The sequence below is a fragment of the Streptomyces sp. NP160 genome (assembly GCF_006335115.1).
Classification (GTDB): Bacteria; Actinomycetota; Actinomycetes; order Actinomycetales; family Quadrisphaeraceae; genus Quadrisphaera.
In genome coordinates this window covers 1-57,671 of the sequence record NZ_VDMJ01000041.1, presented here as the reverse complement: position 1 = coordinate 57,671, position 57,671 = coordinate 1, and the positions used below count along the sequence as shown (strand labels likewise).

The following is a 57,671-nucleotide window of genomic DNA, read 5'->3' as shown; positions in this document are numbered from 1 at the left end:
TGAGCTCAAGACGCAGCCCGGCAGGTGCCGCGACCGTCTCGGAGGACACGCGTACCTGGACGGCGTCGCTGCTGGCCACTGCCAGCGGCTCTGTGCCCTCCCGCACCTGCGCCGAGGAAGCCTCCGACCTGGCTGGGGCGGTCTCCATCACCTCGAGCACCTGCCAGGCACTCCACTGCCCACCGCTGCGCACTCGCACCGCCAGCACCAGCTGGGCCCCCTGACGAGCAGCTGCCGGCCACGTCATGCCCAGCAGCCGAAACGATCGGACCTCGTGGGTGGCGCTGACCCACTTACCGCCCACATCAGCTCTCACCGTGGCCGCCAGCCCGCTCGAGCCCGCCACGCGCGAGGCGGTCATGTCCTGCACGTCGATCTGCTGGACCTGCGTCTGCGGCACCTGCATCTGCATCTGCGAGGGTGAGACCGCCTCAGCTGCGATCAGGCGCACCTGGCCCGTGCCGCCAGCCCGTGGGAGCTGCCCGTCGACCTGCGCCTCAGCACCCAGGCGTACGCGTCCCTCGCCGGCACAAGCAGCCAAGATCACTGTTCCGCCCAGCACGCCCGCGCCCGTGAGGAACGCCCGTCGACGGATCGCCCCGGCAGACGCACCAGGGTCACTCACCGTCACCCTCCTCCGCCTGGGCTCACCTCGTGGCTCATCATCGGTAGCCATGGGCCACCGGCAGTCAGCCCTTCGCAGCCTAGGAGCGCTCGCCCGACGAGCAGCGCAGACTCGCCGAAGGCGAGGACAGCAACAGCAGCGTGACCGGAACTCCTCCGCCCACCGATAGTTCGTTTCACGTCAACGCAATCAGTGATGGACCGGCGGCCAAGGCGGTCTCCGTCGTCTCGCGGAGCAAGCCCGCGCACGCGCCGAGCATGGCCTGGTCCACCCTGACCAGGCTCGCGCTGATCTTCCCCGACGCACCTCACTGAGAGGGACCACCGAACACGACAAAAGCGAAATGGGCTCGCGAGGTGACGATGCTGGACGCGCCAGCCTCGCGGCCGTCCGGTCGGGGTGGTCAGCGAGACACTGACCGGGCAGCGGTCGTCATATGACACTGGCAGGACGTTGCAGTACCACCAACGCACACTCCGAACGGCACGCCGACTCACTGTCCGGACATCCAGCCACTTGCTCGACGGCCTCCACCAGCTGCCCCCTCAACAGCGCTAACGCCTCCAGCGCAGCCTCCACCCGCTTCAGCTCGGCCACCAGCACCGGATGCAGGCGCTGCTTGACCTGGGTGCATGTGCCCTCGCGCGACAGCCTCAACAGCTCCGCGATCTGCGGCAGCTCCAGCCGCAGCGCCTTCGCCGAGGCGATGAAGCCCAGTTGCTCGAAGACCGCCTCGTCGTAGTCGCGGTAGCCGTTGGCCGAGCGCCGCGAGCTCACCAGGCCCAGCGCCTCGTAGTAGCGCAGCGTCGTCGCCGGAACGCCGCTGCGCTGAACGACCTCGGAGATGCGCACACACCACCGTAAAGCTTGACCTTCGAGTCGACTCCAACGTTTACGGTCCACCGCATGCACCTCGATGCGACCGCCTCGAGCCCGAACTGATGAGTCGGCTGAGCGCCACCACCGAGCGCCTGGAGCGCCACCAGATCGCCATCTACCTGGCCGGGATCGCCGCCGGAGTGGCTACTGGACTGCTCATTCCCGGTGCACGCCACCTCGAGGCGGCCATCAACCCCGTCATCGCGCTGCTGCTGTACGCCACCTTCCTCGGGGTCCCCTTCACCGCTATCAGCCGCGCCTTCACCGACGCCCGCTTCCTCCTGACCGTGCTGGCGCTGAACTTCGCCCTCGTGCCCGTGGTCGTGTACGCCCTCAGCCGTGTGGTTGCCGATGAGCCGGCGGTGCTGTTCGGGGTGCTGCTGGTGCTGCTTTCCCCGTGCATTGACTACGTCATCGTCTTCGCCCGCCTGGCCGGCGGAGCCGCAGACCGTCTGCTGGCGGCGGCGCCGCTGCTGATGCTCGCCCAGGCGCTGCTACTTCCGGTGTACCTGTGGGTGATGGTCGGTCCCCGGGCCGCCCGGGCCGTGGAGGTGGGCCCTTTCGCGCACGCCCTCGTGGTGCTGATCGTGCTGCCACTGGCAGCAGCGGCGCTGACCCAGGTCCTGGTAGGCCAAAGCACTCAGAGCCAGGGCAAGGATGACCGTCGACGGCCGTGGTGGGCGCGGTGGGCCGCTCAGCTGCAGGAGGTGACGCTAGCGGCGATGGTGCCGCTGATGTTCGCCACCTTGGCTGTTGTGATCGCCTCCCAGGTGCGGGCGGTCAGCGGTCAACTCGGGAGGTTGATGGAGCTGGTGCCGCTGTACGTGGGCTTCGCGGTGGCGATGGTCCTGCTGGGCCTGGTCGTCGCGCGATTCGCGCGTCTGGACGTGACCTCGGGTCGGGCGGTGGTGTTCAGCGGTGTCACCCGCAACTCCCTGGTGGTGCTGCCACTGGCCTTGGCGTTGCCGGCGTCGCAGTCTCTGACGCCGCTGGTGGTAGTGACCCAGACACTGGTGGAGCTGGTGGTCATGGTGGTGCTGGTTCGGGTCTTGCCGTTAACGAACCGGCCCAAGCCTGCAGGTGCCGAGGCCGTGGCCCTCGACGAGGTCGAGCGCTAGCCACCCGACAACAGTGCCCGGTCGACGACCGCCCACCGGACGCGGGCGAGGCAACCGTGCCTGCTGACGTCACACCGCGTGCTGGAGTCTTATTTGCCCAGTTCGGTGTTCCGTCTACCCCAACGGGCGGCGATTGAAGATCGAAACTTGGCCTATGGGTGGTGCGGTGGCCCAGGGAGCTGAGCGAGGAGGCCATACCCGAGCGCAGCGTCCCGGAAATCGTCTCCGGACGAGCACGTGGGACGGCGTAAAGAACACGACCTCTGAGACGGCGCGTCGAGCGTCGCGCGTGATCTTGGTTGGGTCAGACCGCGACCGTCCCACTATCTAGGAAGTGGGACGGCGCTCGTCGCGTGGATCGCGTACCGCCCTTGTCCGCCGATCTGCTGCCCTCCTGCAGTCACGGGCTGTCGGTGGTCGCCTCTAGGGTCCGCCGCAACGACCAAGGGGGGGGCTTCCATGATTGAAGTTGACTTCATGTGGGTGGGCGAGAAGACGAAGACCGGTGACGCCATCGCATGCCGGTTCACGCATCCGTCCACAGGTCAGTACGTCGTCATGGTCATCGACGGCGGTTTCCGAGATGATGGAGCTAGGCTCGCAGCGCTCATCAAGAAGTACTACGACACCACTCATGCTGACCTCGTTGTCTGTACACATCCAGATGATGACCACATTCAGGGTCTTTTCGGAATTTTCGAGAACATGAGCGTTGGCGAGTTGCTCGTCCACCGCCCCTCTCTCTACGGGTACTCCAGCGATGCCGTGAAGAGCGGCACTGTCGAGGACTTGGTCAAAGCTGCCGTCGAGCAGGGGACAACGCTGAGGCACGACTTTGCGGGCGTTGACCTATTCGGTGGCGCGCTGCGGGTCGCTGGCCCCAGTGAGGAATACTACGAGCTGCAACTCAGCGCGCAGCTTCTGCTGGCGCAGAAGTCGCAAGGTCTCGGCGGACTCGTAACCAAGGCCACCCAAGCCATCCGCCAGGTTTTTAACTGGCGTAGCAGTGACCCCGGAGAAACGCTTACTGACGACAATGGGGGAACTACCCCGAGAAATAACTCCAGCATTATTATGGATCTGCAGGTCGATGGCTACCGCGTGCTCTTCACTGGAGACGCCGGTGCACCGGCCCTGACGCTTGCCGCCGACCACCTCGACGCGGCGGGACGCTCATCTGCTATCTCTTTATTCGACGTTCCCCACCATGGTTCTCGGCACAACCTGACCAAGGATCTGCTCGATCGGCTTCTCGGCGTAGAGACATTTACTCATCGCGGTGAGTCCATCATCAGCGTCGGTAAGGAGGCGGATGACTTCCCCCGCCCCGAGGTGGCGAACGCACTCAAACGGCGCGGTTATCCCTGGCAGGCCACGCGCGGAAAGGACATCTGCTGGAGCCGCGGTGCTGACGCGCGTCCCGACTACTCGCCGATGGTCACGCAGGATTGGCTTGACGAATAATGGCCACCTAGTCTCAATCTGGCGGCACCATGCTCAGCCTGGCTTCGGCATTCTGGTGGATACCGAAGCCGGCTAAGATGCCCCATCGACATCTTCGACACGCGAGCCCGGCTGGGGCCGGCCGTTGCCGCGGCATCCCCGGCGATCGTCATGGCGATCTTGGTGTTCCGGTTCACTTACTCCGCTGACGTTCTCACGGCCGGTTTGGTGGCTGTGCTCGCGATCATCTCGGCCATCGTGCGCACCCGGGGACGGGCATTGCAGCGCACGCTGGCCAAGCGCTGGGGCGTGCTCCCCCTCGAGGCGCTGCTCCAGGCGACGGGGGAGGGCAACCCCCTGATCAGGGCACGCCGCCGTGAGCTGCTCGCCCAGCTGGTCGGACGGCCGCTGCCGACGGCGAGAGAAGAGTGTCTGCGGCCGGAGGAGGCCAAGCACCGCTACGCGGCGGCGACCAAGCGCTTGCAGATTCAGGCGCGCCGGTTTCCCAAGGAAGCGCCGCTGGTGCGTGAGGAGCTGGTCAACTACAACTTCGCGCGCAACATGCTGGCAATCAAGTGGGTGGGTGTCGCAGTGGCGCTGCTTATCGCCGGCGAAGGCGTGCGCCGCCTGCTGGCCGAGGATGACTGGCAGATGCCAGTGGTCCTGTCCACCGCCTACTCGCTAGTCATGGTCGTCGTGTGGCTGGCGTTCGTGCGCGAGAGCTGGGTGCGAGACGTCGCGAAGATCTACGCCGACCGTCTCCTGGACGCCTTGGAGGGCTTGGTCGGAGCTGTCGACGTGTCGCGACCTCCGTGGTGGTCCCGTCGCCGACGATAACCACCTCACCACTCCACCGGTTGAAGGAGGAGACCCTGTGCCCTCGACGATGGAGGAGCTAGAACGCATCGCCGTCCAGCTCTTCGAAGCTAAGCGGCTGGCCGCCTACGACGACGTCGCCCACGTCCGCCTGGCGTTCCTGCTGCTGGACAACGCCGCGGAAATCTCCTTAATGCGTACCGCACGCGCTGGACTGGTCTGGGCTGAGAAGTACCGCGACCTCGCCGAGTCCCTAGGAGCCGCTGAGGACCTCGACGAGGAGGGCAAGGCTCTTCAATTAGATTTGATAAGCCAAGCTATTTCCAGGAAACGTCAAGACAAAATTGAATCAAATTTCAAGGACCTCGTTACCTACGCCCTGGGTGCTTCAGGCTTGGATCTACCTGAGGAGTACGGCGCCTGCGCGAAAGCGCTTCACCGATTTCGAAACGCCGCCTACCACCGCGACCACCTGCACCCTGACATCCTACAGGCGACCAATAGCATCTACTTCTTCTTGTGCTGTACCTTCCTGCTGCACGAGAAGTGGGTTATGAGTGAAATTGGCATCATCCCATCAGGGGTACGGGAAATCCTGGGGGAGGACACGCCTCAAGGGACTGGACCGAAGAGCACCGGAAGCGTACAGATGCTGACGCGGGCCGTCGCCGAGCACCTCCTGAAAGACCTAAACCTTGACGTCCAGGAAGTCGCTTCGGCGCTATCTAGACATCTTTTGGGAAGACTGACGGCGTTAGAAGCTGACTTGCAAAAGATCGAATCGGAAACCTTCCCGGGCCTAGGTCGAGACTTCATCTTAAGGGTGCTTCAGCAACTCCCAGAAGACAGGCGCGCGGCTGAGAGTGAACCACCTGCAAACTTCCTCACCCGCCAGCTACCCGTTACTTCAGGAACTCTGACGTCGTGGCGCACCCGCGCTGAATCGCTGCAACGTACTGATGAGGTCCTGAAAGCATTGAGGGCGTTTGCTGACGTCGAAGAACCCCTTACGACCTTGGAAAAGCCGGTGGCGCGGTTCATCGATGAGATTGATATGGAGGTTCAGCGGGAGGTCGACCGCCGACTCGGGAAGTAGCTGCAGGTGCGCCCAGAATCACCCAGCAGCGGCATGGTCAGTCGACCGCTGGCGGCAGCGTTTGGGGGTCCACACGTTCGTGTGGATGACGCGTCGGTGCAGGGTCTCGTTGAGGTGTGCCTCGGGGCGGAAGAAGCGGCCAGCTGAGACCTGCAACATCAGCTGCCCAGCAAGGTCCGCCGGAGCAGTGCGCTTCGCCATGTCCACGTCCCTACAGCCCCAGAGCCGTTGCCGCGTTGTCGGTCCAAGCGTGTGAGACCCGCACGTATCCGCCCAGGGAGGCCATCGAGCGGTGCCGGGTCTGGTGGGCGATCGCGCGGTCGCTCGAGCCCCGCAGGTGGGCGTAGGTGACGAACCCTGCCCGCAGGGAGTGCCCGCTGTACCCCGTCGTCGGGGCGCCGGTGCGGGCCAGGGCGCCTTTGACGAGGGTGGTCACCGATTCTGGGTGCAGGCGGCGCTGAGCTGGACGGTTGGCCTTGGTGACGCCGCGGAACACCGGGCCCTCGGTGATGTCGGCGAGCTCGAGCCAGCGCTGCAGCGCCAGGACGGGGCAGCGGTCGGGGTTGCCGGCGCGGGGCAGGACGACGAGCTCGGCGCGGCTGCCGGTCTGGTTGGTCTTGGATCGCGGTAGGGACAGCACCAGGCCGTTGGGGTGCTCGGCGACGTCGGCGACCTCCAGGGCTGCCAGCTCGCTGCGGCGTAAGGCGCCCACGAAGCCGACCAGCAGCAGCGCGCGGTCACGCGCCCCGGTCAGATCCGGCTCCGGTGCTCGGACTGCTGCCCTCGAGGGGCGCCCCGACGCGGTCAAGGCTGGCGCGGGCCAGGTCCTGGTGACCGGACAGGCCGCCAGCACGTCAAACAGCAGCGGCGGCATCAGCGGGGCCGCCTGCTGCGGCGGGGCGCCGTGGAGGCGGCGGATGCCTTCCCAGACGGCCATGACCCGGGGGTGGGTGGCGGGGTCGGGGTGGCCGGCGCTGGCGTGGGCGAACTTGATCGAGCTCAAGCGCCGGGACAGGGTGCCGACCTTCGCGCCGGCCTCGGCCAGCGCGACCAGGTAGCCGGTCAGCGCTGAGGGAGAAGCGGGCATCGGCTCTGCGGCGTGGGTGGTGCACCAGGTGGTGAAGTCGGCCCAGTCGAAGCGGTACCCGCGCAGGGTGTTCTCCGCCCGGGCGGCGCGGGCGTAAGCCGCCTCGCGCTCGGGCAACCCCGCCAGCTGTGGCAGCACTCCGAGCGAGGCCAGCTCCAGCTGCCCCTCGATCGCCGCTCCATCGAGGACGGCTTCGTCGCCAAGGTCCTCATCGACGCTGTCGCGATCATCGCCGTCCACGGCGATGCCGGTATCCAGCCCCGGGACGATCTCAGGAGCGAAGCCGTCGTCGACCACGCCGTCGAGGCCGACGCTCTCGGAGGCGCCGACGTCGGCGTCGGCATCGACACCGGGAGAGGCGGGGAAGGCCACCACCTGACGGTAGGCGCCGCCCCCGACCGTGCGGGAAAGGTTGCCGGCATAGGACGGGATTCCCCTCATTATCCCGTCCTTCCGCGCCAGTCCGACACGCCGCATCGCTCTGCTAGCGCCTAGCAAAGCGCTGCGCGTTGTTACGGTGCTGCTATGGCGCAGCTCAACATCCGCATCGACGAGGCCGCCCGCGCCGGGCTAGACGCCTACGCCGAAGCCCGTGGCATGGCCACCGGCGACCTCGTGCGCCAGCTCATCGACCAGGCGATCAAAGATCCCCGTGCCGCCGGCGCCGAGGGCTACGTCAACCCCTACAACCACACCCGCCCCGCGACCCTGAGCTACGTCGAGCGGCGCACCCTGGCGATGCAGCACCGCATCCTGGCGCTGCTGGGCACGCGACCCTCCGGGCAGACAACCGGGCAGACAACCGGGCAGACCTCCGAGCAGCGCGCCAACCCGTCGCATGGCGCGGCGGGACGCGCCGTCGAGGACCAGTGGGGCGAGCGCTTCGACCCCATGGACCTGGCCGACGGCGACGCCGGCAGCCACCTGCGCGCCGCCGAAGCCCTCGAGCACGGCTACACCGCGGAGTACCCCGACCTGTTCGTGGCCATGGAGCCCGAGCTCAGCGACCAGGCCTGTGACCTGGTCCACGAGATCCTCACGATGTTCCGCGTCCTGCAGTTCGCCTGGTCCCAGCTGGCGCCCGACGAGCAGCAGGCCATCGAGCGCAGCGAGCGCTACGCCCAAGACATGCTGAGCTTTCGCGGCTTCGACGCCAACGATCCCGTCGAGTCCCGGCTGCTCGGCTACGCGCGCTACCTGCTCAGCAAGGGCCTCTACGTCGACCTGCGCGAGATTTTCGCCGCCCACGACAACGGCAACTCTCACGCCCGTCAGCTGGGTCTCTACCAGCGACTGCTGGCGGCCTACCGGCCCCTGTGGCGCGCCAAGCAGGATGAGGCCGTCCGCGGCTTCGGCCTGGGACGTGGCGCACTGACCCTGACCGCTGAGGAGCTGCACGGCCTGGCCAGGGCCTCGATGCTGCCCAGGACCCGCCTGGCCACGAACCCTCCCTCAGGCGACGGCGGTTCTGCCGTCTCATGACTCCCCAGAACCGCTCTGGGCGGCGCGCCTCAACGACTGTCACCGGGTCTGCCCAGCGGTCACGCTCAGCCAGCCAGCTCGTCGCCTTCGTCGATGAGTCCTCCCGCCGCCTCGGCGCCAGCGCGCACGTCGGTGGCTTCGCCGCTCGCGTGCGCGGTGCTTCGGCCGGTGATGCAGGCAGCCCCACGCTCGGCGCGCGGAGGACCGCGCTGCCGGTCGGGCCCGGGGTCTTCGCCCAGCCCGGGGAACGCATCTACCTCATGGCTGCTGCCATCTGCACCGCCGAGGAGCAGGAGCGGCTGCGCGCGGCCCTGCGGGGACTGCTGCTGCCGCGCCAGGACCGTCTGCACTGGCGCGACGAGAGCCAGGCGCGTCGACGGCAGATCACTGCTGGCATCGCTGCCCTCAGCGCTGCACTGCACTGCGTCGTCGTCGTGGCCGCTCCCGTTCCCGACGCCAAGCAGGAGCGCGCCCGCCGTCTGTGCCTGGAGACGCTGCACCCCGCCCTGGAGGCCCATGGGGTCAGCCTCATCGTCCAAGAACAGCGCACCCCGCAGCAGAACCGCCGCGACCTGCAGATGGTCGACGCCCTGCGCTCGGCGAACCGGCTGTCCGCGGCCGTCCGCGTCGAGTTCGCCCAGCCGATCGAAGAGCCACTGCTGTGGCTGCCCGACACCATCGCGGGGGCCGCGGGCCTGGCACGAGAGGGGCACCCTGAGCACCTGGCCAGGCTCTCGCTGGCGATCCAGCACCACGACGTGCCGATGCGCTGAAGGCCGCTCGTTTCGGCGTGGCAGCGGCAGAGTGAGAGCGCAGCGTGTCCACGAGAGCGCACATGATGATCGCTAGCCAGAGCCAGACAGCGCGAAGGCCGGGTCCCGTCGTCCGGCGGGGGTCCCGGCCTCACTTCCCAACCCCCAGCGGGAGCGGGCTACCACCAGTCTAGCGCGTTTGCCCTTGATGACGACGGGATGCAGCACGCTCCAGCTGGCAGTCCCTCCATCGGCGCTACCTACGCGAAACCTGAGCGTTGGCCGCCAAGCGAGCACTCATCGTCTCAGAACCTAGGAAGTGAGACGGTTGCTCACCGAAAGCACGCGGAGGCCTTCGCGCAGCGATCGCAAGGTGGGGCGAGAGTCCGGCCGGCCGCCGTCAGAGCCTTCGCGGTCACAGGCAACAGACGTGCAGACTCATGGACCGGGCGGCACCACCCGATCGTGATAGCATGGGCTATCACGGGCAAGGAGGCGGCATGACTCTCATCAACGATCTGCCTGCGGCGCGCACCCTGGTGAGGCTTCATCACCAGAGCGAGATCGTCGACATGGATGAGCGCCGCGCCATGCTGCAGCTCGCTGCGGGTGGGGTGAGTCAGCGCGAGATCGCCGCCCTTCTGGGCGTGACCCAGCCCACGGTGAACGGCATCCTGAAGCGAGCTGCGAACCTGCCGCAGCCTGCGGAGGGCTTCTCCAGTGCGACGCCGATGGAGGCCTGCAAGCGGTACGCCGCCGGCCTGCTCGCACGGGATCAGTTGGTCGACGAGCTGGTGCGCTTCCCCTACGCCGCGGTCGAGCGTGACCCCTTCGACGACTTCAGTGCCGACCCGCCAGGGGCGTGGTCGGAGGTGGAAGACGCCGAGGGGCTCGGTCTGATCGAGGAGGACGTCTACGAAGAGATTTTCAACCGGCGCCACCCTGCCCCCGAAGGCCAGTGAGCAACCCCAGCGACGGCGCCGGTGGCAGTGCCGGTGGTGGTGCTGGCCGCGCGGTGAGTGACCTCGACGCTCAGGTGGCCGCGCACATGGCGCAGGTCCGCCGCCTGAGCCGAGCTGGCGGACCGCTGTCGGTGGAAGGGTCGACGGCGACGACGAATGTCGGTGCCTGGTTCAGGGGCGGAGAACCCACACCCCTCAGACGGCGACTGCACCGGCAGCTGCTCGTCGAGGCCAACGCAGGTGCTCGAGCCGACCAGGAGCGGCACGCCATCGTCATGGCCGGGCCCCCCGGCGCCGGCAAGTCCACGGTGCGGGTTCCGTTCATGGCAGCCGAAGGTCTGGACCCGGCGTCCTACACCGTCATCGACGCCGACCACTTCAAGGAGGGGCTGGTCCACGCGGCCCTGGCGGATGGCTCCTACGAGCGGTTCATCAAGCCCAGCGAGATCCGACAGTTAGAGGCTGCGGGGGAGCGGTTCTTCCCCTTGGAGATGTCCGCGCTGCTGCAGGAGGAGTCCGGTCTGCTGGCGCGGGCGCAGCAGCGTCAGCTGCTGCGGGCAGGTGCCAACGTCATCATCGACACGGTCCTGTCGAACCCCGACAAGGCGGTCGAGCTGGGCGGCCGGCTGGAGGCGATGGGCTACACCGTGACGGTCCTGGACGTGGAGGTCTCCGCCGAGCTCTCCCAGGCGCGCATCGAGCACCGCTGGGCTCTGGCCTACCGCGAAGCACTCACCGGTGTGGGCAGCGCTGGCGGTGGCCGCTGGGTGCCCTCGGAGTACGCCCGCCAGGTCTTCGACGGCCCACAGGGCCCGGGTGGCCCCTCGCGTTCAGAGGCGGCCGCGGCCGGGCTGGCACAGACCTGCCCGGCGGTCCTGCGCTACCAGGTTCTCCGCACCCCGGGGGGCCGAGAGCAGGTCCTCCAGGGCCAGCCCCAGCTCGAGGTCGACCTGGCGCGCAGCGGCCCGGGAGGGCCCCTGCAGCCGGTTGCTCGCTCGACCCGCAGCGTGGCGGCACCAACGGCACCGGGCGACGGCCGCCAGTCCTCGGCGCCGGTCCAGTCGGGCCGGACGGACCCGCCGCGTGGGCCGGCGTCGATGTCCTTGGCTGATCGCGTCACGCGGCAAGCGCAGTTCCGTGAGGCGGCACAGCGCAGCGCTGCCGCACCAGGCTGGACGTCGCCGGCTGGGCGCGGGCCTAACCTGAGTCCGGGAGGGAAGCCGCGCGGTCCTGGCGGCTCTCGGTGAGATGACGCCGTGGCGGCCGCCGTCATGGTCGTCCTCGTGGTCGACGTCGTGGTCGGCGTCGCGGTGAGGGGTCTGACGGCTGCTGGTGGCCGGCGGTGGTGGTGTAGGCCCTACAGCAGGTGGAGAACCGCTGAGCGCGAGGAGCGCCCGCTGGAACCGGGGCCCACGTCGAGCACTCTCGTGGGCTCGGTAGTGCCCGTGGCGGATGACTCCACCACCGCGGGACCCCTCCCCCTTCCAGGGCCTCCCTAGACCCAGCGCCCGCGACTGGTGGGGGGACGCGCAGCCCGCCGCCAGTGCTAGTGAACCCACGTGCTGCCCGCTCACGGATTGACGTGGTGTCGGTCGGTCGGGGCATGCTGTCCTGATCCACGACCGCATCTCGACCGCCTCTGGATCGGTCCGCGGTGCAGAGGCAGGGCCGAAGGGAGGCGTCACATGCAGGCCATGACGACGTTCCTGTTCGCCATTGCCATCGCGGTGTTCCTGTTCTGCCTCCGCGTGCTGGCCATGATTGTCGTGCTGCTGGTCCGGGTGCTGTGGGCGTTGCTGCTAGCGAGCCTGAGGCTGCTGTCGTGGCTGCTGGGCCTCGTCGTCGACGGCGGTACCGAGGTCTTCGCCCGGGCCAGGGCCCGTCGCGCCTGAGTCATCCGAGGCCGAGGCGTCCTCGGCCCCGGCGGCGAGCTCGGCGGTGCTGGCGGTTCCCGCGGAGCGGGGTCGACGAGGGAAGAACTGGGCCACCTCATCGCGGGACAGCCCGAACGCATTGGTGAGCTCTCGCTGGCTGAACCCAAGGTCGCGCAGCGTCTGCAGCGCATCGCGTGCGTCTGCGCTGGCACGTCGCACAGCTTCCAAGGACTTGGCGCCGGCGTTGATCGCCTGGCGCTTGCGCGCCAGAGCACTCTCTTCGCGCTCGAGCAGGGATCGGCCGCTGTCAGCATCGCGGGTGTCGGGGAAGACCATGGCCGCACGGTAGCGGCGCCGGCCCTGCGGGCCAGTCGCCGGGCCGGTCGGCGGGTGCTCACCGAGGGTGTCCGGCCCATCGTCTATAGTGCCGACCACCGGAGCAGCGACCACCGGAGCAGCAAGCATAGCAAATGTTAAACATTTGCTGGTCTAGCGGCTTCGCCGCAGACCGTTATGGGCTCCGCCCAAACCCGTTAGGAGGTGGTCCCGTGGCACGTCGCGCCGCCTCCGATGGCCGTGAGGTCTTCAAGGCCCTGCGACTGACGACGATGGACTGGGAGCGCATTCAGCAGCGCATGGCGCTGGCTGGGACTTCGAACTTCAGCGCTTACGCGCGACGTGTTCTGGTCGACGGGGAGCTGCGCGTGCAGACGGTCGCGTTCGACGCGGAGGTGCTGCGCGCGGAGCTCGGGCGGATCGGCAACAACCTCAACCAGATCGCCCGCCACGCGAACACGGAGTCATCGCTGACGCTGTCGGAGGCCGTCGCTGCACGTCGGCTGATGCAGGAGGTGCAGCAGCTCCTGAGTGCGGCCACCCGCCCGCAAGATCGCGTCAACGAACGCACCGAAGACCGCACCGAAGACCGCACCGAAGACCGCACCGTCGAGACGGGCGGGGACTAGCGGTGGCGGTCGTGACGATGCACCAGATCAAGTCGACTCTGGGCAAGGCGCTGCGGTACATCGTGCGACCGGAGGCGACCCAGGGCGGGCTGCTGGTGTCCACGACGGCGGCGGTCATCGACCCCAGTGACTGGAACGCGACGGCGGAATCCTTCGAGGCCTCACGGGAGCTGAGGCAGGGTTCGGGTCGCAAGTCCACCGTGCTCGCCCATCACGTCATCCAGGCGTTCGCGCCCGGTGAAATCACCTCCGGAGCCCAGGCCCATGACCTCGGAGTGGCCTTCGCCGACCGCATCACGCAGGGCCGGTTCGCGTACACGCTGGCGACGCACCTGGACAAGGGCCACCTGCACAACCACCTCATCATCAACGCCGTCAGCCACGTCGACGGCAGGGCCTTGCGGGTGCAGAAGCAGACACTCGGGGACTACCGCGCCATCAGTGACGAGCTGTGCCGCGGGATGGGTCTGAGCGTCATCGAGCGGACCGTCGAGCGTGATGAGACGCGCACGGACACGGTGGTGCGTCCGCGGCTGGCGGAGGTCTACACGCGTGCTCGTGGCGCCTCGCGGCACGAGCAGGTGCGCCTCGCGATCGACCATGCGGTGTCTGCGTCTAGCAACTGGCTTGACTACGAGCTGACGTTGGAGGCCCAGGGCATCGAGGTCGGTCGCAGCCAGAAGCGAGCAGTGACCTACCGCACCGAGTCGATGGCCCGCGCGGTGCGCGACGTTCGGCTCGGGCCTGCTTATGCCGAAGGGGCGGTGATGGCGCGGCTGGGTAAGACCAGCGTGCTGCGCTTCGATGCCCACGAGTCCCTGGTCGTGCCGGTCCGAGCATCCTCACGAGCGTCCAGCCGCGTGCCTGTGCAGTCGCATGGAGAGGTGCACCGGGAGGCGCCTGGAACTGCGCCCGTGCATGACGCGGCCAACGCCTCGATGCAGCACGCCGTGACCATCAAGGTGCCGGGCACAGCAGGGCAGCGCTGCATCGCGGTGCACCCTGACCAAGTCGTTCAGCATGGCAAGATGCTGCGGATCTACCTGCCCGAGCACGGCACCCAGGCGATCCTGAACCGCAGCGGAGGCATCGTGGCCAACGTCCCGACCAAAGCCCTCTACGCGGCCTTCACGCCGCCCGCGCGGGAACTCGCGGGTCGCCTCCACCAGATCGAAAGCTCGCGTGGGCTGCGCGGCGGCAAGCGTGTTCGTGAGCAGGTGGAGCGCCTAGCGACGAGCGCGAACCTGCTCAATGTGCGGGGCCGCTTCGGGATCCTCACCGAGACCGACGCGCTGGCGCATGTCGCTGCGCTGGGCGCGGAGATCGAGCGCGCGGAGACCCGCATCCAGCACCTGGCGGTCGCCCTGGATGAGAGCGCCCCGGGGAGCCAGGAACGCGCGGACCTGCGCGTGCAGCTCGCCGACGCCAGTCGCAGCATGGGGGACCTGCAAACCACCGCGACCGAACTGATCCAGTGGGCCAAGACCGCGCCGCCGCGGGAGAACGGGCACCCCGGAACAGGCCGCACCGAGCTGGCTGACCTGGCCGACGTGGCGCTGCGCGAGCGGCTGGGCGACGTCGACCCCGTTGACCTCAGCGCCATAGGCGTCCCTGCGGAACGCGTAAGCCAGCTGCTGGACCAGCCGGCCTCCGGCGGAGTCTCGGAGCGGCCGGAACAGGGGCCGGCGGGAGGGCCGGCCAACGCGTCGGCAGACCGTGTCGACGTGTCAGCTGAGGCACCGGCCGACCTGTTGGCCGACGCGCCAGAGCGGGCGCGCGAGGCGCCTGGGCGGAGTGACCATGGCGACCTCGCGGGGGACGAGACGCTCCCCCCGCAGGCCGCCGAAGGTCGTGACGGCCAGCACGCCCAGCCGCGCGAGGACGCCGTCGAGATGTCCTGGGAGGACGTCGTGGAGATGTCCGACAGCTTGGTCCGCCCGGCTGGCCCGGGCGACGGCGCCAGTGACCCCGGAGGTCTCGACGTGGAAGAGGAGCGCGCCGCGCGTCCTACCGAGCGTCGCAGTGCCTCACGTGGTGGGCCAGGGCGGGACGTGTCCCAGCGGCCCGCGGGATGGAAGACGATGAGCCTGACGGAGCGCGCTGCCTGGCTCAGTGGCAGGTCGGTGCGCGAGAGCGCACGCGACACCGACGACAACACACCGAAGCGGAGGCGCTGACCATGTCGGTCGAGAGCATCGAGAGCACAGCCCGTCGAGTCTCGTTCGAGATGGGTGTGGAGGCGGTCAAACTCGTCGGGCCGCTCAGCAACCTCCTGTGGGCTGCCTCGCGCGCCCTGGTCACCAAGGCGCTCACGACGGTGCCGGGCCGCGGCGGGTCCATGGGTGGTCGCGTCTCCACGGTGGACCTGGAGAAGTTCACCAACGGCCAGCGCGCCATCGTCAACCTGGAGGACCCGCGCACCTTTCGCGTGGTGCGCCAGACGCTGCGGCGCTACGGCGTCACGTTCGCGGTGACCAAGGAGGCCGGGGAGTTCCGCGTGCACATCGGCGCCGGCAACGCCGCGCTCCTGGACGCCGCAATGAAGCACGCCGAGTCGACCGTGGCCCGCCAGATCCAGCGGGAGCAGGACCGCGCAGCTAAGCGGGAGGCAGCAACCCCCCAGCGCAGGACGACCACGCCGGAGCGCACCGCGGACCGCGTCGTGGACCGCACCGTGCCTTCCCAGACTCGACAGCCGGACCCAGCTCCTTCCCGAGAGGTTGCCCGGGAGGCCGTCGGCCCGGTCGCGGGGCGGTCGCGTGCAGCAGGAGTTGTGAGCCGCACCGATGGCCCAGAAGTCCCGGCGAACTTCGCCCGCATGAGCTTGGAGCAGCGCACCCCCTACCTGGCGCGGCAGCGGGCAACCGGCGCGCGCACTGGGGAGGCTCGCCCTCGTGGCGCTGCTCGCTCGGCGCCGGTGCGCGCGGGACGGTCCACGTCCGCACGTACGGCATCACGCACCCCGCGCGGTCCCCGGTGAAGGGCCGGATCGCCCCTGGGCTGGGGGCCGTGCTGCTGGTCGCCGTCGGCGCCAAGGCCACCCGCGCGGTGCGCGAGTCCTGGGCCAGCTCTGACGTGATCACCGAGCGTCTGGGGGCGATCACCCCCGCACTGCAGCAGGAAGGCCGCCGGTGGTGGTCCCTGGACGTCCAGGGGATGGACTGGCTCGGCGGACTCGGGCTGCTGGTGGTGGTCCTGCTGATGATCGCCTACAGCCGTGCTGGACGGCAGACCGAGCGCATCGGCGAGGAGCACGGATCAGCGGCCTGGGGAGGGGGACGTGACATCGCCCCTTACGCGGGACGACGGGGTGAGCCGAGGCTGCGCTTCACCGCCACTGAGACGCTGTCGTTGGACACCCGGACCACCCGGCGCAACCTCAACGTCCTGGCCGTCGGAGGCGCAGGCAGTCGCAAGACCCGCAGCTTCGTGCTGCCGAACCTGCTCTCGGGCAACGGCGTCTCCTTCGCTGCCACCGACCCCAAGGGTGAGCTGTACCGCGAGGCTGCCGAGCCGCTGCGAGCCGCCGGGTACGACGTGCGGGCGCTGAACCTGGTCGACCTGCGCTCCTCGAGCGGGTTCAACCCGCTGGCCTACATCGACCGCGACCAGCCCGAGGTCGGTATCGCACAGCTGGCGGCCACCATCGTCAGCAACACCGAGAGCAAGGGCGTCGACGGCAAGGACGCGTTCTGGGACCGTGCCGAGCGGGCGCTGCTGACGTCGCTGACCGCGTACGCCTACTTCATGGGTGAGGCAGCGCGGCTCGCGGCGCTGGCCGATGAGGCCAAGAGCCCCGGGTCGGTACCGCCCAAGGGCCTGGGGCCGGCCTCCCTCATCGACGTGGTCGAGTTGGTCAAGAAGCTCGAAGCCAGCGAGGACAACGAAAAGCACACCTCCGAGGTCGACGAGATGATGGAAGTCGTCCGCGACCTGCTGGACAACTGGAGCGACCTTCCGGACATGCGCCCGGAGGAGTCCGACCACATCCGCGACGGCCTGCACTTCGCCGCCGGCCAGTACCGCATCTTCCAGCAGGGCGCCGGTGAGACCAAGAAGGGAGTCATCATCTCCCTGGGGGTTCGCCTGGCCGTGTTGGATGTTCCCGACGTGCGCCGGTTGCTTTCACATGACGAACTCGCGATCGAGCAGCTGGGGCTCAATCCAGGCGTATTGTTCTGCATCCTGCCGGACACTCACCAGACCTTCCGCTTCATCTCGGCACTGTTCTGGCACTCGATGTTCTCAGTGAATGTCTACGCGGCCGATCACTCCCCTGAAGGTCAGCTAGAAGTACCGATCCAGTGCTACCTGGACGAGTTCGCCAACATCGGACGCATCCCGGACTTCCCGCAGGTAATCTCCACCATCCGCAGCCGCGGCATCAGCGTCGCCGTCATCTTGCAGACCCTCGGTCAACTGAAAGCTCTGTACCGCGACGAGTGGGAAGTCATCGCCGGCAACTGCGACAGCTTCCTCTTCCTGGGCGGGAACGACGCGACGACGCTGGACTGGCTGTCCAAACGCCTGGGCCGCTCCACGATCAAGGTGGAAGACACCAGCCAGAGCAGCGGGCGCAACAGCTCTTCCTCACGCAGCCTCAAGAAGACCCACCGCGACCTCATGACCCCCGACGAGCTGGGTCGGATGAACGAGGAGGAGTGCATCTACCTGCTGCGCGGAGTCAAGCCGTTCAAGTCCCGCAAGGTGCCGATCTACGTCGGGTGAGCGGCCAACTCTGATGATCACTCTTCGTGCTCCTCTGTGACCGGTGATGCCCAGACGCGATGTTCGTATGTCGTACCTGAACGAGACGCTTCAACGAACAGGCCAAATGCGACTCGAGCACGCGGCGTGACGAGACCCAGACCGGCGACGCCCAGTCCGTCCGCTCAGCGGTCCCTGGGTGCAACAGGCTTAGAGCGAGGCGCTACGGCGCTCGAGCAGCACCACGTCTCGCCACTGCCCCACCATCGGGCCGTGGCTCATCCGCCCGAGCCGCTGGCGCACCCCAACGGTGCGGAAGCCGGCGGCGGCGTGCAGCGCCAAGCTGGCGGTGTTCTCCGGGAAGACGCCCGACTGGATCGTCCAGACGCCGGCGGCCTCGGTGGAGGCGACCAGCGCGTCCAGCAGCAGCCGGCCCACTCCGCGGCACTGCGCGTCTGGGGCGACGTAGACGGAGTGCTCCACCACCCCGGCGTAGACGCAGCGGTCCGAGACCGCCACGACGGCTGCCCATCCCAGCACTCGCCCTGCGGCGTCGACGGCGACGAGGCGGTGCTCGGGCGCCTTGGCGGCGTCGAGGTCCTCCCACCTCGGCGGGGACGCCTCGAAGGTGGCATGGCCGGTGGCGATGCCGGAGGCGTAGATCTCGTGGACAGCCGACCAGTCCTGCGCGGTCATCGGCCGGACGGCCACATCACTGCCACCGACGTCGGTGCCGCCCATCGCCAGGTTCCCCTTCCGCCGCGTTCGCCCCGGTCCCTCGGGCTGATCAGCAGGTGGTCAGGACCCCGGCCAGGGAGTCAAGGGCGCCGGGGACCAAGGCGTAGTAGGCCCACACACCCCGCTTGTCCCGGGTCAGCAGCCCCGCCTCCACCAGCACCTTCAGGTGGTGGCTGACGGTGGGCTGGGTCAGGCCGAGCGGCTCGGTCAGGTCACACACGCAGGCCTCGCCGCCCTCGTGGGCAGCGACCAGGCTGAGCAGTCGCAGCCGCGCGGGGTCGGCCAGGGCCTTGAGTGTGCGGGCCAGGACGACGGCGTCCTCGGCCCCGAGGGGCTCGCGCGCCAGCGGAGCACAGCAGGCAACGCCTGCTGTCGCGCCCTCGCTCGACGAGCGCGCGGACGGGGCGATCTGCACAGCGGTGGCCATCGCTGGAGTCTGTCACCAGACATTCACTTCTGTCGATATTGACGATCGTCCATGTCCGTGGCAGGGTCGGCATCGATGATCGTCGATGCCACCTTTGCGGGGGCCTGCCCAGGAGGACGGACATGACCACCACGACGCACCACAGCGACGACGCCGACCTGCGCGAGCAGGTCCGCGCCCGCTACGCCGACGCCGCCCGCGCCGCCTCGGAGCCCAACGGGGCCAGCTGCTGCGCTCCGAGTCCCGCTGCCGCCATTGAGGTCGATGACCGCTTCGGCGCAGCCCTCTACGACTCCGCCTCCACCACCGACCTGCCCGCAGCGGCGGTGCTGGCCTCCCTGGGCTGCGGCAACCCCACCGCGGTCGCCGACCTGCACCCCGGCGAGCGCGTGCTGGACTTGGGCTCCGGCGGCGGCATCGACGTCCTGCTCTCCGCGCGGCGCGTCGGGCCCACCGGCTTCGCCTACGGCGTGGACATGACAGGCGAGATGCTCGACCTGGCCCGCACCAATGCCACCGCCGCTGGCGTCAGCAACGTCGAGTTCCGCGAGGGCACCATCGAGGCGCTGCCCTTCGATGACGCCAGCATCGACGTCGTCATCTCCAACTGCGTGGTCAACCTGTCCACCGACAAGCCCGCCGTCCTCGCCGAGACCTACCGCGTGCTCGCCCCCGGCGGACGGGTCGGGATCTCCGACGTCGTGGCCGAGGACGATGTCACCCCCGACCAGCGTGCCGAGCGCGGCTCCTACGTCGGCTGCATCGCTGGAGCCCTGTCCCGCGGTGAGTACCTCGAGGGACTGGCTGCGGCTGGGTTCACCGACGCCAGCGTGGACTTCACCCACGAGGTCGCCCCCGGCCTGCACGGCGCGATCGTCAAGGCCACCAAGCCCACCGCCCAGACCAGCTGACCCCTCAGCCAACGAAGTACGAGGACCCCACCCGATGAGCGATGTTGTCTCCGAGCGTCCCGCCGCTGGGCCCCAGGCCCCGGTGCTCGCTCGCCTGTCCACCCTGGACCGCTTCCTGCCGGTCTGGATCATCGCCGCGATGGTCCTCGGTCTGGCCCTTGGCCGGCTGGTCCCCGGTTTGGACGACGCCTTGTCCGCCGTCGAGGTCGGCTCGGTCAGCCTGCCGATCGCCCTCGGCCTGCTGATCATGATGTACCCGGTCCTGGCCAAGGTCCGCTACACCCAGCTGGGCCGCGTCACCGGCGACCGCAAGCTCCTCATCGCCTCCCTGGTCCTCAACTGGGTCCTCGGCCCGGCGCTGATGTTCGCCCTGGCCTGGCTGCTGCTGCCCGACCAGCCCGAGTTCCGCACCGGCCTGGTCATCGTCGGGCTGGCCCGCTGCATCGCCATGGTCCTCATCTGGAACGACCTCGCCTGTGGCGACCGGGAGGCCGCCGCGGTGCTGGTGGCCATCAATTCCGTCTTCCAGATCCTCGCCTTTGCCGCCCTGGGCTGGTTCTACCTGCAGGTGCTGCCCGCCTGGCTCGGTCTGCCCACCACGAGTGCGGACTTCTCCGTGGTCGCCATCGTGGTCAGCGTGCTGGTCTTCCTCGGCATCCCCCTGATCGCGGGGTACCTGACCCGCACCCTCGGCGAGCGCGCCAGGGGCCGGGACTGGTACGAGCAGCGCTTCCTGCCCCGCCTCGGCCCCTGGGCGCTGTACGGCCTGCTGTTCACGATCGTGCTGCTCTTCGCCCTGCAGGGCGACGCCATCACCTCCGCCCCCGGCGACGTGGCGCGCATCGCGCTGCCGCTGCTGGCCTACTTCGTCCTCATGTTCGGCGGCAGCTTCCTCCTCGGCCGCCTCATCGGGCTGGACTACGCCCGCACCACCACGCTGTCCTTCACCGCCGCGGGCAACAACTTCGAACTCGCCATCGCCGTGGCCATCGGCACCTTCGGGGTCACCTCCGGCCAGGCCCTGGCCGGCGTCGTCGGCCCCCTCATCGAGGTCCCGGTGCTGGTCGCGCTGGTCTACGTCGCCCTGTGGGCCGGGCGCCGCTTCTTCCCCGACGACCCCACCGTCCCTGCCCCTCGCATCGCTGCCTCGACTGCCTCGACGACTTCTGGGAGCACCCGATGAGCACCGACCAGGCCACCGTTCCCGTCTCGACCGCGACGGGGCTGATCGACCCCCGCGCGGTGCTGGACCGCCACGTCGATGACCTCACCACCCGCTTCGCCGGCGTGGTCAGCCGCGAGACCATCGAGCGCATCGTCTTCGAGTCCTACACCGCCCTCGGGCGCACCGCGAAGGTCAAGACTCACGTGCCGGTGCTGGCCTGCCGCTTCGCCACCGAGCGCCTGACCGCCCTTGCCCAGGCCAAGGGCACCTGGGCCAAGGACGTACCCGAGGTCCTGTTCGTCTGCGTCCAGAACGCCGGCCGCTCCCAGATCGCCGCGGCCTACCTGGCCCACCTGGCCAAGGGACGTGTCCACGTCCGCTCGGCGGGGTCCCTGCCCGCCGCCCAGGTCGACCCCGTCGTGCTGCAGGCTCTCGCCGAGGTCGGCCTCGGACCCGCCGCTGGTGCTGGGGCTGCCAGCACCGACCCCGAGGAGCTGGCCTTCCCCAAGCCGCTGACCGACGACGTGGTCCAGGCCGCCGACGTGGTCATCACCATGGGCTGCGGGGACGCCTGCCCGATCTACCCCGGCAAGCGCTACCTGGACTGGGACGTCGCCGACCCCGCCGGCCAGGGCCTGGCCGTGGTGCGCGCCATCCGCGACGCCATCGCCCGGCGCGTGAGCGCACTGGTCGAGGAGATCGCGCCGACCGCGGCCCGCTGAGCCGCCCCACCTTGCTGACCCACCACTAACCAGGAGTTCCCGTGTCCGACCCCACCACCGCGCCCACCACTGACCGCCCGAGCGTGATCTTCGTGTGCGTGCACAACGCCGGCCGCTCCCAGATGGCCGCTGGCTACATGAGCGCCCTGTCCGGCGGCGCCGTCGAGGTTCGCTCGGCCGGTTCCATGCCCGCCGACCAGATCAATCCCGTCGCCGTCGCCGCGATGGCAGAGGTCGGCATCGACATCACCGCCGAGGTGCCCAAGGTCCTGACCACCGAAGCGGTTGAGGCTTCCGACGCGGTCATCACCATGGGCTGTGGAGACGCCTGCCCGATCTTCCCGGGCAAGCGGTATGAGGATTGGGCCCTGGCTGACCCCGCCGGGCAGGGCATCGAGGCGGTGCGCCCGATCCGCGATGAGATCCGCGGCCGCGTCGAGGCGCTGCTGGCCGAGCTGCTGCCGGCTCGCGCATGAGCACCACCGACACGCCGCGCGTGCTCTTCGTGTGCGTCCGCAACGGCGGCAAGTCTCAGATGGCAGCCGGCTTGATGCGCCACGCCGCCGAGAAGCGGGGCCTGGATCTGCAGGTCTCCTCGGCCGGCACCCAGGCCGGCGACAAGCTCAACGCCCAGTCGGTGGCGAGCCTGGCCGAGGTCGGCGTCGACATCTCTACTGAGCGCATCCACCAGCTCACTGACGACGACGTGCGCGCGGCTGACCTCGTCGTCGTGCTCGGGAAGGAAGCCCACGTCGAGCCCGTCGACGGGACCCCGGTGGAGGTGTGGGAGACCGATGAGCCCTCCACCCGCGGTGTCGAGGGGACGGAGCGGATGCGCCTGATCCGCGACGACATCGCCGCCCGCGTCGAGGAGCTCGTCGACCGCCTCGGCTGAGTCACCTCGACGGACGACGGCTCAGGTCAGTGTCCGGAGAGCGATCCCGACTGCGACGGACGGCGGCCTTGAGCGGCAGGGGGTCGCGCCCCTGACCGAGGCGGGCGGTCAGCGGTCCCCGTACGACACACCCTCAGGTTTCGAAGGTGAGGCGGGGTTCGACCTCAAGAGCAGGCCGGGATCAGGCGAGGACGCTCGTGGACTGCAGCAGGATGTAGACCGCGACGAGCCCCAGCAGTCCAGCGAAGGACAGGCTGGCAGCGCGAGGAGAAAGCCGCGCCGCCAGCGGCCGACCCGCGAACGAGGCCGCCACCGCTCCCACGGTGAAGGGCACGATGACCGCCCAGTCGAAGTGCGCGGTGCCGGCACGCGCTAGCAGGGACACACCCGAGTTCAGCGCGATGACCACCAGCGAGGTGCCCACCGCCACCGGCATCGACAGCCCCAGCACCAGCACCAGCGCGGGCACGATGACGAAGCCCCCACCCACACCCAGGAACCCCGTCAGCAGACCGACCACCAGCCCCGCGAAGGCGACCGGAACCGCCCTGCGGCGCCGGGCCGTGAGCGGTTGACGGGCAGGTGTGCGAGGCGGCGCTGCTGGTGCGCGCACGGCCACCGCACCTCCAGCGCCTTCTGCGCCGACAGCGCCGTCAGCTACGAGCCCGCCTCCCGCGGTACTCACCCGGCCAGCCGGGGCCAGCAGCCGAACAACAGCTGGGGACGCGGGGCGCTTCAGAGTCCGGTGAACCATCGCCGCCGCCGAAGCCAGCATCACCACCGCGAAGCTGACCAGCACCACCGCCGCGGGCGCTCGGTGGTTCAGCGCCGCTCCCGCCACGGTGGCGGGTACACCGACACCGACGAAGACCAGCGCTGTCCCCCAGCGCACCGCCCCGGCACGGGCGTGGGTCAGGCTGCTGGTGGCTGCGGCGACCCCGACGATGACCAGGCTCGCGGTGGTGGCCTCAGCGGCGGGCATGCCTAGCAGGTACACCAGCGCGGGCACCGTCAGGATCGCCCCGCCTCCTCCCAGCACCCCCAGGACCAGACCGACGGCCACCCCCAGGGCGACGGCGATCAGCGCAGCGGTCATCGGTCTGTCCTTCGGTCTGGTGAGGCGTCGAGAGGGTGTGGCGGGGCGGTCGCAGGTGAGTGGCTCAGGCGACGGTGCCGGGGGCGCCGCTATCGGTGCGGACGGGCAGCCCGGCGTCCTGCCAGGCCTGCATGCCGCCGTCGAGGTTGCGCACGGCCACCCCGGCCGCGGCGAGGCGGTCGGCGGCCTGCGCCGCGCGCTTGCCCGAGCGGCACACCACGACGACGTCGGCGCCGTCGGGGACCTGCGCTGGGCGCTGCCCGGCGGTGATGGCCCCCAGCGGCACGTGGACGGCGTCGGGGGCGTGACCGGCCTTCCACTCCTCGTCCTCGCGGACGTCGACGAGCAGTGCACCGCCAGCGACGAGGTCTGCGGCGGTGCGGGCGGACACGCTCGGCTGAGGAGCGGGGAGCTGCTGCGCGGAACTGGCGGGGCTCGTAGGGCTGGTCATGACAGGGCCTCTCGCAGGGTGGGGGCGTGGTGGTGGGCGGGGTTGGCGGCCGGGCCGTCAGGACGCCCAGGACGCTCGGCGTCGAACTGGAACTGGTAGCCGGAGCTGGGCGCGAAGTGGGCGCTGACGCTGAACCTGTCCGCGCGCACCAGGGACCGGCGGTGCTCCACGGGGGTGCCCTCCGAGCACCCCAGGCGCTCGACCAGGAACGCCGCGCTGCCGGGGGCGACGCCGAGCAGCGCGGCCTCGGCCGGGGTGGTGACGACGGCGTGCAGGTGCTCGGCGCCGCCGCGCACGTGGATGCCGCAGTGGCGGGCCAGCTCGTCGTACAGGGCGGTCTCGGTGAAGTCCGCCTGCAGCAGCGCCCGTGTGCGCGCCGCCGGCAGCCAAGCCTCGTCCAGGGCCAGGGGGACGTCGTCGGCCAGGCGCACCCGCCGCAGGTGCACCAGCTCGGCGTCGGCGGGCAGCCCGAGGGCGGCGCTGGCGCCCCCGTCGGTGACGACGTCGAGGGCCAGGACCCGGCTGCGCTGGGTCATGCCGGTGGCGCGCACCGAGGCGAACAGGCTGTACAGCGCCCCCAGCGGCTGGGTGATGCCGACCGCGCGGGAGGTGCGTCCGCGCTGGGCGGTGAGGGCGCCGGCCTCGCGCAGGGGCCGCAGCGCCTGGCGCACGGTCTGGCGGGAGACGCCGTACTCCTCGGCCAGGGCGTTCTCACCGGGCACGCCGTCGGCGAAGGCTCCGGCGTCCAGGCGGCGGCGCACGTCGGCCTGGACCTGGGCCCACACCGGGGTGCCGCTTCCCCGCTCGGGCAGGACCGCGTCGGCGGGACCGGGTGTCGTGGGCGCCGCGTTCATGAGCGGGGCGCGCGAGGCCGGTTGAAGGGCAGCCGCCTCAGCGCCGCGCCCATCGCGCAGGTGTTGCTCAGCGCGGCGAAGGTCAAACCTGCGCCGATACCACCAGCCACGAAGCGGGCCTTGGGCTTCCAGATACTGGCGAGGATGCTGGTGGCCACGATGCTCCCCGCCACCAGGCGGACCTGGCGCTCCATGCCCCAGCCGGCCTCGGAGGCGGGGGTGGACCAGCCAATCGAGGGGACCGCCTGCGAGGTGCCGGCGCCCTGGACGGCGCTGGAGGCTGCCTCCAGCCCGCCGTCCAGGACCTTCAGCGAGCTCGCTCCGGAGGTGGCCAGGGCGTCGGCCGCGCGCTGGGCGCGGGCGCCGGAGCGGCAGACCAGGACGACGTCGCGCTGGGCCAACTCCAGCTCGAGGTCGGCCAGGGCCTGCTCGATCCGGTCCAAGGGAGTGTTGTGGGCGCCGGGCAGGCTGCCGGCGGCGAACTCGGCCTCGCTGCGCACATCCAGCACGAGGTGGTCGGAGAGGGCGTCGGTGTTCAGGTGGGCGGGGTGCAGCCGGGTGGCCGGGGTGCGAGTGCTCATCGGAGCGGATCCCTTCGTCGGTGTGCGACCAGTGGTCGGTGCGGATCGGAGCGAGGAGCGGAATGGAATGTACGCACCTTGCGCTGGAAGTAAATGTACGTACAGGATGGGGGCTGCGCAAGCAGCTGCCCGATCCGCTGACCGGAACCACAGGAGGAACCCGTGCTGCTCGAGAGGCTCTACGACGAGGACCTGGCCCAGGCGAGCTACTTCATCGGCTGCCAGAAGACCGGTGAGGCCGTCGTGGTCGACCCCCGCCGCGACATCGCCGACTACCTGGCGCTGGCCGACAAGCACGGCATGCGCATCACCGCCGTGACCGAGACCCACATCCACGCCGACTACCTGTCCGGCACCCGCGAGCTGGCCGCCGCCACCGGCGCCACCGCCCACGTCTCCGGCGAGGGCGGCGCGGACTGGCAGTACGGCTTCGCCGCCGAGCGCCTGCACGACGGCGACCAGCTGCGCGTCGGCAACCTCGTCCTGCAGGCCCGCCACACCCCCGGGCACACCCCCGAGCACCTCGTCTTCACCCTCACCGACGGCGCCTTCACCGACGCCCCCGGCTACCTGCTCTCCGGTGACCTCGTCTTCGCCGGGGACCTGGGGCGCCCGGACCTGCTCGACGAGGCCGCCGGCGGCCTCGACACCCGCTACCAGGGCGCCAAGGACCTCTTCGCCAGCCTCAAGCGCGTCTTCCTGACCCTTCCTGACCACGTCCAGGTCCACCCCGCCCACGGCTCGGGCTCCGCGTGCGGCAAGGCGCTCGGCGCGGTGGCCTCCACCACCGTCGGCTACGAGCGCCTGTACGCCTGGTGGGCTCGCTACCTGGCTGAGGACGACGAGGCCGGCTTCGTCGCCGAGCTGCTGGAGGGCCAGCCCGACGCCCACGCCTACTTCGCCCGCATGAAGCGCGAGAACCGCCAGGGTCCCGTCGTGCTGGGCCCGCTGCCGGCGCTGGAGCGCGTCGAGGGCGAGGCGCTGCGCGCCCGCCTGGACGCCGACGAGGCGGTCCTGCTCGACGCCCGCGACGCCGCCGCCGTGCGCGCCGGCTCACCGGCCGGCGCCCTGCACGTCCCGGGCGCCGCGAAGGCCGCCAGCTACGTCGCCTGGGTCTACGACCCCGAGACCGAGCACCGCCCGCTGGTGGCCCTGGCTGCCGACGCCGAGGCCGCCGAGGAGCTGCGCGCCCACTTTGTGCGCGTCGGGGTGGACGCCCTGACCGGCTACACCACCACCCTGGACGGGCTCGACCTCGCACCCGCAGAGACCGTCAGCCCCGCTGCCCTGGAGGACTTCGTCGCCGCCACCGGCGCCGCCGTCGTCGACGTCCGCAACCGCACCGAGCACGCCGCCGGCCACGTGCCCGGCTCCACACAGCTGTCTGGTGGGCGGGCGCTGTGGCACACCGACCAGCTGCCCGACCCCGCCTCGGGCACCCCGGTGGTCACCTACTGCCAGTCCGGGATGCGCAACGCCGTCGTGGCCAGCGCCCTGCGCCGCGCCGGGCACCGCGTGGTCCAGCTGGAGGGCAGCTACGCCGGGTGGAGCGCGTGGCAGCAGCAGCCGGCGGACGCTGGCGCCCGCTGATCGTGAGGGCTTCACCGACCGGCCAGATGGTCGGTCGGTGAGGCCCTAAGTCATATTCGGCCGCGCGGAAGAGTGGTCGAGGCAGGCTTCAGGGCGGCTCGGACAGTGATCCCTACGGCGGCGAAAATAGCCGGCGGCCGGTAAAGCGCCCCAAGAACCTCCCGGCCTCCGGTGCACGGTTGCGCAAGGCCCCATCCCCCAAGCAGCGGCTCCTTCAGCAGGATCCTGCAGGACCCAGCTGGAACCAGACGGCCTTGCCAGCCTGACCCGGCTCCACACCCCACGCCGAGGACAGCAGGTCCACCAACCGCATCCCCCGACCGCTGACGGCATCGTCATCCGCATCGCGCACCACCGGCGCACCCGGAGCAGCGTCACTGACACGCACGTGCAACCCCGCCGACCCGCGGCACTCGATCTCGGTGGTGATCGGTGGGCTGCCGTGGCGCACCGCGTTGCTGACCAGCTCACTGATCAGCAGCCGCGCGTCATCCAGCACCGAGGCAGCGTGGGTGCGGCAGTGCGCCTGCTCTACGAAGGCCCGTGAGCGGGCAGCTGCCACCGCATCCATCGGCAGGGTCAAGGACGCGGTGGGGGTCGCAGCGCACACAGGTGCGGTCTGCCCTGAACAGCACCGGCCATGTGCTGTGCAGTGCTCCGTCCCACCTGCTGGGACTGCCGATGCCCTCAGATGTCGGCCGAGTTCACGGTCGGCACCGGGGGCGAGCGTGGGTCAGGGATCAGCGGGATGCGCCCCGAGGGTGTCTACTGGGAGCGCAGTGAGACAGCCGCTGTCACGGTGGGTGGTGTCAAGACAGGGCTTCGCTCATCGCTGCAGGTGACAGGGCGCCGATCAGCTGAGCGGCGCCCATGGGTCTCGCAACGCTGTGGTGATCCTCCGCGCCTCTACGCAGAGGGCTGAGCCGCTGCTCGGCCAACGAGTCCGGCCAGCGATCCCTTCTGCGACGGTCGGCGATCACCTCTGTTGAGGGCGTACCGCTCAGGACCTCACGACTTGGCGCGCTACCGGTGCTCGTTGACCGACGGGTCAGTCGAGGGACCGCTGCGCATCCTCAGCGTCGTCGGGGCCGAGCTGCTCGAGGCGGTAACCCCCGGGGTAGACCACCTGGGGTCCGCCAGGGGTGAACTGCGGTGCGGTGCTGGCGAGCACACCCGTGCGCGAGTGGGTGCGCAGCGCGAGGAAGACGGCTGACCTCGTCAGCGCACTCGGTCGGTCAAGACCCAGAGCGGTCCGCGCGGGCTCGCTGGTGAGCGCGGCGATGGCCTGACCGGTGAAGGGACGCAGGACCGCGGGCATCGTGGACAGCGCCGCTCGCCAGGTGGCCGCGAGCAGCTGCTGGCCGGCGGGGGAGCGACGCAGGTTGGCCAGCTCGTACGCGTCGAAGGTGGCGGCGAAGGTGGCGAAGTCGGCCGGGACGTCCTGCACGCCCATGCGCGTGCCGAGCTCGCGGTAGAAGTCGACGGTGGCCTGGCGCTCGTCCTCGCTGAGGGGGCGGTGGGAGACCTGGTCGATGAGGCGCAGGCTGAGGACGACGAAGGTCCCCAGGACCCACAGGTGGTCCTCGTTCCTGATCTTCCACCTCAGGTGCATCGCTCGCAGGCGGGCCACGACGTGCTCCCCGGTCTCGCTGTCGAACCCGGCGTGGATGAGCTCGTAGATGAACAGGCCGGTGTCGGTGGCCCGCTTCAGGGGGGTGTGGGCGACGTGGCCGGTCTGCACCAGCAGGCCTGCGACCCTGGGGGAGGCGTAGGTGCGCAGGTAGGCCAGGCGGTGGCCGATGCTGAACTCCACCGGGTAGTGCTCTTGGACGAGGGCGCGGTAGGTGGCCTGTGCGTGCTGCAGCCGCTCGCTGGTCAGGCACCCCGGTGCCCCCTCTGGCGGGTCGACCTGACCCGAACCTTCGGCGTTCATCGCTTCTCCCCGTGTGCGGCAACCAGACGGCGCTGGATCTGGCTCCCTCGCAGCAGGTGCTCCACCAGCGCCCGGTGCGTTGTGGGAGCCGTGGGCTGGGTGCGCCGGCCGCGTACGGCCCGCTGGCCCGCGCGCCAGCGCTGCAGGCCCAGGTGCAAGCAGCACTGGTCTGCGTAGGCCATGACATCGAGTGCAGACAGGCCCAGGGTCTCAGCCTCGTTGAGGAACGCCTCTACCTCGTCCTGGGTGACGAGTCCGTACAGCCGCCAGTGGGCCTCCCTGATCTCGCCGAACAGCAGCAGCTCCTGCAGCTTGGCCTGCTCGGGGCTACGGGGTGCCTCACGGATGCCCGGGGTGAAGGGGCTGTGGTCTGCCAGCACCTCGCGCAGGTCCTGCCAGTGCGGCAGGAGCACGTCGACGCGCCTCCTGCGCTCTCGGTCGCCTCGCCATCGCCCCCAGGCACTGGCGAGGGGAGCCCAGGCCGCGCCGGCGGCGACGAAGAGTGTGGCCAGGCCCATCGAGCCGGCGGTCATGGCGTTGTAGAGGTCGGCGGAGATCGCGCCGCCCAGACCGATCGACCACAGCGCTGAGGTGATCGCCGCGGTGCCCAGGCAGACCAGCGCCCAGGCGGCGGTGGCCGCGATGAGGAGCAGGCTGACGCCGACCGCGGTGCGAGCGATGGGCAGGCCCCTGCTCAGGCAGTGGCGCAGGAGGCTGATCTCTGCCCACCCGAGGAAGGTCACCAGCACTCCAGCGTGAGCGGCGGTCTGCCAGCCGTCGTTGAAGAAGTCCGGCCCGTAGAGCGCGCTCGTACCGTGGGGGCCGGGAGGGTCGAGCACCCATGGCAGCGCCAACAGCATCAAGGCGGCGACGCCGATCATGAGCTGCCGACGGCGCCGTCGCTCGGACCGGCCGAGTCCCGCGGCCAGGACGTCCAGAACACAGATGCCGACGATGAGGAAGGCCGCGTGGTACGCGGTGGACATCAGGGGGGCACCGAGGGCTGCGGTGACCGCGTCGCGGACGCCGGGGTGATGGAAGGTGGTGCCCACTCCCACGGCAGCCAGGCCGACGCGCATGCTCAGTGCGCCGCTTGCTCCTGAGCTGCGGCGGATGGTGGCCACCGAGGCGCACGCCAGCAGCAGCGGCGCCCCCAGGAACAGGACGTCGAGCAGGACGCCACTCAGCTGGGCGTTCATACCGCCTGGGGGTCGGCGGCCGCGGTGTCAGCCATCGCCGCGGGTCCTGCCGCCGAGGATGTCCTCGAAGCGTCCGATGACACGCCGCTGTGTGGGGGTGACCGCCTTGCGCGTCACCCACCGCTGCTCCTCGTTGATCTGCTCGGTAATGCGACTCACCAGCAGGGCCGCGAAGGTCTCGGCCTCTCGTTCGTTCTGATCCGAGCAGTCGCTGCGACAGGCGTAGTCCAGCCACGGGTGCTCAGAGAAGTGAGAGAGCTCGGTGCTGCTCTCGTGCTTGCGGCGGACCGCGGGCCCGGGCGGGAGCAGGTGGTCGGCCAGGATGTGCCCCACCTCGTGACACGTCACCAGAAGCGACCAGGTGTCGTCCCCGTCGGGATGTTGCACGCGAAAGGCGTCGCCGAGGTGCTCGGTGCATCCCGAGACCGTCAGGCCCATAGAGGGTGGGGGGGCAGAGATGACCCGCTTGCCTGTCATCTGCGCGACGGACTCCAGCAGCCCCGGGACTGTGAAGGGCTGGGGCAGCTTGACGGAGGCTGCAAGGGCGCGGCAGCGCCGCTCGGTGGCCTCATCACCCGTCAGACTCACGCTCCACCCCTCCCCAGAGAGTCGCTCCCCACGCACTTGAGTCGCCCACACTAGATCGCCTCTTCGACGTCCACCTTGTGGGCTCTTGATCCTCTGACCAGCCAATACAGAGAGTGAAAGAATCCTGGTGGGGTGCCCGGGGTCATCACGCAGCGCAGTGGCAGCGCCGCCGGCAGCGCAAGCGCGGTCCGCTCGAGCGAACGGCGCGTCAGGTGGGGAGGGCGCAGTCAGGGGTGTCGGGCACCCCGCAGCAGCGGTGCCTCAGAAGGTGGGGGCCCGTCCCGCCATCTGCTTGGACGGGTCAAGCATGCGGGTGCTCACGGGGCCCGCTTCCGGTGGAGTCGTCATCCCTGGGGTTGTGCATGGTCAGCAGGTGAGCCACCGCCCGCAGCGTCTCGGGGGTCGCCTCACCGGCGCGCAGGATGAAGTCCCTCGCCTCGGGGCTGCGGACGGCCTGAAGGTACGCCAGCTGCGCGTCGATCTCCTCGATCTCCTGGTCCGATCCCAAGAAGTAGGTCGGGGGCACGAAGAAGAAGTGGGACAAGGCACGCAGCACGCCGATGGTGGGGTTGTCGCGCGCTCCGGTGCGCAGCATGTGCACGTACTGCTCAGAGACCTGCACCCCGTGGGCCTGCAGACCCTCGGCGACCTCCTTGTTGGTGAAGGCGTCACGGTCACGGGGGTGCATCACCTGAAAGCACCGCTCCAGGCGTTCGGCCAAGCTGAGCTGGCCGCCCTCAGCGCTCTGGCCATAAGAACCCAGGCTCACCGCGGCGCTGTTGGCTGCTCGGCCGGCTTCCTCCAGGCGGCGCAGCTGGCGCTCGGCGGCTGCTGCCTCCTCGTCGTCGGCCATGAAGTAGGTCCAGTGGACGTCGAAGACCTTGGCCAGCCCCCGCAGGACCGTCGAACTGGGTTCGGTGCGACCACCCCGACGCAGGTTCGACAGATAAGAGGGGGTGATGCTCACACCGTGCTCGGCCATGGCCGAGCACACCTGCTGCAGCGACCACGGGACGTCCCGGTTCGGCCTTCCGCGCTCCATGCAGATGCGGATGCGTTCGCCCAGGGGGAGGCGGCGGGGCACCTCGTCTGACGTCACCGTCACCCCCGGCTCACCGCGCTGTTGACCTCTGCATCTACTGGCTGCCCGAGAGCCGCTGTCAGGTGCTCAAGCCTAGGCGCTGGTGGGGCCCATCGACCTGCCAAGAACTGGTCCGCGGCGCGACGGTGTTGACCGGTTGCCGGTGGTCTCACAGGGTCGTTCTCCGGATCCTGGGCAGGCGGGCGTCAACGGGGACGTCACCGGGGACGTCACCGGCCCGCGGGTCGTTCTAGGCACGTCAAGGCTACGCAGGGTCACATCGGGCGCCCGCACGCCGGTCGTCACGACTGCCGGCCAGCGTTGATGACCCGCGGCCGTGGCGACGGCTCAGGCAAGGTCGCCCACCACGACGTCAGAGTGCTCGGGCATGGCGGCCGCCGTCATCGCTGCGGCACGCAGCCAGGCTCGTCGGGTGCGTCGGTGAAGGCGGTCGTAGGTGAGCACGCCGTCGACCATGGCGGGGTCGTGGGGGACCACGCTGACCTGCTCTGGCGCAAGCAGCTGGCCGCTGGCGGCTGCGGCCACGGCGGCGCGGTGGGTTCCCGGCTCGGCCTCGGTCAGGACACCGACCGCGCCACGCGCCAGCGCCGCATGGTGGCCCCCGCGGTGAGTCAGCGCCTCGAGCAGACGCCGTCCGCTCGCGATGACGGCCGGGTGGGGGGTGGCGACCACCACGAGCTGGTCGGCGGCGGCGACAGCCGCCTGCCAGGCGGGGTCCTCGGCGCTGGCGCCGGTGTCCACGACGACCAGGCGGTAGTAGGTGGCAAGCAGGCCGTGGAGCTCAGCGACGTCGGCTGCACTCCAGGACTCATCCAGGGCGCCGGCCGCCATCGCACGGCCGGGCAGGACGTCGTACAGGTCCTCGTCTTGGTGGTGGACGAAGGACATGAGGTCGCTGGCCCGCGCGTCGGTCCACAGAAAGTCGTCCAGGTGGTCGCGCAGGTCGATGGCGCTGGCGTCGTGCTGGCGGTGCTGGGTGCGCCAGCCCAGCGTGCCGGCGCCGGCGGCTGCGTCCCAGGCCACCACAGCGCCGCCGTGGCGGGCGAAGACCGCTGCCAGCATCGCTGTCGTGGGGGTGCGCCCTGCACCGCCCTTGGGGTTGACCACGGCGATGGTGCGCGGCCCTGTCCAGAACCGTCGGGCCGCGGCGTGGTCTGCGCGCTCGCTGCGCTCGGCGGCGCCCGGGCCCACGCGCAATCCGGCTCGCACCAGCAGTCCCCGCCAGCCGCGCTGGGCGGGCAGGGCAGCCGGGGCTGGGCTGGTCAGCGGCTCGGGTGCAGGCTGCGAGGCGGGAGAGGACTGCGGTGCGGGAGCGCTGAGGAGGGCGCTGGGGGCTGGCTGCTGCATGGGACCGGTCGTGATGACCTCGGACTCGACCAGGTCGTCGTCGAGCCAATCGTCGAGCTGGTCGTCAAGCTGGTCGTCGAAGGGACCGCCGAGCCTCTGCTCGACAGGGTCCCTCAGGGGCGCAGAGACGGCGGAAGCGACGACCCATCGGCTGGCGTCTGCGGCGGGCGGGGCCTCTGGCTTGATCACCGGAGTCACCACGGGGTCGACGACGACGCTGGTGGTGCCCGGGGCGGTCTGTCGCACGATGACCTCGGCGGTCGGAAGGTCACTGGGGCGCGGCTCGCGCCCCAGCGGGGGCGCGGCCGGGGCAGGGGTGGGATCAGTGCCCTTGACGATGCTGTCCCAGTCCGGCTGCGGTACCCGGGCGCTGGCACCGGCCAAGCGGTTGCGTGAGGCGAGCAGCTGCTCCTGCATCGACCGCGGGGCCGCTGACGCCTGCTGCCCGCCAGGCGCGCCGGTGGGCGCCGACGACGGGTCGTCACGCAGATCCGCGGCGGGGGTCTCTGCTCGAACAGGTTGTGCTGCCTCGCTGACGTCCACCTGGCTGGGAGGGGGCTCGGCCGGGGCGGATAGCGGCGGAACGATCTTTAGGCGGCGCGGCTTGGAGACCCAGGGGTCTTCAACCTCACGCTTGGGAGCCGGCGGTGATGAGGGCGGCGGGGACAGCGCCGGTGGCGGCAGGGGAGGCTGCGCGGCCGGGGTCGGCGGTGAGGTGGAGCGCGAGGTGGTCTGGCCGGAGCTGCTGCCGGGATGCTGGGCTGGCACCGGATGCGGGCCTGCGGCGCTCACGTCCCACAGGTGGCGGTCCTGCTCGGACTCGATGACGACGCGGGCTAGGCCGCTCTCGCCAGCCACGGATGCGGCGTAGCGCAGAGCCACGCGCTCGGCGGCCCCCGTCGTGCGGCAGTCCCAGGACCGACCCTGGCGATCTTCAGCGGGGCTCAGATGCAAGATCGCGCGGCCCTCGCCTGCGTCCTGGACGAAGAAGTGCAGGTGATGACGCTGGACTGGACTGGTCCCCTCGAACGGCCCCGGGGTGGCACCGGGCAGGTCAGAGGCCGGTCGCATGGGCTCGGGGGCGTTCACGCCGGCTCCTGCCATCTCGTCTGCTTAGTCGCCTGCTGGGTCATCTGAGGTGTCATCTGAGGTCTCGCCTGCGGGGAGGTCGTCATGAGGAGTAGGTGGTGGCGTCCTCGACGCGCCAGCTAGCTCCATCGGGCACGAGGGAGACGTAGACGACCACCGGTGGGAACAGGTCGGCGCTGGTCCAGCCGTCGGAGCCGTGAGCCGTGATGGTGGCGTTGACCAGCCGGTAGCTCTCGGTGTCGCTGTCGGGAGCGTCTGGGGTGCTGGTGGAGCTTGCTTCGACGCTGGTCCAGCCGCTGCGGAAGGCCAGGTCGCTCCACGCCGCCCCGCCGCTGCTGACGGGGGCCTGCGCGAGCGTGGCCGCCAGGGTCTCGGTGCTGAGCTGCGCGGCTCGCTGCTGGGCTGCGCTGGGGCTGGTGTCGGTGGTGGTGTCCATCTGCCAGGTGGCCGCGACGAAGGTGGCAGCGATGACGTCGGGGTCAGCGGTCCTGGACCAGGTCAGCTGCGGCGGCCGGCTGCCGGCGGGCACGGTCAGGGTCTCGGTGCCCGCCTGGCTGCTGGCGCTGCCGCTCGCGCTCGCAGTGGCGTCGCCGGTGGCGGCCGAGGTGGTGGCCGGGGTGCTGGAGGCGCTGGTAGTCCCGCCGGTGGGGATGCTGGGCTCGCTGCTGCTGGAGGCGGCGCTCATCGCTGTGCTCGAGGTGGTGGTGGGGTCCGAGGCGTCGGGTGACCCGCACGCGCTCAGGGTGAGAACGGCCCCCAGGGCGAGGGCCAGGGCAGTGGTGGTGCGAGCCGGTCTGGCAGCGCGGTCGCCACTTCGGGTGGGTCTGGGAGCCCACAGGCGAGCAGGGACCGTCGGTGTGGTCCTCATGGGGCGGGGTCCTTCGTTGTCGCTCATGGCAGCGGCACCCGCGCGGCCAGGGTGAAGTCCATGCGGGCTGTGGTGATCCGTGCGGCCAGCCCGGTCCTCGGCTCCTCGATCATCTTGCCGTCGCCCACGTACATAGCAACGTGGTTGGCGCTGGCAATACCGCCGTAGAACAGCAGGTCACCGGGCTGTAGCTGGTCCGCCGGCACCGCGTTGCCCTGGTAGGCGCTGGCTTGGGCAGCGGCGGTCCTGGGGAGGGTGAGCGCGCCGCCGGTGGCTTGGTAGAAGCCGTACTGCATGAAGCTCGAGCAGTCCCAGCCCACTGTGCCAGCGCCGCGCCCGAAGCCCTTGGAGGGTCCGTTGACGCCCCCACCGCCCCAGACGTAGGGGGTGCCGAGGGCGTCGGTGAGCACGTCAATCACTGCGGCGTAGTCGCCGGTGCCAGCGACTCCACCCGGCAGCCCGACGGTGGTGGTCAGGGTCGCGCCGTAGGTCTGAGCGAGCGCCAGGATGCGCGGGCCGTAGGCCTGGGTCTCGGCGAAGGGTGGGACGCCGCCGTACTTGGTGACGTTGCCGAGGCCAGCGTTGTAGGCGGCCAGCGTCAGGAGCTGGACGTCGCCCTGGACCGCGCCGCTGGCGATCAGGGGTTCGATCTTGGCGGCGAGGTCGCACATGAAGCGGCCTTGGGCGGGGATGGCGTCGGCCGGGTCGAAGGGGTCAGCGCGGCCGTCGCCGTTGGCGTCCGCGCCCCAGGTGGCCCAGGTGCCGGGCATGAACTGGGAGATGCCTTGGGCCCCCACGGGAGAGGTGGCCTCGGGGTTGAAGCCGCTTTCCTGCTTGCCCTGGGCGGCCAGCAGCGTGGCGGGGATCTGGGTGCACAGCGTCCCGGCAGCGTTGTAGAGCGGCACCAGGTCCGGCGGCACCTCCGTGCCGGTCGCCGCCAACGCTCCGGTGAGGCTGCCGGAGGTGGCCTGCTGCTGGGCGGTCTGGTTCATCAGCGGCAGGAACGCCAGCGCGACAGCGATGACGGCGACGACAGCGACGGCCGCGACGATGATGGTTCCTGAGCTGACGCCGGTGACTGCGGCCAGCACCGAGACGATCACAGCGGCGATGCGCTGGGTGATGACGGCCGCGGCGCGGGCCACGAAGGTCCCACCGGTGCGACCGCCTCCACTGAGCAGGGCCGCGACCCGGCTGGCCGTGCCGGGCGTTCCGGCGGCGGCCGCGCGGGTGCGGCGCAGCAAGGGGCTGCGTCGCGTGAGGTGGGGCCCTCGCATCAGGCGGGGACCGACGGGGGTGCCTGTCCGGCTGGACACCGCGCGCGCAGAGGGGGTGCGCGCGCTGCCGACTGGGCTGCTGGTGACTCGGGAGCGGATGCGCGGCAACGTCGGGGTCGTGCCGCCGTAGGTGAGATCAGTGCCCGGGGGCGCCGCTGCGGCTGTGCCGGCAGCGCTGCCAGGACCGCTACCAGGACCGCCGCCGGGACTGCCGCCGGGACTGCCGCCGGGACTGCCGCCGGGTCTGGTGTCGGGACTGGTGCCGGGAGCAGTCCCGGGCACCGTGGGGGCACTGGCGGTCGAGGCCCCAGCGCTGCGCGCGGTGGGCACCGCACCCGCTCGAGGACTGCTGCCCGGGGAAGCTGGGGTGTTCGGTGCTGCGGCGGTGCGGATGCGTTCGGCGCCTTCACCGGCGTTGCGCTGTACCCGGCGGATGCGGTGCTCGGCGGCTCCCGAAGCGACTCTGGCTGCGCCGGCTCCCACGCGCAGCGCATCAACAGAGAGGTCCTGCCCGCGGTCGTTGTCGCCGTCGTGAGTGCCGGAGGGCTCCTCAGCGCGCGCCAGGCCGGCTACGGCACTCGCACCGCGAGCACTAGAGGCCATGGCGGTGCTGACCGGGGCGATGCGTCGAGCGCCGGCAGCGACGTTCAGTTCGTGGAAGCTGAGCTTGAACTGCCCCCTGGGGCGCGGTGCGGCCATCGGGTCAGGCCGTCTCGGCGAACTTGGTGCTGAACAGGCGGTAGAGGCGCCCGGTGCGTTCCATCTGGTTGTCGAAGGGGATGAAGGCGTTGCCGGACTTCAACAGGCCGGTGCCGGGAGCGACGCCGGTGAACAGGTCGCGCTGCTCCTCGGACATGCGCAGCAGGTCTCGCACGGCGTCGGCGTCGGTGGCCGACTGGTTCAGCAGCATCAGGAAGTCGGAGTTGGCGAGCATCAGGCGCGCGTTCTGGTAGCCGAGCAGCTCCTCGATGTTCTGGGTGATGCCGGTCAACATCAGGCCCCACTTGCGGGCGCGCTTGAACATCGTCAGGAAGTGCTCGCCGGTGTCGGCGCTGCGGAAGAGCATGTGGAACTCGTCGACGTACAGCCAGGTGCGTCGTCCGCGGGCGCGGTTGGCGGTGACGCGCTGCCACACCTGATCGAGGATGATCATCATGCCGATGGTCTTGAGCTCCGCGGAAAGATCGGCGATGTCGAAGCACACCAGCCGGCCCTCCAGGCGGACGTTGGTCTGCCTGCTGAACGAGCCCAGCGAGCCGTCGGTGTAGAGGTCCAGAGAGCGCGCCAGGCCGCGCGCCTCGGGGTCCTCCAGGGCGCGCAGGGCATCGCGCAGGTCCGTCAGGGTCGGTGGGGTCCGGTTCTCGGGGTCCAGGGCGTAGGCGCGCAGCAGCTCTACGGTGCTGCGGTCGATCAGGCCGAGCTCGCCGGGGCTGAGGCCGTCCGCGCCACCGATGAGCGCCTTGGCCAGGCCCAGGACAAAGTGTGCCTTGGCCAGGATCGGGTTCTCCGCGGCGCTGTCCAGGTCGATGGCCATGGCGTTGATGTGGGTTTGTCCGTCAGCGCTCAGGGCGATGCGCTGTCCGCCCAGCTCCTCGGTGAGCGCGGCGTACTCCCGCTCGGGGTCGATGATGATGACGTCGTCGTCGGTGGTGAGCAGTACCGAGAGGGCTTCGGCCTTGCTGGCGTGGGACTTGCCCGATCCTGAGGTGCCCAAGATGAACCCGTTGCCGTTGATCGCCTCGGCGCGGGAGGCGATCACGGGGTTCCCGGAGCGGGCGTTGATGCCGTAGCAGATGCCGCCGGCGTCGATGAGCTCCTGGGTGGTGAAGGGGTGCATCGCTGAGACCACACCGGTGGTCAAGGTGCGCTCCATCGGCAGGGCTCGGTACCCCAGCGGAAGCTCGGTGCGCAGTGCGTCGACACCCATCCATGTCAGCCGCTGACCGCCGCAGCTGTGCGAGCGCAACGTGGTGGTCACCATCTCCACCAGGGAGTCCAGCGCGGCCTTGGTCGGGGCGGTGACCCCGATAGTCGTCAAGGTCGACCACAGGCGCTCGGTGCTGGACTCCAGCTCCCGGCGCAGCTCCTTGGCCTCGTCGCGGGCAGTGGTCAGCCCGTGGGGGACCTGGTCGGCGTCCAGGCCCTTCTTGGCGGCTCGCTTCTTCTCGTTGATGTACTGCATCTCGAGGTTGGCGATCTGGCCGCGCACCAGGTCCAGCCCGTCGGCGTTGTCGTAGGGCTGCAGGTGCATCGAGATCGTCAGGTCACCTCGGATCTCGGCCAGGTCGCTGATGAGGCGGTCAGACAGCCACGCCGGCAGCCTCCCGACCCAGACGCTGGCATGGAAGCAGGCGTCCGCTCCCTCGCCCAGCACGAGGTGGCTGGGCGCGACCTCGACCCTGCGTGGCGCGACGGCCTCCAGGGTGGGGTGGTCAGGGGTCCAGGTGAAGCGCTCGCCGCGGCGGGTCTTGCTGGCGAGGAGTTCCAAGCGCTCGGCGCGTCCCAGGGGGCGCACGGTGCAGCCGAGCTGGCGCAGGCTGGCCTGGGCGTCGGTGATGGTGCGGTGCAGGCGCTCACAGGCCTGCTCGCGGTTCTTCTCGCCCTTGAGGGTGAAGGTGATGTAGCGCCTGGTCAGCACGTTGCCGCGAGAGGTCGACAGCTTGCGGGTGATGTGGGTGTTGAAGTCCTCGCGAAGGTCGTCCTCGGCCTCACCGGCGTAGGACATGCGGGCCAGGCGGCCGAAGGCGTCGGAGTCACGCACCTCGTTGACGATGGTGATGTGCAGGGCGACGGCGCCGCCGAAGCCGTTCAGCCAGCGTCCCCAGCGGTTGAGGATGTCGGTCTGGACCTCCTCGGGGCTGAGCAGGTAGGAGATGTCTCCAGCCTCAGCGCTGATGGACCAGGCGTCTTCCCCGAGCCAGGCGACACCGTCGGGGAGCATGGCCTCGTAGGGCACCACGCGCAGCGCGCCGCCGGTCGGAGGAATCTTGGTCTTGCGCGCTCTGCTGCGCTTGCCGGAGCTGCCGTTGGCCTTTCCGTTGGGGTCGGTGGACCCGCCTGAGGTGCTGGTCGCGGAGCCGTCTGAGAGGGCGGAGGGCTTACGCCGAGCGCCGAAGCCCGCGGGGCTGACGCTGGGGCTCGGGGCGGCTCGGGCCCAGCGCCCGGGCAGGGAGGCCCCGTCCTTCGAGTTCGGCGACGTCGGGGCGCTGGGAGTCTCGCTGGCGACGTCGTTCCTCTTCGATCTGCGCATCACCGGACTCATGGACCAGCACCTTCTTTCCCACGAAACGCTCGAAGACGTAAGGCATGAACCGCTCGGGCTTGAGCCCTCTGGGCCTCCACCAGCCCACGGCTACGACGGGGACCAGGACCGGCCAGAGCAGGTAGCCGTTGGCACCGGTGCCCCACAGCAGCCAGGTGAACAGCGCCATGACCGGCAACGCGCACGCCACCACGGCCAGCTGGCGCCAAGAGCACCCGAAGAGGACCTTCGCCTCGTAGGCGCGGATGTCGCGGTAGACCTTGACCTCAAGTGCCACCTCAGGCCTCCCCGACGACGGCGCGGCTGACCTTGACCGACCCGAACAGCAGCAGGCCGAGGATGAGCGGGCCCAGGAAGAACTGGCCGATGTTGTCGGTGACCAGGGCGAAGACGTCGGTGTCGGGCGCCACAGTGATCCCTTGGGTCAGGCGAGCGCCGATCGAGGCCTGGTAGAGCTTGATGGCGATGATGAGCACGGCGCCGTGCAGCGCGATGGCGGCGTAGGCGCGGACGTAGTTGGTGCCGATGCTCTTGGTCTCCTGGTGCCCCCAGAAGGCCATGGGCAGCGAGGCGAAAGTCGTCATGAGGTAGAGCTGCAAGAACCGGACGAAGATCATGGCGATCACAACTCCGGAGATGATGGCGACGGCCAGCCACGGGATCAGCAGGATGATCAGCACGGTGAGCTGGTCGGTGATGCCGAGCGACTCGACCTGGTCGGTCAGCTGGTCGCCCAGGGGAGTCGTGGGAGTGCCGGCGCCGACGTTGAGGCCGTTGGCGCTGTTGGCGATGCGGGTGACGACCTCGTCGATGCCGCCCAGCAACAGCGTGGCCTGTGAGGTGATGGTCAGCAGGATGGCGACTTTGATCAGGGTGACCGTGATCTGGCGGACGCCCATCTGGCCGTCACCGGAGTCCATGCGAGCGGCGTTGCTGCCCAACTCCAGGACGGCGATGATCGCCAGGACCAGTGCAGTGATGGGGACGACCGCCGCCTGGTGCAGGTCGACGGCGGCCTGGTACAGCGTGGCGTTGTAGGCCGCAGGGTTCAGCAGCAGGTCATCGGTGGTCCCGGCGCTAGCACCCTGGGACAGGGTGTTGAGCATGGCGATGATGAACTGGTCCACGGGCGCCTCCGGGTGATGCCTGGGGCGTCAGGGCACAGCGATGGTGTTGAACAGCTGAGCCGCCGCGATGATCAGCCCGCCGCCGACGACCTGCCAGATGCCGGACTGGATCTGGGGACCTTCCTGGTTGCGCAGGCCCCCCGCCAGGACGATGACGCCCCAGACGAGCCACAGGCCGCCGCCCACGGTCACGAACTGCACGATCAGGTTCAGGACGGTGGTGAGCATGCCGGTCAGGCCTCCCTGCTGCCGAAGGCCTCGGGGAGATGGTCAGCGATGACGCTGACCGGTAGCCGAGAGAGTCGATCAAGCAAGCTCTCCACGACCGTCCTTCCGTTGGACCGTTTCTGTAGGAAAACCATAGCGGCCCAGCCTGCGTACTGGGGGCACTACTCGGGGGCCAGGGCGGGGCATCGGCAACCCCTCCCTCGAGTGGCTCCCGACCCTTCATGAGACCCGGGGAGGCGAGATCACTCACGTCACGGGCGCCGCATTGACCCCATTTGAGCAGGATCGAAGACGCGGTGTTGGCCCCGGATGACGAACCAGCGCAGGTGGCAGCCCCGTTGGACGCTCGGGACCGTGGGTCGACCTCGGAGGCGACGTGGCCCCGGGACGGCAGCCCGCGCCTGTCTATGTCAGTTGAGTCACCGGTACTTGTTCTAGGTAGGATCACACGACGATCGGCCTAGCCTGGGAGTAGACGATGGCCAGCCCGCAGTACGCCGGGGGACCAGCCGAGTCCAACGACCCGAGCATCGAGACGACCCCGCGGATGTCCCCGCGGGCGGTCTCCCTGGCCCGCGCTGCAGACTTGACTCAGCAACGCCCTGCCGCAGCAGCGCCCAGCGCCCAGCGTGAGGGCCCAGGTCGCCCGATCGAGCTCGCCGACCGGCCTGACGCGACGGCGCCCCGAGCGCACGGGTCTCGCCCGGCCATCCAATCCACGGCTGAACCGGGTTTGTCCTCCTCTACCCGCCCGGCTGCGCAGTCGGCCGCGCAGCCGCCTGCACGGTCAGCCACACACCAGGTCGCGCAGCCCGCTGCGGCCCCCTCGACGGAGGACCGTTCCTCCTTCCTGCGCCCGGACAGTGACCGGAGCCCGGCCACCCAGGGCTGGCGCGGACTGCTGACCCGGATGGGCCTGCCCCAGGCACCCGGACCGCGTGAGGCCGCCGAGCGCGCCGACATCGCCGCCGTCGCCGCTCACTGGCGAGGGCCGCGGACGGTTTCGGTGGTCAACTCCAAGGGCGGCAGCTCGAAGTCGACCACCGCCGCGCTGCTCTCAGCCGTCTTTGCCCGCTACGGCGGCACGGGGGTGCTGACGTGGGAGAACAACCAGACCCGCGGCACCCTGGGCTGGCGTACCGAGCAAGGCTTCCACGACGCCACGCTGATGGACCTGCTGCCCGCCGTCCCCTCACTGCTGGAGCGCCAGGCGCAAGTTGGAGACCTGGCCTCCTTCGTCCACCACCAGACCCAGGACCGCTACGCGGTCCTGCGCGCCCAGCCGATGCTGCTGGCCGATGAGCAGCGGATCAGTCCGGAGGACGTCAGCGCGATCCACGAGGTCGCCAGCAAGTACAACCGGCTGATCGTGATGGACTCCGGCAACGACGAGTCCGACCCGATGTGGCGGCGCATGGTCGACCACACCGCCCAGCTGGTGGTCGTCACCACCACCCGCGACGACCACGCCGAGGTCGCATCGCTGCTGCTGCACACCCTCGCCCAGCGCGACCCGCACCGCGCTCAGCTGGCCAGCAACGCCGTCGTCATCGTCAGCCAGGCTGACCGCAACGCCACCAAGGCGGACCTGCAGCGGGTCGCCGGTGGCTTCGCCAAGCAGGCCCGCACCGTCGTCACCATCCCGTTCGACCCGGCCATGGTCGAGGGCCAGCTCCGGCTGGACGCCCTGCGCCCGGCCACCCGACGCGCCTGGCTCTCTGCTGGTGCTGCCGTCGCGCGTGGCCTGTGAGCACAACCGAAGGGGGCAGCACGCCCATGCACCAGACCGTCGACCCTAAGCCGCGGCTGGAGTTCGTCGCCGCTGGCGACAGCCTCGACGGCACAGAGGTCGACTCCGGCCAGGTCCACACCGGAACCCTGGACATCGGGGAGTCGGTGCTGACCTGTGGTGCTCCCACCGACGCGGGTCTGCGCGCCGGCGTCATCGCCGTCGCGGCCGTCATCGCCGCTCAGCTGGGACGTCCGGTCCTGCTACGCGTCACCGATGCCACGGGCGCCACGGACACCCGTGACCTGGCGGTCCGCCCCGACGGCGTGGTGGAGGTCCCCAGCTCCGAGGGGACCATCACCGGCGATGAAGACCTCGCGCAGTTCACCGGGCCCTGCCGTGCCTGTGGGGAGGAGCAGGAGGTCATCGCGGCCAGCTGCTCGCAGTGCGGCACCGTGGAGCCCCTGCGCGTCTCGGCGCACGGCGAGGTGCCGCTGGCTGTGCTGGCGACCCTGCCTGAGGCGGCAGGTGAGGAAGGCGCACCCGAGGGCCAGTACGACCCCTTCGACGAGGACCGCCAGGTCGAGGAGCCCAACGGCGCAGGGGTGCACGACCCCTCGCACGATGTGCCGACGTGGCCTCTGGTGCTGGTCATGCTGATGGAGCACGGCGGAGCCAACGTCAGGATCGACGCCGAGCAGTGGCCCCTGCGGGCGGAGTCGATGGCTGCGGTGCGTGCCCTGTCCTTCGAGCACATCCGCCAGCACGGTGCCGTGCCGCTGGGGCGGCCCGTACGCGCCGACGTCATCGACCCCACGGCGGACCCCACTCAGGTCATCGTCGGATTGGACGGAGACGTCACTCGCGTTCCCGACGGCGCTGCACCGACATCAACTCGCGCCGAGGAGCCCCCGGTCGTCCCCGTGGTCATGGCGGCCAGCCCCCGCAAGAAGTCGGCCCCCCGCCAGCGACCGGCGGGTAAGCACGCGGGTCGGGGCAACCAGCTGCTGGTGATCGGCTCCACCTCCGCTCTGGCCGCCCTGGTCATCGCCGCCCTGGCAGTACCGCAGTCGATCTCCCCCATCACCACGGTGCTCGGCCTGGGAACTGAGCCCACCGGTGCCACTACCGCCACCCCCGAGCCCACCCCGGCCCCATCCAGCGCGAACACTGCACCTGAGGGCTCCGCGGGCGGCAGTGCTGGCGGCCAGAGCCCTACGGGTGGTCGCACTACCGCGTCCCCGCGCAGCGGCGGCGAGGAGACCGAAGTGGCTCCGCAGTCCTCGGGAGCACCCCAGACCACCCCGGACGCGCTGGCGCCCACGGCACCGACTGCCCCGGTCAGCACCCCCGGAGAGCAGGCGCCCACATCGGCGCCGAGCGCTGTTGAGTCCTCCCCCGTCCAGTCCTCGGCGCCGTCAGCGGCACCTTCAGCGTCCTCTGGCGATGACCGCCGCGAGCCGCAGGACACCAGCGCGCCGGCCAATGCCGACCCGGACCAGCCTCGACGCACGACCTCGCCGTCCCCCGCGGCTGACGGGTCCATCACCGTGGCGGCCGGGGACAGCCTCAGCGCCATCGCCGACCAGGTCGGCGAGAGCGTCGAGGACCTGGTGGCCGCGAACGACCTGCGCTCGGCTGACGAGATCGAGGCCGGCCAGCGGCTCGTCGTTGCCGGTCCTGCCGTGCAGGAGGCCGCGGAGCAGGCAGCCCAGCAGCGCTCCACCCCCGCGCCGGTGCGGCAGGACACCCCGCGTGTGGAGAGCAGCCGTGAGGAGCCGCACCGCGCACAGATGACCCCCGCTGCTGACGGGTCGATCGTCGTGGCCGCCGGACAAACCCTGGGAGCCATCGCCGACCAGGTCGGCGCCAGCGTCGCCGCCCTGGTGGCCGCCAACGACCTGCCGTCCGCAGACGAGATCAAGGCCGGTCAGGAGCTCGTCGTGGCGGGTCCGGCCCTGCGCGCGGCCGCCGAGTCGGACACCGCGGAGCAGCAGCCGGCTGCCTCAGATGGCGATGCCCCCGCCGCCGAGGCTGCGCCCGAGCAGTCCGCGGCCGGGGAGGAGATCACGGTCAAGCGGGGCGACACCCTGACGGAGATCGCTGAGCGGACCCGCACCAGCGTCGAGCAGCTGGCTGGACTGAACGCGCTGCCCTCCCCCGACCTCATCCTTGCCGGCCAGAAGCTACTGACCGCTCCCCCGGTCACCGATGCGCCCGCTGCTGCGGACGACGCAGATGCTCTCGCGCCGGAGGAACAGCCTGAGCCGGGCGCTGAGCCCACGACCGGGCCGGGTGCTGAGCCGACCGGCGAGCCGGCGACGGAGCCGACCGGCGAGCCGACGACGGCGCCGAGCGCAGGGCCGACGACGCAGCCGACGACGCAGCCGACGACGGAGCCGAGTGCGGGTCTGCCGGGTCTGCCTGACCTCGGGAACCTGGTGCCTGGGGTGGTCCCGGGCGCTGAGCCGACCGGCGAGCCGACCGGCGAGCCGACGACGCAGCCGACTGGCGAGCCGACGACGCAGCCGAGCGCAGGGCCGACGACGCAGCCGACTGGCGAGCCGACGACGCAGCCGACGACGCAGCCGACGACGCAGCCGACGACGCAGCCGACGACGCAGCCGAGCGCAGGGCCGACGACGCAGCCGACCGGCGAGCCGACGACGCAGCCGACTGGCGAGCCGACGACGCAGCCGACGACGCAGCCGAGCGCCGGCGTGCCTGACCTCGGGGACCTTGTGCCTGGGGTGGTCCCGGGCGCGAAGCCGACGACGCAGCCGACTGCCGAGTCGACCGTCGAGCCGTCGAGCACGCCGACCGTCGAGCCGTCGAGCACGCCGACCGTCGAGCCGTCGAGCACGCCGACCGTCGAGCCGTCGAGCACGCCGACCGTCTCCCCGTCCGTGGAGCCGGATGGGGCCCCCTCGCTGCGGGCGGAGCCGACTGCAGCGTCGACGTCGACGCTGACCGACCCGTCCAGCGCAACGCCGTCTGCGGAGCCGAGTGAGGCCCCCTCGCTATGGGCCGAGCCGACCGACCTCCCAGCAGCTGACCTGACCTCGACGATGGCGACGGTCTCTCAGCCGCGCACAGGCGAGGGCTCGAGCGACGGCGCTGGTGGTCTCGCCGGAGGCATCGCCAGCAGCCTCCTGCTGGTGGGCAGTACCAAGAAGCTCCGCCGTAGCCGCGACGTGTCGGCCGCCGCCACCCTGCGCGCGATGGTCACCTCTCTGACCCGGCCGGTCGGTGCATGGGCGGAGAGCAGCACCGAGCAGATCCAGCTCTCCGCGCTGCGCCCCGGCGGCGCACTGCACTCCCACGCAGGCGACCTGGACATCGCTGTGGGAGCAATCGAGGACGGAGAGTCCTGGCAGGCCGCCGCCGAGGGGACCTACGCGGACCGCTGGCGGACCAGTCTGAGTCACCTGCGCGAACTTCGTACGGGCCAAGGATCGACCTACATCCGCTTCGCCCATGAATGGAACGCTCCCTGGCACCCCTGGCGGGTACGCCAGGAGGAAGTGACCCCCTTCAGTCGCGCGTGGAGCCTGTACAGCTCCCTGCGGCGCGAGGTCTTCCCCGAGGCCCGGCTCGTTTTCTGTGTCGCGCGCCAGTCCGACGGCCTCGGAGCCGCCTGGACCGACGCCATCCCCAGCGCAGACGACGTCGACCTGTTCGGCGTGGACTACTACATCGCCAGCGACGAGGGCGCTGAGCACTCCCCCGACGACTTCGTCGCGGGACTGCTTCAGCGCGACCGGTTCGGCGCCCCGGTGGGCCTGGAGGCCCACCGCCTCCACGCCGAGAGCCAGGGCAAGCCCCTGGTCATCGGTGAGTGGTCCCACCTCAGCCAGAGCGGACCCGCCGCCGGGTTCGCTCAGGGCCTGCGCACCTACGTCGCCAGCCACGCGGGCACCGGCGCCGGCCAGATCGCCTATGACGTCCCTCTGTCTTGGTGAGGACTGCATGAAGACCCTTCCCAGCTGGCCGCTCGTCTCCGTCGTCGCCTTTCCCACCGGCCAAGGCATCGTCCGGGTCGACAACGAGCACCACCGGGTCCAGGCGACGTCCCTGGAGCTCGCGAGAACAGAGGCCCTGGCGTACGTGGCCGAGCACGTGGCTCGCGTGCACGGCAGGGCTGTGCGCGTGGACGCCCACGACCCCGAGGGCTACTGCCAGCTGATGGTCACGCCCGAGGGGGCGGTTCGCCTCAGCGATGACAGCTTCGGGCTCACCACGCCGACACCCCCGGCCGCCTCGGGCCCCTCGGCCTCGACGGAGGCCTTCGACATCACCAGCGGCGAGGCATCTCTACCGCGGCAGCTGCGCTGGACCGACCGCGGACAGGTCGCCCGCGTGGGTGGGACGACGCTGCTGGCCGCCACGGTCATCGCCGCAGGTGTCGCCGCCAGCGGACACCTCCCCCGACGCCAGTCCGACATCGCGCTGACTGCGGCCACTCCGACCGCGACCCCCACCCCCGCAGCGGCCCCAGTGCGCGCCACCTTGCACATCGAGGCCGAGGGGCCCGTCACGGCCACGCTTATCGTCGACGGCGACAGCCAAGCCGCAGTGGTCACCAACGAGCCCACCGCCACCGAGGCCCAGCCCGCGCAGACCACAGCCGCGCCGTCGGCAGCGTCCAGCACCTTCGCCACAGGGCAGGCCAGCACCTCGACGCCGATTCCCACCGCCTCGGCGGCCCCGGCGGTGGCAGCGCCAGCGCCGACGACCACTCCAAGCACCACCCCTTCGGGACGGGCCAGTGCTTCGACGATCACGCCCGCTGCCTCCGTCCCCTCGAACGCGACGCCGGTGAGCACCGCCACCGCCAGGCCCTCTGCGACGCCAACCTCGGCCGCAACCGCGCTGACCAGGACGACGGCGTCCGCCTCCCCGAGCGCCGGCAGCGTCGAGGCGAACGGCGAGGAGAGCGACGAGCCGACCTGGACGGCCGCCGACGACGCCGAGCTCGACGAGGCGATCGACGCAATGACCCGAGCCGGAGACAACGCTGACGCGCTGGCACAGGCCGGGATCACCGCCGACCCGGACAGAGTCGAGCGCCCGAGCGCCTCCCCCACCGATTCCGCCACGTCGACCCTGCCGGCCGGCGAGGGCCAGGTCACGGCCGCCCCGTCGGCCGCCCCGACCGGGGCTCCTACAGCGACCGCCACGGCGAGCAGCGCGTCGACGTCGACCCCCGCAGCGACCTCGACTCCCTCGGCGCAGCCCACCGCGACCCAGCGGGCCGGTGCCCCTGCCTCGACGTCCACCGCCGAGCCGAGCACGGAGCCCACCGCCGAGCCCACCGCGGAGGCGGCTGCGGAGCCGACCGCCGGCCCGACGTCGACCACCACCACCCGCGAGCAGCAGCCGGCCCCTGTGCCGGTCCCCGACGACGAGGACGAGCAGCAGGAGCTGGGCTCCGCGTCCTCGACGACCTCACCCACCGGGGAGCAGACCCGCACCACGGCACCTGAGCGCACCGACATTAATGACGCCACCACCACCGCGACGGCTACCGCCGGCGGTGGGTGGCTGTCCGGGGCCTCTGGAGACGGCGCCGACGACGGCCAGCTCGGCGCCTGGCGCGGCAAGCCCATCGCCATCGGCGGCACCTGGGCCGACCGGGGCGACAACCAGACCGAGCTGTGGTCCATCGCTGATGGCGGGGAATGGGCCGGCTTTGACGGCGCCCTGGACATCGCCCCCGGCGGCCTGCTGGCAGGCGAGTCCTGGTCGGCCGCCGCCTCCGGGGCCTACGACGACCGCTGGCGCGCCTCCCTGGCCAAGATGGCCGACCTGCGCGCCGGTGCGGGCACCACCTACATCCGCCCCTTCCACGAGTTCAACCTCGGCGGGTGGGACTGGTCGGTCCAGCCCGGCGACGCCGAGGACTTCAAGACCGCCTGGGCGCGCTACCGCGACATCCAGCGCGAGGTCTTCCCTGAGGCGAAGCTCGTCTACGGCGTCAACGTCACCAGCTCAGGCACCGACCTGGACTGGCGCACCACCTGGCCCGGCAAGGACAACGCCGACGTGCTGGGCGTGGACACCTACAACGGCTGGCCCACCATCAACAGCGACGCCCAGTTCAACGAGCAGGCCAACGCCCGCGGTGACGGAGGCATCCCCATCGGCCTGAACGCCTACAGCGAGCAGGCCCGCGAATGGGGCGTGCCGCTGGCGGTGCCGGAGTGGTCCGGACGCGCGGAGATGGGCGACGAAGCCGCCTACGTCGAGGGCATGACCAGCTGGTTCGCCCAGAACGCCGGCAGCGGCCCCGGCCAGCTGCTCTACGAGATCGTCTTCAACGCACCCCAGGACGACAACAACTTCAAGCTCTTCGGGGACACGCGGATGCCGGAGTCCTCCGCTGCCTACCAGCAGGCCTACTCCGACGGCGTCGCCAGCAGCACCGCAGCGCCTGCGCCGGCGACGAGTGCCGCAGCGCCTGCGCCGGCGACCAGTGCCGCCGAGCAGGGCGAGCAGGTCGAGCAGGGCGACGGCGAGGCGAGCGAGGAGCCCACCGCCTCGACGCCGACCGCGCAGGACGCAGGCGACGAGCCCACCGAGGGCGACGTCGACCAGCGCGACCAGGCCCAGGACGAGCGAGTGGACGAGCAGGAGGACGGGCAGGCCGAGGACAGCGCAGCTACCACCTCGAGCACGACCGAGCAGCCCACCACCACGCAGCGGTTCACCTCTGAGGCCGGCGGGCCGACCGCTGGCGCCAGGACCGCTGGGACGGTCGCCGCCGACAGCGCCGGCGGCTGGCTCTCCGGAGCCGCTGGAGACGGCGTCGTGGACGGTTCCTTGGGCCAGTGGCGCGGCAAGCCCGTCCAGATCGCCGGCACCTGGCAGGACACCGGCGACGCCCAGACCCAGATGTGGAACCTCTCCCCCGGAGAGGAGTTCGGAGACTGGGACAAGCCCTTGGACCTGGCCCCCGGTGGCTTCAACGACGGCGACACCTGGGCCGCGGCCGCCAGCGGCGCCTACGACGACCGCTGGCGTGAGGGCCTGACCAAGGCCGCCAGCTACCGCCAGGGCAAGGGGACCACCTACATCCGGCCCTTCCACGAGTTCAACGGCACCTGGTACCCCTGGTCCGTCGCCCCCGGCCAGGAAGAAAACTTCAAGACCGCCTGGGCGCGCTACCGCGCCATCCAGCAGGAGGTCTTCCCCTCCGCCAAGCTGGTCTACAACCCGAACGTCAACTCCACCGGCGGGCTGGACTGGCGCAAGTCCTGGCCCGGTGCTGACCAGGTCGACGTGCTCGGGGTCGACATGTACAACGGTTCGCCCAAGCGCTACGACTCCGCCGAGGAGTGGGCCAGCGGCCTAGACGTCACCGGGGACGACGGCATCCCGATCGGCCTGAACGCCTACGCCGCGCAGGCCCGGGAGTGGGGCGTGCCGCTGGCGGTGCCTGAGTGGTCCGGGCGCGCTGAGCAGGGCGACGACCCTGCGTTCATCACCGGGATCGGCACCTGGTTCGCGGAGAACGCTGGTAGCGGCCCCGGCCAGCTCCTGTACGAGGTGATGTTCAACGTCGACCGCAACAACGACAACTTCCGCCTCTTCAACGGGACACGGATGCCGCAGTCCGCGGAGGCCTACCGCGAGGTGTTCTCCCGACCCGCCGCCAACGGCGGCGGCGAAAGCTCCGGCGCGACGGCGGTCACTGCGGCCAGCCGCGACCAGGCGCCCGCCGAGGACGAGCAGCAGGTCGCCGAGGATGCTGGCCAGAGCGGTGGCGACGGCGATGCCGAGCAGTCAGGCGATGTCAACGCCACCGCCGGGTTCGAGGACCGCACCGGCGAGGGCGACACTTGAAGATCAGCGGACCCCGCGCCGCAGAGCACCCCGTCGCCCACCCCGAGACCTGAGACGGGCCCCTCGACCAGCACGCCGACCAGCACGCCGTCGGGCGCGCGGGCGACGACGTCGAGCAGCACCTCGACGGGCACGCGGGCTGCCGCGGCTCAGGCCACCCCTGCCGCCGCTAGCGGCAGCAACCCGCTGGCCGGGGTGCAGCTGTGGGCCGACCCCGACAGCGACGCCGCCCGCGAGCTGGCCCAGCGCGGCCAGGACGGTCCCGGCGCTGCCGCCCTGGCCCGGATCGCGCAGACCCCCAACGCCGTCTGGCTGGGCGACTGGATGAGCGCGGAGCAGGCCCGTGCCCGCGCCGAGCAGGTCACCACCGCCGCTACCGCCGCCGGACAGGCCCCCGTGCTAGTGCTGTACGCCATCCCTGACAAGGACGCCGGCGGCTTCTCCGCCGGAGGCGCGGCCAACGCGGGCGCCTACATGGCGTGGGTGCAGGCCGTCGCCGACGGCATCGGGAACCGGCGCGCCATCGTCATCGTCGAGCCCGACGCCCTGGCACAGATAGACCAGGTCGGCGGAGGCGATGAGCGCACCGGGATGCTCCGCGACGCGCTCGCCATCCTGGCGGGCACCGGCGCGACGTCCTACCTGGACGCCGGCAACTCCGGGTGGGTCGACGCCGACACCATGGCCGCCCGCGTGCAGGCCGTCGGGCTCGAGAACGCCGCCGGAGTGGCGCTGAACACCTCCAACTTCAACCGCACCTCCGACGAGCAGGCTTACGGGGAGGCCCTGAGCGTCAAGCTCGGCGGGGTCGGGTACGTCATCGACACCAGCCGCAACGGCAACGGCCCCGCCACCGGCAACCTGGCCTGGTGCAACCCCGCCGGGCGCGCCCTGGGGCAGACCCCCACGACGAGCCCGAACGATCCCGCGGCGCCCCACAATGACGCGCTGTTGTGGGTCAAGCAGGTCGGGCAGAGCGACGGGGAGTGCGACCGCGGCGACCCGCCGGCGGGCACGTGGATGCCGCAGTACGCCATCGACCTGGCCGACGCCGCGTCCGCTCAGCCCGGTCAGCCCGGTCAGCCAGCCACTCGGACCGAGGAGCAGCAGTGAGCCCGTGGCTGGGAGCGCTGCGGCGGCGAGGCCCCGCCGCGCGCACCCAGCCCGCGGCGCGCCTCATGGCTGCGCCTTCCATGGGGCGTGAGCGGCCCGCGCCAGCCCCGGCACCACTGGGCGCGCGGGTGCGGACCGTCGTCGACACCGTCCGCTCCCTGAAGGAGGCGCCCAAGACCCCCGCAGAGATCGAGCGGGACACCGCGGCGCTGCGCGCCGACGGAGTCATCCCCGCGGACCTGCTGCACCGCGTCCTAGCCGGTGACAACGGCGCCACCGTGGACCTGACGGCGGTGCAGTTGACGACGTTGGCGGACTGCTACGGGCTCACACCGGCCTACTTCCTGGGCACCGACGCCGAGGTGGAGGAGATCGAGGCGGGTCTGGAGTACCTGCGCCTGGTCCGAGACCCCTCCACCATCGGCGTGCCCTACCTGTGCACCCGCAGCGGCGCGGTCAATGCGAGGCTGCTGCGCGCCCACAGCCAGCTCATGCAGGAGGCACCGCGGCTGCTGGCCGAGCACCGCGGCGGCACGGCGCCCCCGTCGACGGACCCTCCTGGTACGAGGTCCTGAGCGCTCAGCGCGACGCCGACCCCCAGTGCCAGTCCTGGTCGACCACGACTGCCGCGTCGAAGCGCCGCGCGCCCTCGCCGAAGATCAGCCAGGCGCCGGCCGCGCCGACGCCCATCAGCATCACCGCGCACGGCAGCGCCAACCAGGCGCCGCTGACCGCGGGCAGGATCACAGCCAGCAGCGCCACGAGCACGAACGCCAGGCCCCCGGCGAGCAGGGCCGCCACCCCGGCCAGCAGGCAGCGGATGTCAGCAGTCAGGGCGAGGGTGCGCGCGGCCATGGCGCTGCATCGGCAGACCAGCCAGCGACACGCAGGGTGACACGCCGTCAGCGACGGCGAGCACCCTTGGCAGCACCGTGACGGTCCCAGCCGTCAGCGGTGCGGGCGCCACCGGCATCACGGTGACCAGGCGCCAGGGCCCCGTGCGCCAGGTGCTCGAGCACGGTGGCGACCGTGGCGGGCCACCTTTCTCCCCCCCGCGACCGCTCCCCGCCTCAGGGCTTGCTTTGCGGTGAGGGACCACCTGACGTGCAGCGCTCCGACCAGGCCGGGACGCGCCCCGGGAGCCGCGCCCCGGCTGCGCCAATGGCTACGTCTTCGGAGATGGCTGATCCGCCTCAGGCGAGGCCAGGCGCCAGGGGCTCTGGTCCCGCGCACTCGCACCGCACGAACGTCTCGTAGACGTGGCCGTTGATCGAACGTTCCACCAGCACTGCCCTCTCACAGGCCCCGGCGTGCTAGACGTGCTCACAGCTGGCGCAACGCATCAGCTGAGCACCCCACCAGGGCTGATCGGGCCGTCACGGGTCCGGTCAGCCGGCGTGGGCATCAGCGGACCCAGGGAGGGGCCCAGGGAGCGCACGCCGGTCCAGTCCGGGGGGAGCTCGGTGGCGGTGCAGGGACGCACGTCAGCGCGGGCGAACCAGTACCAGCCCTCGCCATGGCGGTTCAGGTGCACCCTCATCGCCTCCTCGTTCCACTCCGTCACCGTCCCCCAGACCTCCTCCAGGTCGCCGTTGTCCCACTGGATGCGGACGTGGACGGGGTGGTCGTAGCAGTAGGTCCCGCCGCGGGCCCGGACGGTGGGCTGGACGGTGGCGCCGGGCTTGATGCTGTTCGCGGGCATCGGGAGTAGGAACTTGGCTCGCAGCGCCTGAGACACGTGTTCGTCTGTAGTTTCGCGGTGGGTGGGCGACCGGGAGGCGAACGACGTCGACGTCGCGGTGGCCCGTGGGGCCTCCGCCATCCCCCAGGTGGCCACGACTTGCCGGTGGCCACCACCGTGGGTGCGCGGCGCCCGCGGTGGCACTGCACGACCAGGCCGGCGTCCCCCTGTCGCGCGTGAGCCGTGGGGAGCAGAGATGCCGGCGTCGCAGGATGGTGCAGCGGCGTAAGCACGGTGCGTGCCGGGGCTGCCTCACCGCGCGAGGCAGTGCGCGAGGCCCGGGGCGCGTCCCGGCTCCCACCAGGCGCCGCAGCTGGTGTGGTCCCTCACCGACGGACAGGCCCAGAGGCGGGGAGGGGTTCTGCCGGGGCCAGGTGGCCCGCCACGGGCACCGCCGAGCCCGCCCGGCTGAGCCCACGGGGCTCCCGGTCCCAGCCCGCCACAGACCCGCACAGCGGCTCGCACCCACACCACCCACCATCCGAAAAGCCACACACAGCCCCGCTCGAGAAGCCAAGAAAGCGCACCACAAAAAGGCCAGCAGGCACCCCCAGGCTTCACGCATAGACACCCCCAGACCCAGGTGCCAATAAAGTCGAGACGCCCTAACCAAGGCCCTGAAATAGGCGGCGAGAAGGGCCCCGATGGCTTGCCGATAACAGCCCGCACCACATAGAATAAAAGCACAAGGGAAGCCATCAAGGCACACCCTCCCCGCCAAGGGACACACTGCATGGGATTCAACTACGAAATCTCCGACGCGCTAAAGGTCGGCGCAGCCCCCATCGCCCAGGGCCACATCCGCAGCGGCCTGCAGAAAGCGCCACTGGAAATCGTCTCTCAGATGATCGTCGCCTTCGCCGGCAGCCGCTGGGCGTTCATCGAGGCTGTCGAGGTCGACGCCTACACCCACGACGGGGTCCAGTCCAGCACCCACTTCCTGTCCAACGGGGAGCGCTTCCGGGTCCTGCTCAGCGCCGCCGCCTAAGCCCCCAGCGGCGGCCAGGACAGCCCTCCTGGCCGTCGCCACCCGGTTTCGGAGCAGGCAGCAGCTATCCCCCACGCCACCCGCCCTAAGCCCAGGAGAGCCCATGGGCACCTCTACACACGCCCACAGAGCCACCCCGGCCGCTACCCCGTTCGACACCCGCCAGGACTGCACCAACCCCGACCACGGACCCGGCTGGCACCCCGGCACTCCCCCGGCCCGGTGCATTCCGGTGCTGGCCAGGACCCTCGCCGCCCACAACGTGTGTGGACGGACGGACTGCCCGGTGTACTACCCCGCAGCCAGCGCCAGCGCCAGCGCCAGTGCCACCGCCGACGCCGCCGACGACGCCAGCGAGGCCGTCGCCGCAGTCCGCGCCGCAGGCATCGACCCGGACCTGTTCGCCGCCTACTGCTCCCACCAGAACGTCGAGACCACCGCCGAGCACCTGTCCACATTCATCGAGAACTACGCGGGCATGTGGGACTCCGAACGCGATTACGCGGGCTCATGGCTCGAAGACCTCAAAGAGCAGCACATCGCCACAGGCGCTGCTGTACCCGAGCCCTTCGCGTCCTACGTCGACATCGACGCCTACGCCTGCACCATGTTCTCTGACGTCATGTTCTCCATCCTCCTGCCCCACGGGAATGTCGCGGTATTTCGCTCTCACTGACCCTTACGGAGCCCAGCGCGGGTCGGGGGCCAAAAATACCCCCGGCCCGCTCCTGGGTCGGCCAAATGCAAGGAAAATTGAGGCGGGAAAAGTAGACAGGCGCCGAGGAGGGGGGCTAAAACACAGCCAAGAGGAAAGGCACCAAGCCTCACCTCCCACACAAAGGAGAGCTTTCGTGGACACGAACACCGCCCAGCACAGCGAGCAGGTCACCGAGACGCTGCAGCACCTGGACCCCCACACCCTGCTGCTGGACCGCAACATCACCGCCCGCGACGCCGACGAGACGCTGATCGCCTCCGTGCGCGAGCACGGCGTCCTGACCCCCGCACGCGGCATCCTCACCGAGGACGGCAAGGTCCGGCTGCGCTACGGCTACCGCCGCGCCGCCGCCTGCATGGCGACCGACCGGCTCCTGCCGGTCATCGTGGCCCGGGCCAGCGGCCAGGCCGACGACCCCGAGGCAGCAGCTGCCGCTCTGGACCGCCTGGCCGTTCAGTGGGCCGAGAACGAGCACCGCGAGGGCCTGTCGGCCACCGACAAGGTCGCCGCCGTCGCGCAGATGGCCCTGCTGGGCCTGAGCAGCGAGCAGATCGCAGCGCGCACCCACACCAGCCCGGCCTACACCGCCGCCGCCGTGGCGGTGGCTGGCTCTGAGGTGGCCCGGCACGCCCTGGCCAAGACGCCCGACCTAGACCTGACGCAGGTCGCGGTGCTAGCCGAGTTCGAGGACGACCTCGACGCCGCCCAGCGGCTCTACGCCGCCGCGCAGAGCAGCCCGGGACGCTTCGCCCACGTCGCCGCCACCGAGCGGGAGAACCGCGCCATGGCCCAGGGCAAGCGCGCAGCGCTGGCGGTCCTGGCTGAGCGCGGCGTCCCGGTCATCGAGCGCCCTTCGTGGCAGGACAAGCCCGCACCGCTGGCCCGGCTGCGTCAGGACGGGGCGCGCATCACCCCCGCCGAGCACCGGGCCTGCCCGGGTCGGGCGGTCTACCTGACCAACGCATGGACGGTGATCGACGGCCCCGAGCGCATGGACCTGTCGGCCCTGGCCGAGGAGGAGGTCGAGCAGGCCGACGAGCAGGCCGACGAGCAGGCCGACGAGCAGGACGGCCAGCAGGACAGCCAGCAGGACGGCCAGGCCGAGGCTCAGGACGCGGGTGAGTCCGTCGACGACGAGGACGACGAGGACGACGACGAGCGCCAGCGGCTGCAGGTGTGGGCGCTGACCTGGGCCTGCACCGACCCCGAGGCCCACGGCCACACCGACCCCACCCGCTCCCCCGCCCGCACCACGACCAGCAGCGCGTCACCGGTCGATGCCGAAGCCGAGAAGGCCGCCCAGCGCGCCGAGCGGCGCCGGGTGATCGCCAACAACACCGCGTGGCGGGTGGCCGAGCCGGTCCGGCGCGACTGGATCCGCTCGACGCTGCTGTCCCGCAAGACGGCGCCGAAGGGGGCGGCAGCGTTCATCGCCACCGTGGCCGCCCAGCACGCCTCAGTCCTGGGCCACCACAACGCCAACAGCCTGTCGGGGAACCTGATGGGGGGCGCCTCCCTCCCCTCGGGGCGCTGGCACGCGGGCGCCGCCAAGGCCGCCGCCGCGCTGGCCAAGACCACTGAGGCCCGCGCCCTGGTCATCGCCCTAGGCACCTGCGTCGCAGCGTGCGAGGCCAACACCGACCGCAACCACTGGCGCAGCGAGGACCCGACGACGCGGCTGCTGCTGACGGCACTGGCCGGATGGGGCTACGAGCGCTCGGACGTAGAGCGCCTGGCGTGCGGGGAGCAGCCCACCGCCGACGAGGCCGCCGACGCCGCCGCGGGCGATGTGGCCGATCAGGCCCCGGCCCTCGACGACGCGCAGGAGGACGCGCACGACCACCAGTCCGACGGCCAGCCCGCTGACGGGCAGGCACCCGCAGCCGCCTGACGCCAGCCCCCGGGGGCGGTGCCCACCCGCACCGCCCCCGGGGCGGCCCGAGCCGGGCACCACCCCCGGCGGCCACCCACCGCCACCCGCCAAGACCCCAGCCCCCCACCACCGAGCGGCACGGCACCGCTGCCGCCGGGGCATCGAGCCCCGGCGGCAGCGCCTGACGACACCTCACCACCGCGGCTGGCTCAGCACCGTCACCCCGCGCACCACCACCATCGCCAGCAGGGAGCGCCTCGGCCTTGGTCCACGCCACGAAGCCTCATAGGCCCTGAGCAGGCGAACACCGACGCCGGCTAGCTCGACGACGAAGACTTGCAACGTCTTGACGGAGTCGATGCTGCGCGCTGGATGGCACGCTAGGTTGGGTCGGACTCCCGAGGTCGG

Annotated in this window: 50 protein-coding genes (1 of these 50 running past the window's edge); 27 read left to right on the top strand and 23 right to left on the bottom strand. The window is 70.7% G+C overall.

Annotated features, from left to right (window positions below; translation table 11 throughout):
• Together FHN55_RS18570 and FHN55_RS18565 are read right to left on the bottom strand one after the other, a co-directional pair.
• Positions 1-625 carry the beginning of a cell wall-binding repeat-containing protein gene (locus FHN55_RS18570; RefSeq protein WP_180357949.1) on the bottom strand. Its footprint begins 1,646 nt before the window's first position, so only the first 625 of its 2,271 coding nucleotides appear in the window; the start codon lies at positions 623-625; its stop codon lies off the left edge, out of view.
• 432 nt (positions 626-1,057) lie between these two features.
• A complete protein-coding gene (locus FHN55_RS18565; protein ID WP_139713898.1) occupies positions 1,058-1,477 on the bottom strand; it encodes a MerR family transcriptional regulator in 420 nt (139 codons plus the stop codon).
• Positions 1,478-1,566: 89 nt separating this feature from the next.
• Between FHN55_RS18565 and FHN55_RS18560 the strand changes: the two genes are divergently transcribed.
• From FHN55_RS18560 to FHN55_RS18545, 4 genes are all read left to right on the top strand, one after another.
• Positions 1,567-2,622 carry an arsenic resistance protein gene (locus FHN55_RS18560; RefSeq protein WP_139713897.1) on the top strand — a complete coding sequence of 352 codons (1,056 nt, stop codon included), beginning with the start codon at positions 1,567-1,569 and terminating at the stop codon, positions 2,620-2,622.
• Between the two features lie 459 nt (positions 2,623-3,081).
• Entirely contained in the window at positions 3,082-4,086 is a 1,005-nt protein-coding gene (locus FHN55_RS18555; protein WP_139713896.1) for a ComEC/Rec2 family competence protein, read from the top strand.
• A gap of 150 nt (positions 4,087-4,236) precedes the next feature.
• A complete protein-coding gene (locus FHN55_RS18550; protein ID WP_139713895.1) occupies positions 4,237-4,902 on the top strand; it encodes a hypothetical protein in 666 nt (221 codons plus the stop codon).
• Between the two features lie 37 nt (positions 4,903-4,939).
• Entirely contained in the window at positions 4,940-5,977 is a 1,038-nt protein-coding gene (locus FHN55_RS18545) for a hypothetical protein (RefSeq protein ID WP_139713894.1), read from the top strand.
• 211 nt (positions 5,978-6,188) lie between these two features.
• Here FHN55_RS18545 and FHN55_RS18540 read toward each other — a convergent pair whose 3' ends face one another.
• Positions 6,189-7,436: a site-specific integrase gene (locus FHN55_RS18540; RefSeq protein ID WP_139713893.1), complete on the bottom strand. Its 1,248-nt coding sequence runs from the start codon at positions 7,434-7,436 to the stop codon at positions 6,189-6,191.
• 153 nt (positions 7,437-7,589) lie between these two features.
• Here FHN55_RS18540 and FHN55_RS18535 point away from each other — a divergent pair, with 153 nt between their 5' ends.
• From FHN55_RS18535 to FHN55_RS18490, 9 genes are all read left to right on the top strand, one after another.
• Positions 7,590-8,546 carry a YfbU family protein gene (locus tag FHN55_RS18535; RefSeq protein WP_139713892.1) on the top strand — a complete coding sequence of 319 codons (957 nt, stop codon included), beginning with the start codon at positions 7,590-7,592 and terminating at the stop codon, positions 8,544-8,546.
• Between the two features lie 260 nt (positions 8,547-8,806).
• On the top strand, positions 8,807-9,319 hold the full coding sequence (locus FHN55_RS18530) for a hypothetical protein (protein WP_139713891.1): 513 nt from the start codon (positions 8,807-8,809) through the stop codon (positions 9,317-9,319).
• Between the two features lie 479 nt (positions 9,320-9,798).
• Complete coding sequence (locus tag FHN55_RS18525) at positions 9,799-10,260, top strand: helix-turn-helix domain-containing protein (RefSeq protein WP_180357948.1); 462 nt, start codon at positions 9,799-9,801, stop codon at positions 10,258-10,260.
• Positions 10,257-11,507 carry a zeta toxin family protein gene (locus tag FHN55_RS18520; RefSeq protein WP_218974813.1) on the top strand — a complete coding sequence of 417 codons (1,251 nt, stop codon included), beginning with the start codon at positions 10,257-10,259 and terminating at the stop codon, positions 11,505-11,507. Before FHN55_RS18525 ends, FHN55_RS18520 begins: the two co-directional genes overlap by 4 nt.
• Before the next feature lie 447 nt (positions 11,508-11,954).
• Entirely contained in the window at positions 11,955-12,152 is a 198-nt protein-coding gene (locus tag FHN55_RS18515; RefSeq protein ID WP_147928098.1) for a hypothetical protein, read from the top strand.
• Positions 12,153-12,682: 530 nt separating this feature from the next.
• A complete protein-coding gene (locus FHN55_RS18505) occupies positions 12,683-13,099 on the top strand; it encodes a MobC family plasmid mobilization relaxosome protein (RefSeq protein WP_180357947.1) in 417 nt (138 codons plus the stop codon).
• A 17-nt stretch (positions 13,100-13,116) separates the two neighbouring features.
• Entirely contained in the window at positions 13,117-15,276 is a 2,160-nt protein-coding gene (locus FHN55_RS18500; protein WP_255472641.1) for a relaxase/mobilization nuclease domain-containing protein, read from the top strand.
• Between the two features lie 2 nt (positions 15,277-15,278).
• Positions 15,279-16,079, top strand: a complete 801-nt coding sequence (locus FHN55_RS18495) for a DUF3801 domain-containing protein (protein WP_180357946.1) — start codon at positions 15,279-15,281, stop codon at positions 16,077-16,079.
• A 29-nt stretch (positions 16,080-16,108) separates the two neighbouring features.
• Positions 16,109-17,827, top strand: a complete 1,719-nt coding sequence (locus FHN55_RS18490; RefSeq protein WP_139713884.1) for a VirD4-like conjugal transfer protein, CD1115 family — start codon at positions 16,109-16,111, stop codon at positions 17,825-17,827.
• A gap of 189 nt (positions 17,828-18,016) precedes the next feature.
• On the opposite strand, the gene FHN55_RS18485 is transcribed toward FHN55_RS18490, so the two are convergent.
• Both FHN55_RS18485 and FHN55_RS18480 read right to left on the bottom strand, forming a co-directional pair.
• Positions 18,017-18,547, bottom strand: coding sequence for a GNAT family N-acetyltransferase (locus tag FHN55_RS18485; RefSeq protein ID WP_139713883.1), 531 nt, complete (start codon positions 18,545-18,547; stop codon positions 18,017-18,019).
• 46 nt (positions 18,548-18,593) lie between these two features.
• Positions 18,594-18,971 (bottom strand): metalloregulator ArsR/SmtB family transcription factor, encoded by a 378-nt coding sequence (locus tag FHN55_RS18480; RefSeq protein ID WP_139713882.1) that lies wholly within the window; start codon positions 18,969-18,971, stop codon positions 18,594-18,596.
• A 122-nt stretch (positions 18,972-19,093) separates the two neighbouring features.
• Between FHN55_RS18480 and arsM the strand changes: the two genes are divergently transcribed.
• The 5 genes from arsM to FHN55_RS18455 are packed head-to-tail and all read left to right on the top strand — an operon-like array spanning position 19,094 to position 22,664.
• Entirely contained in the window at positions 19,094-19,882 is a 789-nt protein-coding gene (gene arsM, locus FHN55_RS18475) for an arsenite methyltransferase (RefSeq protein ID WP_139713881.1), read from the top strand.
• A 34-nt stretch (positions 19,883-19,916) separates the two neighbouring features.
• Positions 19,917-21,065: an ACR3 family arsenite efflux transporter gene (arsB, locus tag FHN55_RS18470; RefSeq protein ID WP_139713880.1), complete on the top strand. Its 1,149-nt coding sequence runs from the start codon at positions 19,917-19,919 to the stop codon at positions 21,063-21,065.
• A complete protein-coding gene (locus FHN55_RS18465; protein ID WP_139713879.1) occupies positions 21,062-21,769 on the top strand; it encodes an arsenate reductase ArsC in 708 nt (235 codons plus the stop codon). The genes arsB and FHN55_RS18465 overlap by 4 nt, the downstream gene beginning before the upstream one ends.
• Before the next feature lie 41 nt (positions 21,770-21,810).
• On the top strand, positions 21,811-22,245 hold the full coding sequence (locus FHN55_RS18460) for an arsenate reductase ArsC (RefSeq protein WP_180357945.1): 435 nt from the start codon (positions 21,811-21,813) through the stop codon (positions 22,243-22,245).
• Entirely contained in the window at positions 22,242-22,664 is a 423-nt protein-coding gene (locus tag FHN55_RS18455; RefSeq protein ID WP_139713878.1) for a low molecular weight phosphatase family protein, read from the top strand. The genes FHN55_RS18460 and FHN55_RS18455 overlap by 4 nt, the downstream gene beginning before the upstream one ends.
• Before the next feature lie 181 nt (positions 22,665-22,845).
• On the opposite strand, the gene FHN55_RS18450 is transcribed toward FHN55_RS18455, so the two are convergent.
• From FHN55_RS18450 to FHN55_RS18435, 4 genes are all read right to left on the bottom strand, one after another.
• A complete protein-coding gene (locus FHN55_RS18450; RefSeq protein WP_139713877.1) occupies positions 22,846-23,760 on the bottom strand; it encodes a sulfite exporter TauE/SafE family protein in 915 nt (304 codons plus the stop codon).
• Between the two features lie 64 nt (positions 23,761-23,824).
• Positions 23,825-24,211, bottom strand: a complete 387-nt coding sequence (locus FHN55_RS18445; RefSeq protein ID WP_139713875.1) for a rhodanese-like domain-containing protein — start codon at positions 24,209-24,211, stop codon at positions 23,825-23,827.
• On the bottom strand, positions 24,208-25,065 hold the full coding sequence (locus FHN55_RS18440) for a GntR family transcriptional regulator (RefSeq protein WP_139713873.1): 858 nt from the start codon (positions 25,063-25,065) through the stop codon (positions 24,208-24,210). Before FHN55_RS18440 ends, FHN55_RS18445 begins: the two co-directional genes overlap by 4 nt.
• A complete protein-coding gene (locus FHN55_RS18435) occupies positions 25,062-25,646 on the bottom strand; it encodes a rhodanese-like domain-containing protein (protein WP_139713871.1) in 585 nt (194 codons plus the stop codon). The genes FHN55_RS18440 and FHN55_RS18435 overlap by 4 nt, the downstream gene beginning before the upstream one ends.
• Before the next feature lie 162 nt (positions 25,647-25,808).
• On the opposite strand from FHN55_RS18435, the gene FHN55_RS18430 reads away from it, so the two are divergent.
• Complete coding sequence (locus FHN55_RS18430) at positions 25,809-27,236, top strand: rhodanese-like domain-containing protein (RefSeq protein WP_139713869.1); 1,428 nt, start codon at positions 25,809-25,811, stop codon at positions 27,234-27,236.
• A 214-nt stretch (positions 27,237-27,450) separates the two neighbouring features.
• Here the strand turns inward: FHN55_RS18430 and FHN55_RS18425 are convergent, their stop codons facing one another.
• The 12 genes from FHN55_RS18425 to FHN55_RS18365 form a co-directional block, all read right to left on the bottom strand.
• Entirely contained in the window at positions 27,451-27,807 is a 357-nt protein-coding gene (locus FHN55_RS18425) for an ATP-binding protein (protein WP_139713930.1), read from the bottom strand.
• A gap of 477 nt (positions 27,808-28,284) precedes the next feature.
• On the bottom strand, positions 28,285-29,169 hold the full coding sequence (locus tag FHN55_RS18420; protein ID WP_139713867.1) for an oxygenase MpaB family protein: 885 nt from the start codon (positions 29,167-29,169) through the stop codon (positions 28,285-28,287).
• A complete protein-coding gene (locus FHN55_RS18415; protein WP_139713865.1) occupies positions 29,166-30,368 on the bottom strand; it encodes a hypothetical protein in 1,203 nt (400 codons plus the stop codon). Before FHN55_RS18415 ends, FHN55_RS18420 begins: the two co-directional genes overlap by 4 nt.
• Before the next feature lie 27 nt (positions 30,369-30,395).
• On the bottom strand, positions 30,396-30,956 hold the full coding sequence (locus FHN55_RS18410; RefSeq protein ID WP_139713863.1) for a hypothetical protein: 561 nt from the start codon (positions 30,954-30,956) through the stop codon (positions 30,396-30,398).
• A gap of 301 nt (positions 30,957-31,257) precedes the next feature.
• Entirely contained in the window at positions 31,258-32,061 is an 804-nt protein-coding gene (locus FHN55_RS18405) for a helix-turn-helix domain-containing protein (RefSeq protein ID WP_139713861.1), read from the bottom strand.
• 324 nt (positions 32,062-32,385) lie between these two features.
• Complete coding sequence (locus tag FHN55_RS18400) at positions 32,386-33,651, bottom strand: AAA family ATPase (RefSeq protein WP_139713859.1); 1,266 nt, start codon at positions 33,649-33,651, stop codon at positions 32,386-32,388.
• A gap of 925 nt (positions 33,652-34,576) precedes the next feature.
• Positions 34,577-35,179 (bottom strand): hypothetical protein, encoded by a 603-nt coding sequence (locus FHN55_RS18395; RefSeq protein ID WP_139713857.1) that lies wholly within the window; start codon positions 35,177-35,179, stop codon positions 34,577-34,579.
• 206 nt (positions 35,180-35,385) lie between these two features.
• Positions 35,386-36,606 carry an NlpC/P60 family protein gene (locus FHN55_RS18390; RefSeq protein WP_180357943.1) on the bottom strand — a complete coding sequence of 407 codons (1,221 nt, stop codon included), beginning with the start codon at positions 36,604-36,606 and terminating at the stop codon, positions 35,386-35,388.
• A gap of 736 nt (positions 36,607-37,342) precedes the next feature.
• Entirely contained in the window at positions 37,343-39,595 is a 2,253-nt protein-coding gene (locus FHN55_RS18380) for a VirB4-like conjugal transfer ATPase, CD1110 family (RefSeq protein ID WP_139713852.1), read from the bottom strand.
• Positions 39,596-39,737: 142 nt separating this feature from the next.
• Positions 39,738-40,178: a PrgI family protein gene (locus FHN55_RS18375; protein ID WP_180357942.1), complete on the bottom strand. Its 441-nt coding sequence runs from the start codon at positions 40,176-40,178 to the stop codon at positions 39,738-39,740.
• Between the two features lies 1 nt (position 40,179).
• Positions 40,180-41,028, bottom strand: coding sequence for a type IV secretion system protein (locus FHN55_RS18370; protein ID WP_139713848.1), 849 nt, complete (start codon positions 41,026-41,028; stop codon positions 40,180-40,182).
• 27 nt (positions 41,029-41,055) lie between these two features.
• Positions 41,056-41,256, bottom strand: a complete 201-nt coding sequence (locus tag FHN55_RS18365) for a hypothetical protein (RefSeq protein ID WP_139713847.1) — start codon at positions 41,254-41,256, stop codon at positions 41,056-41,058.
• A gap of 910 nt (positions 41,257-42,166) precedes the next feature.
• Between FHN55_RS18365 and FHN55_RS18360 the strand changes: the two genes are divergently transcribed.
• The 5 genes from FHN55_RS18360 (at position 42,167) to FHN55_RS18330 (ending at position 52,518) form a co-directional block, all read left to right on the top strand.
• On the top strand, positions 42,167-43,006 hold the full coding sequence (locus FHN55_RS18360; RefSeq protein ID WP_139713844.1) for a hypothetical protein: 840 nt from the start codon (positions 42,167-42,169) through the stop codon (positions 43,004-43,006).
• Positions 43,007-43,032: 26 nt separating this feature from the next.
• Positions 43,033-46,947, top strand: a complete 3,915-nt coding sequence (locus FHN55_RS24185; protein WP_139713842.1) for a LysM peptidoglycan-binding domain-containing protein — start codon at positions 43,033-43,035, stop codon at positions 46,945-46,947.
• Between the two features lie 7 nt (positions 46,948-46,954).
• A complete protein-coding gene (locus tag FHN55_RS18340; RefSeq protein ID WP_180357941.1) occupies positions 46,955-50,830 on the top strand; it encodes a glycosyl hydrolase in 3,876 nt (1,291 codons plus the stop codon).
• 195 nt (positions 50,831-51,025) lie between these two features.
• Entirely contained in the window at positions 51,026-51,943 is a 918-nt protein-coding gene (locus tag FHN55_RS18335; protein ID WP_180357940.1) for a glycoside hydrolase family 6 protein, read from the top strand.
• On the top strand, positions 51,940-52,518 hold the full coding sequence (locus FHN55_RS18330) for a hypothetical protein (RefSeq protein ID WP_139713833.1): 579 nt from the start codon (positions 51,940-51,942) through the stop codon (positions 52,516-52,518). Before FHN55_RS18335 ends, FHN55_RS18330 begins: the two co-directional genes overlap by 4 nt.
• Positions 52,519-52,522: 4 nt before the next feature.
• Here the strand turns inward: FHN55_RS18330 and FHN55_RS18325 are convergent, their stop codons facing one another.
• Both FHN55_RS18325 and FHN55_RS18320 read right to left on the bottom strand, forming a co-directional pair.
• Positions 52,523-52,798: a hypothetical protein gene (locus FHN55_RS18325; RefSeq protein ID WP_139713832.1), complete on the bottom strand. Its 276-nt coding sequence runs from the start codon at positions 52,796-52,798 to the stop codon at positions 52,523-52,525.
• A 487-nt stretch (positions 52,799-53,285) separates the two neighbouring features.
• Positions 53,286-53,645: a YolD-like family protein gene (locus tag FHN55_RS18320; protein ID WP_139713830.1), complete on the bottom strand. Its 360-nt coding sequence runs from the start codon at positions 53,643-53,645 to the stop codon at positions 53,286-53,288.
• A 772-nt stretch (positions 53,646-54,417) separates the two neighbouring features.
• Here FHN55_RS18320 and FHN55_RS18315 point away from each other — a divergent pair.
• The 3 genes from FHN55_RS18315 to FHN55_RS18305 all read left to right on the top strand — a co-directional run bounded on the left by FHN55_RS18315 (position 54,418) and on the right by FHN55_RS18305 (position 57,281).
• Complete coding sequence (locus FHN55_RS18315; RefSeq protein ID WP_139713828.1) at positions 54,418-54,672, top strand: hypothetical protein; 255 nt, start codon at positions 54,418-54,420, stop codon at positions 54,670-54,672.
• A 103-nt stretch (positions 54,673-54,775) separates the two neighbouring features.
• Positions 54,776-55,348: an antirestriction protein ArdA gene (locus FHN55_RS18310; protein WP_139713826.1), complete on the top strand. Its 573-nt coding sequence runs from the start codon at positions 54,776-54,778 to the stop codon at positions 55,346-55,348.
• Positions 55,349-55,523: 175 nt separating this feature from the next.
• The gene (locus FHN55_RS18305) at positions 55,524-57,281 is read left to right on the top strand and encodes a hypothetical protein (RefSeq protein ID WP_139713824.1); all 1,758 of its coding nucleotides are present in this window, start codon (positions 55,524-55,526) and stop codon (positions 57,279-57,281) included.
• Positions 57,282-57,671 lie beyond the last annotated feature (390 nt).

Bases quoted from the DNA above. Each gene is read 5' to 3' on its own strand.
- FHN55_RS18560 (WP_139713897.1), top strand. From the start codon at position 1,567: ATGAGTCGGCTGAGCGCCACCACCGAGCGCCTGGAGCGCCACCAGATC.
- FHN55_RS18555 (WP_139713896.1), top strand. From the start codon at position 3,082: ATGATTGAAGTTGACTTCATGTGGGTGGGCGAGAAGACGAAGACCGGT.
- FHN55_RS18550 (WP_139713895.1), top strand. From the start codon at position 4,237: ATGGCGATCTTGGTGTTCCGGTTCACTTACTCCGCTGACGTTCTCACG.
- FHN55_RS18535 (WP_139713892.1), top strand. From the start codon at position 7,590: ATGGCGCAGCTCAACATCCGCATCGACGAGGCCGCCCGCGCCGGGCTA.
- FHN55_RS18530 (WP_139713891.1), top strand. From the start codon at position 8,807: ATGGCTGCTGCCATCTGCACCGCCGAGGAGCAGGAGCGGCTGCGCGCG.
- FHN55_RS18525 (WP_180357948.1), top strand. From the start codon at position 9,799: ATGACTCTCATCAACGATCTGCCTGCGGCGCGCACCCTGGTGAGGCTT.
- FHN55_RS18515 (WP_147928098.1), top strand. From the start codon at position 11,955: ATGACGACGTTCCTGTTCGCCATTGCCATCGCGGTGTTCCTGTTCTGC.
- FHN55_RS18500 (WP_255472641.1), top strand. From the start codon at position 13,117: ATGCACCAGATCAAGTCGACTCTGGGCAAGGCGCTGCGGTACATCGTG.
- FHN55_RS18495 (WP_180357946.1), top strand. From the start codon at position 15,279: ATGTCGGTCGAGAGCATCGAGAGCACAGCCCGTCGAGTCTCGTTCGAG.
- FHN55_RS18485 (WP_139713883.1), bottom strand. From the start codon at position 18,547: ATGGGCGGCACCGACGTCGGTGGCAGTGATGTGGCCGTCCGGCCGATG.
- FHN55_RS18480 (WP_139713882.1), bottom strand. From the start codon at position 18,971: ATGGCCACCGCTGTGCAGATCGCCCCGTCCGCGCGCTCGTCGAGCGAG.
- arsM (WP_139713881.1), top strand. From the start codon at position 19,094: ATGACCACCACGACGCACCACAGCGACGACGCCGACCTGCGCGAGCAG.
- arsB (WP_139713880.1), top strand. From the start codon at position 19,917: ATGAGCGATGTTGTCTCCGAGCGTCCCGCCGCTGGGCCCCAGGCCCCG.
- FHN55_RS18465 (WP_139713879.1), top strand. From the start codon at position 21,062: ATGAGCACCGACCAGGCCACCGTTCCCGTCTCGACCGCGACGGGGCTG.
- FHN55_RS18455 (WP_139713878.1), top strand. From the start codon at position 22,242: ATGAGCACCACCGACACGCCGCGCGTGCTCTTCGTGTGCGTCCGCAAC.
- FHN55_RS18450 (WP_139713877.1), bottom strand. From the start codon at position 23,760: ATGACCGCTGCGCTGATCGCCGTCGCCCTGGGGGTGGCCGTCGGTCTG.
- FHN55_RS18445 (WP_139713875.1), bottom strand. From the start codon at position 24,211: ATGACCAGCCCTACGAGCCCCGCCAGTTCCGCGCAGCAGCTCCCCGCT.
- FHN55_RS18440 (WP_139713873.1), bottom strand. From the start codon at position 25,065: ATGAACGCGGCGCCCACGACACCCGGTCCCGCCGACGCGGTCCTGCCC.
- FHN55_RS18435 (WP_139713871.1), bottom strand. From the start codon at position 25,646: ATGAGCACTCGCACCCCGGCCACCCGGCTGCACCCCGCCCACCTGAAC.
- FHN55_RS18425 (WP_139713930.1), bottom strand. From the start codon at position 27,807: ATGGATGCGGTGGCAGCTGCCCGCTCACGGGCCTTCGTAGAGCAGGCG.
- FHN55_RS18420 (WP_139713867.1), bottom strand. From the start codon at position 29,169: ATGAACGCCGAAGGTTCGGGTCAGGTCGACCCGCCAGAGGGGGCACCG.
- FHN55_RS18415 (WP_139713865.1), bottom strand. From the start codon at position 30,368: ATGAACGCCCAGCTGAGTGGCGTCCTGCTCGACGTCCTGTTCCTGGGG.
- FHN55_RS18395 (WP_139713857.1), bottom strand. From the start codon at position 35,179: ATGAGCGCCGCCTCCAGCAGCAGCGAGCCCAGCATCCCCACCGGCGGG.
- FHN55_RS18365 (WP_139713847.1), bottom strand. From the start codon at position 41,256: ATGCTCACCACCGTCCTGAACCTGATCGTGCAGTTCGTGACCGTGGGC.
- FHN55_RS18360 (WP_139713844.1), top strand. From the start codon at position 42,167: ATGGGCCTGCCCCAGGCACCCGGACCGCGTGAGGCCGCCGAGCGCGCC.
- FHN55_RS24185 (WP_139713842.1), top strand. From the start codon at position 43,033: ATGCACCAGACCGTCGACCCTAAGCCGCGGCTGGAGTTCGTCGCCGCT.
- FHN55_RS18340 (WP_180357941.1), top strand. From the start codon at position 46,955: ATGAAGACCCTTCCCAGCTGGCCGCTCGTCTCCGTCGTCGCCTTTCCC.
- FHN55_RS18325 (WP_139713832.1), bottom strand. From the start codon at position 52,798: ATGGCCGCGCGCACCCTCGCCCTGACTGCTGACATCCGCTGCCTGCTG.
- FHN55_RS18320 (WP_139713830.1), bottom strand. From the start codon at position 53,645: ATGCCCGCGAACAGCATCAAGCCCGGCGCCACCGTCCAGCCCACCGTC.
- FHN55_RS18315 (WP_139713828.1), top strand. From the start codon at position 54,418: ATGGGATTCAACTACGAAATCTCCGACGCGCTAAAGGTCGGCGCAGCC.
- FHN55_RS18310 (WP_139713826.1), top strand. From the start codon at position 54,776: ATGGGCACCTCTACACACGCCCACAGAGCCACCCCGGCCGCTACCCCG.